The organism is Nostoc sp. CALU 546, from assembly GCF_048836525.1.
On record NZ_JAWJTF010000013.1, the window covers coordinates 1 to 57,671 of the forward strand.

A 57,671-nucleotide genomic window follows, 5' to 3' on the forward strand; every position below is an offset into this window, starting at 1 on the left:
ACCTCACAAAATCGCGTTGCTCCCGTTGTTACCTGCTTGTTTTACAACTGATTGCGCCCTGACCCCAGCTTCAGCCTGCATAATTCCTAGTATGCTCACTGTGGGCAGATAGGGAGTCATTTGTCTCCTCAAAGGCAGGGTTTTCACTTACATCAATGGAACAGTTATACGTATTGAATTATATTTTCATTACATACTCTCGGTTATGAATTTACCTGGAAACGAGTCGGACACGGAAAATTTCCGTATAATTTGAAGGAGGAAGATATTTTGATTGTAGGCTTTTGCAATGGGTTGCATGGTGGCAATATCTAAAAATTCAGGTCATGGCAGGGAGTGGCATGGCGGCTCTAGTGTGAAGTGTCAACAGCGATGATGGTTCCCAATAAATTTGGCAGGATAGATCGCCGCTGCTTAGCTTTTGTGATGAGTGTGGTCTTTACCACTGTTGCTGATACACCCATCAACGCCCGACCCAGAAACTTCACAGCACCTCAGCCAGTAACAGCAGAAGTACCCGCTTCACCACACAATCAGCAATTCGCGCAAGCCTTGGATGGACAACAGTCCGTGTTTGTAGGGCATAAGGGAAATATCAATAGTGTAAAATTTAGCCCTGATGGGAAATATATTCTCACAGCTAGTGATGATAACACTGCCCGTTTGTGGGACAAAGCGGGGAATTCAATTGTTGTCTTCCAGCATAACGATGAGGTCAAGAGTGCTGTATTTAGTCCCGATGGTACTCGCGTCCTCACTACTATTGGACATGGAAGCTCCCTTTACCTGTGGGACAGACAAGGCAAATTATTAGCCCCACTTCGGGGGGGACGTATCACGAAATTCAGCCCCGATAGCAGCCTAATTCTCACCATTGACTACGCAAACGAAACTGGTCGCCTGTGGGATAAACAAGGTAAGCTTCTGGCTGAATTACGGCATAAGGGCGACATTGACATTGCCGAATTTAGCCCTGATGGAAAGCAAATACTAACGGCAAGTCGGGATAACACGGCTCAACTCTGGGACATCCGTGGCAATCCTCTAGTGACTCTTCCACATGAGAGTCGCCTCATGAGTGCGGAATTCAGCCCTGACGGTCACAGTATTATCACAACGGCTTTTCGGAGTCATGTTGCCTACCTTTGGGACAGGCAAGGGAAGCTTATAGCTAAGATCGAGAACTATTCTGACAGTCATGGACATGCTGAACTCGACAATGCCAGGTTTAGCCCGGATGGTCGCCTGATTGTCACGAGCAGTCATAGAGATATTCGCCGCCTCTGGGACGGAAATGGCAGTTATCTTGGCGTTATTCGGGGACATACAGCCGATATTAACACTACAGAATTCAGCCCAGATAGTCGCTATATCCTTACAGGCAGCGATGATAAAACTGCTCGCCTTTGGGATGCAAAGGGTAAAGCCGTAGCTGTTTTCCAGCATGAGCAGCCTGTCCAAAAGGCAGAATTTAGCCCCAATGGAGCCTATATTCTCACCACCAGTGGGAGTAGCTGGGAGGATCAAACCATGCAAATCTGGGACAGAGCAGGAAAACTCCTTGCTGGTTTTCGACGCGAGAATAAAATTAGTGGCGTGGAATTTAGCCCAGATGGGAACCAGATTTTTACCTGGGGAGGCGATACCGCTCGCTTGTGGAATATCGTAACGACATTAGCGGCTCAACCTCAGCAAGCAGAAGCATTATCAACTTTTGATCAACAGGTAGCTCAACAAAACGCGCAACTGACACTTCTAGAGCATGAACAATCTGTTGATAGTGCTGAATTTAGCCCAGATGGAAACTACATTCTCACAAGAACTTTTAATGGGAGAGAACCACGTCTGTACGATAGAAGAGGCAAGCTCTTAGCAACGCTCCGGGGGCATGAGCAGGCTGTTGATAGTGCTGAATTTAGTCCCGATAGTCGCCAGATTCTTACTACTAGCTTAGATGGAACTGCTCGCCTTTGGGACAGGGAAGGGCATTCTTTCACGATTTACGATCTACGTGAGAATAAGCCTGTGCGGGCACAATTCAGTTCCAACGGGCAACACATACTTTTAGCAGGCGGGTTTACACATCTGAGCTATCTTCTATTGGATAGACAAGGTAAGCGTATAGCTGAGTTTCAGGGACATAGTGCTACATTTAGCCCCGACGGTAACTTTGTTCTTACTGCTGAAGAGAAAACTGCCTACCTTTGGGACAAAAAAGGAAATCTCATAACCGAGTTTAAAGGGCATAAGAAGCGTGTCCACAGTCCGATATTTAGCCCCGATGGTCGCTACATTTTCACTGCCGGTTTTTTTGAAGATGCTCGCCTCTGGGATAGAAAAGCTAATCTCTTGGCTAAGTTCCGGCATGAAGGAGAGGTAACTCATGTTGAATTCAGCCCTGACGATCGCCATCTTCTCATTCTTAGCTATCATCCACTGAATAATCCAGGAGGTAGCCTTAGCCCAAATGCAGAGCTATGGACTAGGGAAGGCAATACCTCAACTGCTGTTCAACTGGGTAGGGTCACCAGTGCGAAATTCAGCCCTGACGGTCATCATATTCTCATTACTAATTTGGATAATTCTGCCCGCCTTGTGGATAAACAAGGTAATCTTTTGACTGTTTTTCAGCACGAAAACAGAGTCGAGCGGGCAAAATTCAGCCCCGATGGCAATCGCGTTATCACGACTAGTCAAGATAACACTGCGCGTTTGTGGGATAAGAAAGGCAAGCTGTTAGCTATTTTTCGCGGGCACAAGACCGTGATTACCAGTGCTGTTTTCAGTTCAGATGGTCGCCAGATTATTACCGTGAGTCGAGACAATACCGCTCGCTTGTGGGACGCGGCAGAGGCAATTGCGGCTCAAGCAGAACAGGTTACAGCCCTCCAAAATTCACAGACACACCTGCCTGTGAATAATAATCAACAAGCTGACATTGTTCGACAAGCTGTTCAACTAAGTCAGCAAGGAACCCTTGCGTCCAGAAAACTTGCCCTCCAGAAGTTAAAAGATGCCTTGAAGCTTTACGATGCCAACAAAAACCCTGCTAAGGCAGCTGAAGTCTTACTCTATATCGGCGATATTCGAGCTAACTTAGGAGAGTTTCAAGCTGCCCTCAATGCTTATACTGAAGCTCTGCCCCTAGCTCGGCAAGCTGGGGCGATCGCGGAACAAGCAGCGATTTTCAACAGCTTGGGGCAACTCTACAAATATCTAGCCAACCCAAATGCTGCCCGCGACTACTATAAGCAAGCTTTGCCCCTGTGGTATCAACTCAACGACAAAGGGAGAGCCGCCGCTACCTTGAATAATCTTGGCGATCTTGATATGGCTACAGGGAGCGATCCAAATGCAAATCCGCTGAAGTCCTACAACCAGGCTCTCCCGCTTGCCCAATCTGCGGGCAACAAAACAGTGGAAACCGCCGCGCTGATGGGCATTGGTAGCTACTACATCGCTTCAGCAGATTGGGGCAGTGCCCTCAATGCCTACCAGCAAGCCCTGATCATCACCCGCCACCTCAACGACAAAATCTATGAAAGCGCCATTCTCAACCAGACGGGGAAAATACACGCCGCTTTAGGAGACAAGGCTACTGCCCTCAAACACTACAACCAAGCCTTACTGATTAGCCGAGAGGTGGGCAACCGTTTAGGGGAAGCCACCACTCTCAGTAATATGGGTATTGTTTACCGACATACTAAGCAGCCCATTGAAGCCATCAAATATCTTGAACAATCTGCAAACCTTACCTTACAACTTCGTAGCGGTATAGGCAGAGAAAATCGCAAAACATTTTTAGAAAGCAAACTAGGTAGCGCAGTTGGCTTAATTGACTTACTTATCAACCAAAATCAGCCAGCACGCGCTTTTGAATGGGCTAACCTTGCGACAGTAGCTGACTTAGCTGATTATTCTCGCCTTGTTGATGCCAAAGTCGCCAATCCAGAAGCACAAAAAGCAATTGATCAGTGGAAACAAAAGAACATTCAATTGCAAAGTCTGCGAGAGGATTTGCAAAAAAACTTTTCCCCAGAAGTATCTCAACAGGTTAATAAACTACAGGAACAGCTTTATAAGGAAGCAGAAGAAATTAGAACTCGCTTTACAGAAATAGCCGACTTGTTTGAAACCACACCCACAGATATTGCGGAACTAAAAGCCAGCATTTCCGCAGGTACAACAGTGATTCAGCCTGTGCTGCTGACTAATGTTGAAAAATTCCCCAACACAATTGCTTTGTTTGTCTTAACCAGAGACAAACTAACTGTGAAAAAAATACCTGTTGACCCTGCTAAATTTGATGTTCTCATAACACAAACCTACGAAAAATTAACCAACCGTCACGATTCTGAATACCTCGACAACTTAGAACAACTCTACAACTTAATAATTCGCCCAGTAGAAGCAGAAATTCAAGCCAGCAAACCCAAACAACTCAGCTTCATCGCCACTGGCAAACTGCGTTACATTCCCTTTGAAGCACTCTACGACGGTAAAACAGACCAATATCTAATTCAAAAATATCCCATTAGCTACCTGACTCGCCTTTCTACTCATTCCCTGCAAGCAACAACAACGCCCGCAGTTGCTAAAAAAGTCCTGGCATTTGGCAATCCTATTCCCAAGCCACCCCTGGAGCTAAAAGAAGCAGAAGCAGAGGTAAAAAATATTATGCCAATTTTCCCTGGTAGTGAAGTATTTATTAACAGTGAAGCCACACTTAATACTTTCAAAATCCAATTGCCGCGCTTTCCGATTCTGCACTTAGCAACGCATGGCTGTTTCCAAAAAGGTGGCTGTCGTAATTTGGGATTAGAAGAGAATACTTTGCTGTTTGCTGACCAAAGATTCAATATTAGAGATGCTGCTTTATTGGGACTAGAAAATACGGAATTAATTACCTTGAGTGCTTGTCAAACAGGTTTACAAACCGAATCCAATGGTGAAGAAATTTCTGGGCTTGCTTACCTGTTTGAACGTGCTGGCAGTAAAGCTGTAATAGCTAGTTTGTGGAGTGCAGATGACAAAACCACTAAAGAAATTATGGTGCAATTTTACCAGAATATTAAGCAGGGAATGAACAAAGATGAAGCATTGCGTCAGGCTAAATTGAGTCAGATTGATAGTCATCCTTTCTTTTGGTCGCCATTTGTGTTAATTGGTAATGGGCGATAAGTCTAGAGAGCCGGTCTAGTAGAAGTACTTGACCGAAAACGCAAGATATTAGCTAGTGTGGTAAAATTCACTAGAGAAGACGACTCTCTAGATTAGCCAAGTAAGCCTTGGGGTCTCTGCGAAATCGATACTGTTCAATTCTGGCTTTGTGGTGTTTTTGCAATTGAGAGCGTAATTCGAGCCAAGTATGAATATCAACTTGTGCTAAATCAGATGCGGTAAAAGAATGAAGCTTAGTAGGGTGTCCGCCGAGATACCTGTAAATTGGGACACGTTGTAAATAAATATTGCAGCGAATGCTTTATTGATTTACTAACTTGCCCAAAAATGATAATGGACGAATCAAAATTTTGCACGTTAAAACCAAGCTTTTACGTTTCTTTGTCCCTTGCACTTGCCCATAAATGACCCTTTTAGGGAATGTCTTCATTTGAATAGCCAAGTTTTGGCTGAGGCTGAAACAACGGTAAACCAAGGTTTTTGGTACTTAGCTTTACAAAACTTTACAACGTGTCCCATTGATAGGGTCGAGGGGAACATTACTGTTCCACCCCTCCCATCCGAAACCGTGCATGAAAGTTATCCCTTCACACGGCTACTCAATGTGTTTCCCTATTGTCACGGAGGGACTTCTGACTACCATCAGTGGCAGTTTTGACATCGTGGCAATGACGGTGCAGTAATTGAAGATTGTTCCATTCCTTTTTACCTCCACAACTCAGGGGTTTTATGTGGTCAATCTCCAATAAATCACCTTCAAGAAAATTTAAACCACATCCCATACATTTACCTTTTTGTTGCTTAAGTAGCTTCTTTTTTGTAGTAGGTAAATCTGGATGATTACTTAACCTTAAACTCCAGTAGATAGTGTCACCATCATATGGGCTTTTATCCCCTCTAACCTTCACATAATGGTTAACACTGGAGTGAAATTCGATATGTGATAGTAACTTTAATCCGTTACTATCTGGTTTAGTGGTGAATACCCAATGGTTGTCACCTATGGTGTGCCAATATTTTTGATGACCCTGGTTGATGCTTCCAGTTTGTCTTTTAGCCCATCTTCTTAATCGAAGATAAGTTATTCTATCTAATCGGGCGAAATCCCCAACAGTTCCAGCGTCTGAAACTCTATAATATGAAGCCCATCCCCTAATAATAGGGTTAAGGTCTTTAATTAGTTCCGCTTGGGAACGAGACTTACATTTTGTGATGACGCTTTTCATATCATTTTTGTGAGCATCAATCGCCTTTTTTGATGGGGTAATGAGGGTAATAAAACCAAGACGAGTACCGAAACTATTTTTATTTTCTCGGTATTTACCCACTTTTTTATGCTGAATATGGTGTCCCAGAAAATCAAATCCTGCTTGACCATCCTCGCTTAAATGTGGGTGCGGTGTATGTGCTACACGGGTCTTTTCTGGTTTCAGTTCTAAGCCAATGCCTTTGAGCCAACTTCGACTGGTGACATCCTTGGGCGCTGACTCTGAGACTACAGCATCGGCTGACCAACCTCACGGGAGCCCTATATTTCCCTTACAAATCAAAATCAAGGCTGAAGGTTTGGTCATCAGAATCCTCTGGTTTAGAGTCTGTAGATAGCTCTTTAGTCGGCTGAATAAGTTGGTTTGACTCAGTATTAATCGGCGTAAAAGCTACTTTTTGTGCTGGTAATCCACCCTTTATGAAAACAAAATAACAATCAATGATAAAGTAAAGCGTCTCCAGGTAACTTTTACCTAGTTGTTGGGACTCTGCAAATATGCGTTCTCGGTAGTTATCTTTGAGCCGAATTTTTTCCGGAGCTAAGTCTTGTTTATCTGTCATTGTTATAACTTCACTTAAGAGATGTGTTTGGTGAATTCTTGCTAATAATGGTTTTTGCCATTTCTAGAAGCCCAAAGACATTAGCTTCCACTGGATTATCCAGTATTTTGAAGCCATTCTTTTCTAACAACTTTTTAAATCCAGGTAAGAGGCAACCTCCACCTATCGCCCAAATTTCGTCCCCTTGGTGCTTGGCATCAAGTGTCAGATTCACCACTTTCTTCAAGTATTTTTCATACCAATCTTTCAAGCAAGCGCTGTAGACATCTTTGATGTCGATATCACGGCTGTACTTGGTATGTCCCATTTCCAGACAAAATCGGATCTTGGATGCATCCCCAATTTTCCCTCCATTTAAATGTTTCATCTTTTGGGCAATATCATCAATGAGAACTTCTACACCTATCGGATAGGCGGTGTGAACTTCTCGTTTCCCCTGGTTGTAACGAGAATACAGAGTCGTACCATTGCCAAAGTCTAAAATGGTTAATTTTTTCGGCAGTTGATGCCCAAATAATGCACCCATCCCCTCTAGGACAACTTTCAGCACTTCTACTTTCACCTCTGATTGTTTACCAGCAAGTATTGGCTGATATTCCCCACTTAGTACTTTTTGCAATTCGTCAGCCAGACCTACATCATGTAAGCTGACGACTAATTTTAAGTGCCAAGCCTTACGGTGTGGTAGATGTGCCAATGCACCCAATAATGTCAACAACGCATTATTGACTTTGTTTTCATTGTTATCCGTGTTCCGGTCAAAATGATAACCTGTACGGAAAGCTGATTCTCCGACTGTGTAAGCAGTGCCGTTAAAAACTACTCGTCCGGGTACATCTTCCATCTCGGCATTGGTTATATAGCTGGGGACACGAACTACTTCAAAGCCATCGACTAAAAGTTTTAGGCTTCCATAACCGTTATCAAAGCCAGCAGGAAAAATTTTTTGTAAGGTATGAATGTTCGACATTGGGGGAAAGGTAATACGGTTCAATTTGTAAAAGTTATCAGTTGAGAAGATATGGGGGAGCAAAGGAGAGAAGAATAAAATAACTACCTCTTTTTTCTCCAGCCTCAAGAGCTTATCATACCCCCTTGGGGGCTAAGTGGGGTATAAAGTGTCAAACAGTCAAATATACCCCACAAAACACCCATATATACCCTATACAGGTGTCAAATACTCATCGAAGTCCTGAATCATTTTTGGGGTACATATAGCCCCTATAAAGCCCCCATGAGCATTTGTGAAGTTTTATTTTCTGAATAAAATAAAACTGGTTTACTAGATTGCACTATTATGCAATTTAGTTATTGCTGAATGACTAAATTCAGTCTTGACTAAAATCAGCAACAACTAAACGGGACAAAAATCTATCTTTACATCTATCTTCTCGAAGAGTAGGACTTTTTGAGAGCTAAAGTAATGACTAAATAGCGTTAATTACAATTTAGTCATTTGTAAATGACTAAATTACATAATGACTAAATAACTTAAAAACAACATTATGCATTATGATATTGACTAATTTACACAATGCTGCTGGTAGTCAGTAAAATGTTAATTCTTACTTGTGCATCCTTGTCCGGTGGCCAGGGAAAAACAACTGTTGCAATCTTGTTGGGTAGAATGCTTGCTCAAACAGGACAGCGTGTACTGATGATTGATGCCGATCCCCAAGCGAACCTAACTTTTTACCTGGGGCACGAAGTTCAGCAGAATCAACCCACGCTTCTAGAAGTTCTCAAAAAACAGATCAATACTGAAGACGGTATTTATGAAATCGGAGAAAACCTATGGTTAATTCCTGCTGATGATGGATTAGATAATGCTCAAGAATTTTTGTCTGGGAGCGGTATGGGAGCTATTGTTCTGAGCAAACGCTTAAAAGAGGTATCAGATCTATTCCAATACTGCATTATCGATGCACCACCTCAGCGATCGCAAATCTGCCTTACATCGTTGGGGGCAGCTGACCATATCATCATTCCTGTAGAAGCATCATCCAAAGGTGTAAATTCTCTCATCCGAACTCTAAGTTTAGTTGAAGAACTTCAAGAAATTGATGCTTTTTCAGGGATAGTGCTTGGCATCTTGCCATTCAGAGATAAATGGGTAGGTAATAACCAAGTCGCACAAAGTAAGGCGAGTATTAGTGCAATGCGAACAATTGCCGAAGAAATAGTCGTTTTACCTTCAATTTTAGAATCTGAACAATTTAAAAAGGCCATAGATAAAGGTGTAAGTTTGTCCTCTCTAGGCTTTGAACAACTCGAAACTCCCTTCCAACAAATTATCGAGAGGTTACAAAAGAATGTCTGATGTTTTTGAGCGCCTTAAGAAAAAGACACGTCCAAGTGTTCCAGCACGGGATACAACACTTGTAAAAGTACAACACGATAACTTACTAAATGACCAAATTACTGAATTTAGTCATTTACCTGAAAAACCAAAACCGGATTTAGATAGTGAGGAAGTAATAAACGATAAGGTAAGCACTTCTAATCAAGAAGAGCAGTTAGAGTTACCGCAGATCATCAGGCGAACAATCAGGTTAGAACAGGACATTGATACCAAACTAGATACGTTTTGCAATGTAAATAAAATTACTAGAGATACTTTCCTAGAAGGTGCATTTATCGTCTGCTCAGAAAATGAGGAATTATTGCAAGAGGTATTAAACCAAGCTAGAAAACGTTATCAACAGCGTAAACAAGCTGGTGAACAACGCAAATTTCAGACATTGGCTAAGAAAATTAACGTTAACGATTAAGTTAACCCTAATCCATCCGTGAGAGGTTGTGACTTTGATTATAAATTAAGCAAAAAGTTCAATTTATGGTTTCTTATCAGCTTTTGGTGATAGTGATAGAAAAGGGTGGTCAGCTACTTCGCTTACCGCGTTGGCGATGGGCTACGCCCCACAGTAGGTGACATAGATGTCAGTTTCAATTTTGGAGTAGCGATCGCTCATCGGGCTGTGTTAATCCGGTCGTTGCAAGACTAAAGCCGTTACTCGACTGGGGGTGAGAGCACGTTGGGAAGAAGAGCTTACTTTGGGGGAAGCGTCTTTTGTTAAACCTTCAAACTGAGCGCTCCTCATCAGAAGGCTGTTCAGTGAGAGTATTGGCTGCCTCTTGTAACAGTTCCACAGTTGTTGCCAAGAGCGTTCGTACACGAGTTAACTGATTTCGGCGCTCAATCCCCAGCCGTGCTTCAGTGTTTCGCGGATCGTCATCATGGCTTAAATGAACAACTTTCACTTTCTGCTGTTTTTCAGATGGTTCAAATATTGGCTCAGGAGCAGTGAGTTTGTTGTATCCATAAACTCCACTTGGGCGCTTCACATTATAATGATGTACTTCACAGCCACCAGGAGCAATGTAGCATCCTTCTAGATTATTTAAGTTGTGATGCAATTGTTCTACACAGGCGGCGATCGCTTCCATTTGTGCAGCAACGCCCAGCGATTGTGCACTTTGAGGACAACCTCTTGACATCAGCATCATCATTGCCGCTTCGCGGCGCGTGGTTCTAAAGGTTTCCTCTCTGCGTTCCCACTCCTGTTGCCGTTGGCAAGACGCAATCTCCCGCACGCGAATTAGTTCGATTTCCTCATCTGGAGTCAATTTAATAGCTGCTCCACAGGTTGTATAATTGAAGCATTCTCCAGGGTCAATACCCGGTTGCAACATCATTGAGGCACAGTCAAAGCCAAGTCCACATATCTTACGCGGCATGATTTCAAATTAGTTCTAGCTTAATAAACTTATTTTTGTTGGTTCGCAGACTAATTGAAAAAATCTCAACGGAGTAATCAGGGTTCTAACTTATCTTGTCGCAGACAAAGTGAAAATTTATCGCGGAGTAGATGAAAAATTCCTACCAAATTCGCGGACTAATTGAAATTTTCCGCCAAATGAGGATAAAAGGTCGCAACTCATTACAGTATAAGGCTTTGGAGAAATACTTTTATAATTAGCGATCGCCATATAGTACGAGGGAATAAGGGTTACACAAGGTCATTTTCAATTAGTCTGCGACAATTTTTCACATAGTCCGCGACAATTTTCATTTAGTCTGCAAACCGACATTTTAATAGCTAGAACAAAAGGCTATGTGAAGGCAAATGGTATTAATCGTAGTTAATGTCGGATAAAAGATAAGGGTTACTTATTTTGTATTGGGAGGAGCGATCGGGTATGATGGTTGAAGTCGGAAGTCGGAAGTCGGAAGTCGGAAGTCGGAAGTCGGAAGTAAGAATAAAGAAAGATAAAGATAAAGTACAGCGAGTATAAGTATGGATAAAGACATTAGTATTACTGACAGGAGTAAAGCGTTTGCGGTTAGAATCATTAAGGCTTGTAGCTTTCTTGATGAAAAACCGGGGGTTTGCCGCACGCTATCAAAGCAACTGTTGCGTTCTGGTACGAGCATTGGTGCTAACGTGCATGAATCTCGTTCGGCTCAGTCTGATAAAGATTTTTTGCATAAAATGGAAATTGCTTTGAAAGAAGCACGCGAAACTGAATACTGGTTAGAGATTTTAATTGAATCAGAAGTCGTTGAGAAATCTAAATTTGAGTCATTACTTAAAGAAGCAGATGAGATAGTGAAGATACTTGTAGCCTCTACGCGCAAAATCAAGAATAGATTAAATGAGAATAAATTTTCAAAGTTGGATGCTACAGAGCGCAACTAAACCTTAGTTATTTAACTCAAAAGCCAGTTCCTCATCAATATTTTCTACTTCCGACTTCCGACTTCCGACCTCCGACTTCAACTGAGTTGCTTCTACACGCAAAATTAAAGAGAGATTAAATGGCAATAAACTTCGCAGTAGGAAGATAGTGGTTGCAAGAGATAAGCACTCAGAATTGACAACTACTGTGAACTCGAAAGCAATACCCCCCAGCTAAGTTACACATTCTTACTTCCGACCTCCGACCTCCGACTTCCGACTTCCTTAAAACTATGGCTCGTGATTTATTCCACAATATTGTGAGGTCTGCACTGGAAAAAGATGGTTGGTTAGTTACAGATGATCCACTAAATATTCGGTGTGGTGGAGTTGATGTTCAGATTGATTTAGGTGCAGAACTCCTAGTTGCTGCCGAAAAAGCTGGAGAAAAAATAGCAGTTGAAATTAAAAATTTTGTCAGTGCATCGAAAATTTCAGAATTTCATACAGCACTAGGACAGTTTATTAATTATCGGACTGCATTACGTGCAGAAGACCCTTCGAGAAATTTATATTTAGCTATCCCATTGGTAACTTATAATGATTTCTTTAACTTGCCTTTTATTCAAACTGTAGTCAACGAAAACAAACTGAAATTGATTATTTATAACGTTGAAACTGAGGAAATAGAGCAATGGATAAGTTAAATGAATACCGCACAAAAGTTAGGCAATTATTAACTAAATATATCGATTATAAGCCTAGTTATGGAGATGTAGAGGTCGAACAGATTTTTGACGCAGAGTATGACCATTATCAAATTATTAGCATTGGATGGAACAATCAAAAACGGATCTATGGCCCAATAATGCACCTAGATATCAAAAATAATAAAATTTGGATTCAACAAAATACAACGGAAGTAGATATTGCTTTAGAATTGATGGAAATGGGTGTACCTAAACAAGATATTGTCATTGGTTTTCATACTCCTAAAATGCGTCAATTATCGGGATTCGCTGTGGAATAAACATGATACAAAACGCAGAATCTTTGCCACCATTGCGATTGAGCATGTATTAGTTACTAGAGAGCTATGAGGTAGTAAAAGGAATACTTTATTTTGGATAAAATCGGGTAATTTTTTGTTGTGATAGCCACAAATTGTTAATCATGCTTTATTACAAATTAGTAGGACATACACCCGTTGCTGTTAATTCATTGTCAGAGTGGCAAGATTATTTACACTCAGTACAAGATTCAGGACAACATCTAGTTGCCGAAACTATAGTTGGGGAGGCCAAAGTATCAACTAATTTTTCGGGATTTGATCTCACTTTTGGAGATCCCCCGTTGCTCTTTGAAACGATGGTTTTAGGCGGGCCTCATCACGGGAGAATGCAGCGTTATTCTACATGGGAGCAGGCACGCTTCGGTCATGATCGTACCGTCATAGAAGTCATGACTACCTCCCCACCAGATGAGTAATCTCAACTGAACATAGAGTTATTTTTAATACTTAAACCTAATAATTTACACAGAACTGGATGAACTACAGCGCAGATTCTTTACCTGAGATCAAACTCATTCCCCTTGATCGTGAAGCTCTACATTTCACACAGCCAGGAGAAACTAGAAGACCACCAACCGATATTCGGTGGGTAAAAGTTCTGGAATTTTTACGCAGCAACAATCTCGCACCCAACAGCCGCAAACTCTACGAACGCGAACTCAAAAGGTTTTTGGCTTGGAGTGAGCTACATTATCATGAACTGCGTCCACGTCACCTTGCGCTATATAAAGAATATCTCCGTGATGAAATACGGACTGATGCAGGTAAACCGCTTTCAAAAAGCAGCATCAATGCGGGAATTGCGGCACTCAAAAGCTTTTTCAAATGGATGTGTTACACGTATCCTGAAATTATTGCTACTAATCCTACACTGGGGATAAAACTGGAAAAAGTGCCACTACCACCAGCCCAGAGTTTAACCCCAGAACAGATGGAACAGGTTTGGTCAGCGTTAGAGTTATTGGGAGAAACAAAGCAACGCGATACAGCACTCCTTCACATTCTCAGTCATGGACTCCGGGCAGGGGAAGTTGTACAGCTAAATGTTGGCTCATTTGATGGCAAGCTGCTATTTTTACCAGACACCAAAACCAATGAACCACGCTTAGTTCCACTGCGAAAAGAGAGTCGGGAAGTTTTAGCAGAGTATTTGCGATCGCGAGAAGAAAGGAGTGAGGTGTTAAACAGCCTTAGCCCACTGATGATTTCACACCATGCTTCATACAAAGGTGAACGCTTGAGTTATCACGGCATTTACTTCGCTGTGGAAAAAATCGGTGAAATAGCTCACATTGAGGATTTGCACCCTCACTCCTTTCGTCACACCTACGCCACTGACTTATTGCTATTGGGAGTTGACCCCAGCCATGCACGAAAATTAACAGGACATCAAAGCGAGAAAGCGTTTCGGCGGTATACTTTACGGAGTGAACAAGAGGCGGCGATCGCTGCTTACTATCGTGCGATTGGCGAAGAAGCGGAGTAAGGTATGCCCAAGCCACTTGATCCCAAATGTCAGCTATGTTCTAAACTACCAACAACTCAAGCCAAAGTTTTACATGGAACAGCAGGGGACGGGTGTTGGAATTCAAAAGTCTGCCACAATCGCCGCTCATTCTATCGCCACCGCTCCCAGAATAATTCAGCAGAAATTGATGCGATCGCAGTCGAACCACCAGCAACATATTTTGCAGTGCTGTATTTGTATAAAGAACCAGGGGATAAGCCATTGCACGCTATGTCGGCAGAACTCTGGCTGGGGCAAAAACCTGTTTGCCGCTTAGAACCAATTCACTGCTTTGGGTTAACGGCTGGTAAAATACGCGCCTATACAGATCAGGTGTTGCAGGCTTTTGCAAAACAATACAGTGTTTCACTATATCAATATAAGGAGCTGTTCGAGATTGCACCAACACATTGTCCAGTGCGTCCTTGTCCCTTGCACCCTGACTGATCGTCATACAAGCGATCGCTCCAGCCTCACTCACATTCATACTTCCCAAGATTCCAGTTTTAACCCTTCCGCACCCTCCAGTCCGGCATGACGCATGAGAGAGCTTCCCAAAAACCATTACCATAATTGCGGTGCAGCAAGTGAACAATCTCATAGGCTACTACGTACTCCAAGACTGACAAAGGCGCATCAATTAACTGCCAATTGATGCGAATCACTCCATCTTTTCCGCAGGTTCCCCAAACTCGCTTTTGCTCTGAAAGCCTAACAGGTGGTAACTAAAGACCCAACTTACGGGCATAAACTTTGATTTTGATGAAGTTCTGAATATCCTGCCAAGCGCAATCGCGTTTCCAATTAGTTAGTGCTTGCTCAATAGCATCTTCTCTTTTACCCCCAGCCAACTGGTGTGGTACTTGAATGTAAAAGCGGCTTCTGCAAGCGATAGTAACCTGTTCTACATCGGCTGACTCTCTCGATACATGGGCTAGTATATATCTAGCTTGTAACTAACTTAGTTTTTCAAACCAAATAAATTTTTACTGTACAATATTTGGGTATAAAATTATTGCTTTCAGTTTATTTTTAATACTCTTTGAAATCCTCCTTTCTCCCTATAATATTCACAAGCATAAATTTCAGGATCTTTTGTCGGTAAGATCACTCTCCCACACTCTACTGCTATTGAGACGGGAACTGCGGGCAAAATGAGTATTTTGCAGTTCTTTCCGTGTTTTGCTTGTATTTGATTAAGTAATTTACGGTATTCGTAACTAAAAATTTCAAGTTGTCTTTTTAATTTTAAAAAGTGTGGTGATGCTTCAGATACAGTAATTTGATAGATACTGCAATTATCAGAAACTAAATTTTCATATTTATCATACTCAATGGTATCACTAATGGCTAATTTCAGTAAGACAACTTCGCCTTTCCCATCTTGTTCGCAAGAAACTAAATAAGGTAACTCAACACTTGAATCTTCTTGCCAAGACCAAGTTTTACTCGTATCCTCAATATTCCTGTGCGATTGATAAATGTCTGCCGGAACAGTATCACCTATACACTTACCTAAATACATGAGTAAAGGCATAGGTGATATTCCAAATATGGAAAAATGTTTAATCTTCACATCATCAATGCCTTCCTCTAAATCTCTTAAAATTCTACGCTTAATTTTGTTGTCAGCAAATGTTTGCCATTGTTCAGGCGTTCCTAACCTATCAAAATGGCTTTCTTCTATCTTTATTCCTTTTAAGTCTGTTGGAAACTTCGGGAACATTGCATTTCTTATCACTTCAGTATTTATAGGAACAATCCTGTCACCAATATTTACAGAGAACAATAATACTGTAGATTTATGTATATCCTCTGGATAACTCGTTTGGATCTCTATTCTATCTTCGTGTTCTTGCTTCCAACGACGTAATAATTCAGTTGGATATTTTCTTTGATGACGATCTATTTCTATATGGCATCGTTGGCACAGAAGCATTAAATTAGAAAAATCTATTTGTAAATCTTCTGACTGGTCTGTTCCTCTTGGCCCAGTTTCACTTGAACCAATAATATGTGCAACTTCTGCAAAGTTTCCTTCACTTAAAGTTAATCCATTATACCAAACAGGTGTATTACACCCTTTGAACTCGCAACGTCCTGCTGACTTTACCCAAAGTTGTAATTTGACAGCTTCTGGGATACTTTTTCTAACCATAATTTACAGTTTTGGAAAATCCTGATTTTTTGCGTTGTTATACAAGTATTTACAATATTACATTCACTTAATTTACTATTTATTCAAAGCAGATTGTCAAGTAATTAGCTTTGTTTTAACTGCTGTCATTTGATGTACTTTCATTAAGTAATTCAAAAATAAAAGTTTTTTTATTACCCTCCCAAACTCGTAAAACTTTTATGCCAATAATAATAAAAAACAAAGTATCTCCGCTAAAAATATCTTTTTTAAGGCGAGCCTGCCAATTTTTAATGTCAGTATCCGAAGGTATAGGAATATTCTCAGGATGAGTGTGCCATTCTCCTATATAAGTACTTGTACCCCCACTTTCTAGCCAAGATTGATCGAGGATTTGCTGGTGAGATTGGCGACTACGCCAGAAATAAAATCGTTGCCAGCGATCGCCCGCCATTGGAACTGTTATTTCATCAATAACAATATCTTGACTGTTACGAATGTAACGCCCTATTAAGATTCCCCCTGCTTCAGGTTTGTGTCGATCATCTTGAACAAACGCCAGCATACGTAACAAAGCATGGCTGCTGATTTCAAGCTTGCTTTCGTCTGACTTTCTAAAGATTAGTGACTTCATGCTTGTTGTCCACCACAGACCGGACATTGCAAATTAATATAGTCGTACCTGCTTGCCTGTAATTGGTCAGGAGTCAACAAGTAACGTGGAGATACTTTAAAACCCGCAGCTACAAAATTATCATCAGTTCCTTTCCAAGATAATATGGGACTACCTCGCTCACGCTCTGTTAAAGCATCGAGTGCAAGTCTAACAGCAGATTCAGCTGTTTTTTGCGCGTCTAAAAAACTATATGGTATATATGAACTACCGCAGCCCAAGTCATCTTTAGCAAAAGATTGGCCGTAGGCAGCAAATGCCGATTTATTGTAGAGTGGGGTGTTAATTGCGGTGGCTGAGGTAAAAAGGCATTGTAAGCAACCTGGTTTATCAGGGCGGGTAAGCAAAGAGTGTCCCCCAATTCCTAATGGTTCTAGCCAAGTAAACACTGTGATAGGACTTTTAGATTGAGTAAAATGCAATAAATGGTTAATATATAGTTCTCTTGTGGGATCACCTGTAGCAAAAATTGCTAAATCAAAATAGGACAAATCAATCAGTCTATCTTTAATGGCTTGCTCAATGTATTGTTGGTGTGTTGTGACTAACAAATAAGGATACTTGCTTTCGATTTCTTCTTTAAGGGCTGTAACTTTAGGTTGAAAGAGTGCTGTCTTACCTAAAACGTGTCGATATATATTTTCTGGTTTAAGAATGTCAGGGTCTACCAGTGTCAAGTGCATAATGCCTGCCTGTGCTAGTGCAAGGGCTATATAACCGCCAACCGCACCGCATCCAACAAGGAGAACTCGGAAGTTACCGAATTTAGTATAACTGCCACCTCTTTGAAGCAAGTAGTCAAGGTCATAGCGTTGAATATTAATTGGTATTGGCAAATTTTTTACTCTTCCAGATAAAAGTGGATGACCACCAGCAACACCAGAAAATAAAAGACCTATAAGGGTCATTCCACCACGCGGACGGGGTAAACTTAAAATAACCAGCTCTTCCGATTTCCACTTTCTCCCCCAATGTCTTAATAAGCGACGATTTTCTTCAGACAAGTTCTTGTGGACAATCAATTTTACGTCTTGACTACTCCAGGGGTTATTGGGTTCGGGTGGAAGTACAAATGCACCGTCTTTAAGCGGAATGTATAAAGCAGTACGTCTTGACAATAAATCGAGTTCTTGACTGTCAGTATTTAAATATGCCTTTATGGTACTAATGTTGTCTGCGGTTAATTCTGTGCCTTTGTTATCCGTATAAACAAATATTTTGCGTAATACATTGTCTATTGGCAAAAATGCAAACAAAGTCTTGGAACTAATTCGTTGCCAATATGCACCGAACTCGTTCATAAAATCTAGTTTATTAGAACCTTTGACACCTGCTTGTAGAACATCAACAGCTTTAGCGATCGCTTCAAAAATAATGCCAATAGGGTCTTCTGAATTTAGCAGCAGTCCCTCGGAATCTAAATAGCAAATGTTGCCATCTTCCTCCACATGTGGAATGAAGCCAAGAGCATCTGATGGACGCAGAAATACTTTTGGTAGGCAAAGAGGAAAGTTACAATCAACTCCAATACACAACGCTACGTTTTTACCCGCAATAGCTACCTGTCCTTCAATTGCCCATATAACACCGTGGGTTTTGAAACTATTCAGATCATTTTCAGGTAATATACGTAGATCATGAAGATATTGTTCCTGTGTTAGAGATGCAACGATGTTAAGTTGTGTTTCTATATCCAGCATTTAAGCTGAAGCGCTAGAGGAAATAATGGCTGGTGGTCGTTTTTGTGCCGTGTCTTCTCGACTGGGTATGGGAAAGTCATCTCCAAATTGTTTTTGAAGGATTTTGCAAGCTTCTACAGGGTCTGCTTTTTGTTGAGCTTCCCCAATGGCTTCTAGTAGAATTTCTAATTTCTCCTGAAAATCTGCCATTTGATTATCAGTCATTTTCTCAAACAGGTCGTTATGGGGAGAGACAGGTAACTCCACTATCAACCGTTGAACTATGTTGCTGTTAAAGTATACATTTTGGAACTTAGCAAGCATAGCGTTGACAAAGCATCGCAAGGCTTCTAAATCGTTGTAGTTTTTTATATTTGTAAACGAGTCACGAGTGTAAACTGGGTTGAACCAGTGGTAAGCTGCAACAGTAATGCCAATTCCAATCGGCGCTGCGTTTCCGTCGCTAGAGAATTTCACATCCTTCCAGCGTTTGAGGTAACGAATAATGCGGCGAAATTGTTTATCATCTTCTCTGTCTAGAAAGTGATTTTTGATCAGATGTATAAAAGTTTGGGGATCAGATTCTTGCCAAAATCTATGTTCTATAGCGGAATTTAACTTCCCCTTGGCTAGATACATTTTGCCATCTGGGTTACAGTCTTGATCCGAGTAAACTGCTAAATCAACGTGGTAAATGGGTTCGCCTTCTTGTTGGTAAAATACTGTGACACATGGGCGGCGAATTTCAACTCGTTGGGTATGTCCATTTAAAGCAAGATATACCCATGTCTTCACTTTCACTGGGTCGGGATAGTCTAAGTAGCAAATTTTAAATCGTATCCCTGTATCAATGTCGTAATGCCCATCAACTGGTTTAGTACCAGTACCCATTGCGTAACTACCCTGGTCAAAAATTTCGTACTTTGGTGGTTTCAAACCTTCGATCTCAAAGATTTTTATCAGTCCAGAGTCCAGACGAGCGAGAATGCGATCGCGTTTTTCACGAAGCACTTCATTCTCATCGAAGCGCTTAAGTTTGATTGCTTCATGAAAATTAATCATTTGGTATTGTACATTTGCCATATATCTTTTTCACCCCTCATGAGTTATATCTGAAAGATGTAATGTTGGTTATCTAGCATCTTTCTTGCGTAACTTTCTATTTTCAAATAGCTGTAGCATTTTTAATTCTGGTTAGTTTACTTTGAAAAACTAAAAGACTTTTCAGTACAAAAGTACTATTAGAAATTAAAGTTTACATCAGTATGAATACTGAATTTTAGTGACTATTACGAAAGTAGGATATTGCATTACCAGGATCATCGCCAACCTCCAAGGTGCTTGCGCTGGCTGACCCCGTTGTGGATACAGTGATGCGAAATCTTCATCCTGATAAAAGACTCCAAGTTCATCACGCAGTCGCATATATAAATTACCTTTTGGAAATGCGGCCTTGGCTACACGCACCGTTTCATTGGGAATAGGAGGAATTTCTTCAGGATGTAAACACATATACTGCCTCCACAGGTATTTCTTCTAGTTTATTGATTATTGAGGCAGCTAACTTAATTTTTTTATTCTCGTGTAATACACGGAGAGGTGTGATTCTCCTTTTCATGTAATACACGGTAAAGCCGCCGTTTTTTTGTTAAGCAATATTTCGCCAACGGTATCCGTATCTCGGCTCAATACCAATACCAAGAGCCTTCCAAATATCATCTGTTAATCGCAAAGAATGTACTTCACGATAGTCATCATTCTTAAGCGCAAACTTTCCTTTTTGCCTACTTTTACCCTTATATGGATTTGAGGCTTATTTCTGCCTCAAAAATGTTTAAGTCCCGTTATTTGAATTATAGAGAAATACTTGTATGTAGCTAATTCATCCCGTATTTGTGCAACGCCTATAAAAATTAAACTTTGACCAAACTAATACCACTGTTAAATAAATCTTCAATCGTTTGTTTATCCCTTAAAATTACTCCTAATTCATCTCTATAAGTTAAATTAGGATCTGCTCTAAATGATAAAAAATTAAAGCTGGTTACTATTGCAAACTTATCATCACAAACTACTTGCTTACGATGACTATTGGTGGTTTTTTGAAAATTCAAATTCTTATAATTGTACATTAAATTCTCTAATTTATTAATTGACCAAGTATCATTTTTCATACTCCCCGGAGTTTCCTTATACCCGTATATGATATTAACTTGGACTTTTCGTTTCAATGTCTCCTCTAAAATTGATAAAAATTCTTGATTTACCACATTACTTTTGATCCAGGGAGAAACTATCATTACTCTATTGTTTGCCTGTTTCAAAGCCTTAAATAGATATTCTCGAATATCACAAGTATGAATTACTTCCGATATTCTACTTTGAGTTTTTATTTGTTCTAGTTGTGCCTTAAGTTTTTGCTTTTCTTCTTTGACCGAGTTATTTGTAATGTCTATGAAATAATCAGGATCATTAAGTGAACTAATTCTTGCACTGATTTGTTCTACATTTTTAATATCCTCATCGTTAATACTACTAACAATTTTAGTAAAAGATTGATTAGAAGTATTATCTTGTTTCATATCCTGAAAAATAGGATCAAGTATTTTTTTACCTTCACCATATAATTTTTCTATAGTTTCTCTATAATCTTTCTGAATAGAATCTCTAGAAAAAATTTCATATTCTAATTCAGTATCATTCGCATTACTTTTATACAAAACCAATAATACTTCATGCCATTCAGGATATACTTTTTCTATTTTATTAACTTGGATCAATTCAATAATATTATAACCTGGAGGTTGTAATAATTTTTCAATATCTTGATAATGGTCAATAATATCTTCTATATTATCTTTTCTCGGCCTTTTTATTATTTTCTCTATACAACTGTTTTGATACTTTTTAGTATCAAATTTACTCAAATGAAATTTATCTATCAACTTTCCATTTAAAGCATCTAAATAGAAAGTTTTGGTATCTGAAATAGGGGCTAAAACAGTTTGCTTTTGTAAAGCATCTACTCCATTTTGTGTAAGATTAAAACCGTGTTCTCTGATAATTAAATCATTGGAGATTAATTTTGATAATACTTTTTCGATAATATGGTTATCCATTCCTAAGAAACCAAAAATTTCTTCTAGTTTATTCAAACCATTAGCAATACATTTCATTACATATTCTTCCAATAGTTCTAAATCTCTACTGTCTAAATAAGTTAAATCAAGAGTTAAAACATAAAATGGATAACCGATAGGTTTACAATCAATTACTATGGCTTCAGGATGTGAGTGATATTTGCGAATTTTATTTTCAAAATCCTTGATTTGACTAACCATAAAATCACCTCATTATTATCGTTATTAACTAAATAAAATCATTAGATTTTAATCGTGAACAGGAAGAACTACTGCTATCAATATATTCTATTAATGGTTTAAAAGGATTAGAAATATTGTTAGGAGTTCTCCCCTGATAAGCCATATTATCATTACCCACTATAATTAATAACTGTTTAGCACGAGATAAAGCAACATTTAATCTGCGGTCATCAGATGTAAAACCCAATTTATTATGTTTATTGTTTCTGACTAAATCATAAATAATAATATCACATTCACCTCCCTGAAAAGCATCTACTGTACGAATAATGATATGTAAATTTTTCCATAATTGCTTATCATTAGGAGCAATCGCAGATTCTAAAATACTAATTTGTGAACGATAAGCTGAAATAACACCGACTTCTTTTTGTAACTGATTTGATTCGCAATTTTCTTGAATTTTAGCTAAAATTCCCTTAATAACTCTGGCTTCATAATGATTTATACGACTTTTTCCATTTTCTCTTTCTTGAGATTTTTCCCCTGCATCGCTAGTGGATATCCAATAAATATTTTTATCAAAGATTGTTACATAATGCTGTTTCTCTTCAGGGTTTACAAGATTGCTTGCCACCTGATTATCATAGAATAATATACTAACAAGATTACCAATATGAGGGTGCATTCTATATTGATTATTCAAAGTTATTTTATTAGTTTTAGGAAGTTGTTCATAAAGATATTCAAATAAACTCCTTTCTAGGATAATTTTTTGAATATCTTTTTCACTTAAAGCTCGTTCCTGTAATTCTTGATCAATAATAGGAGGTAATTGTTTATGATCACCAACTAAAATAATTCTTTTTCCTTTGGACATGGGTACAAAAGTTTCAGGAGCAGTTGATCTACCAGCTTCATCAACAATTACCCAATCAAAGTTTCTATCTTTAAATCTTGCTACTCCTAAACAAGTTGCACCAACAACATTTATTTCATCTATAAATATAGATTCTAAACTTTTTTGTTTTCTTATAAGTTTTTCATTCCATTCTTCATTCAGCCTTTGTAGTTTAATAAGCTTTTCGTAATTTTCTTGATTATCGCCTAAAATACCTTGTAATACTTTATATTCTTCATTAATCCAATCTGACAGATTTTTATTATCAGGATATTCTATTCCAAATTTTGTAGTATATATTTCTAGTAATTTTAATATTTTTTGCTCCAATTCTAACTTTTCAGAAATCAATTCTATAGCAGTATCAGAAAAATCAATAGATGCTAAATTGTCTTTATATATAATTAACTCTGAATTAAATCTAGAAATTATTTGTGTTAATTTGTTAGCCAATATTTGTAATTCTTTATTTTTCGTTTTTATATCTTCCAATTGAGCAATTTTTTTTACTCCTGATAGAAGTAGCTCATTTTGTTCTTGGTACTGTTTCCAATAAATTAAAGACTTATAACGTAGAGAATCTTGCCATTTGATAATAGCTTTTTCTACCTCAAACTGTCTAGCATCTTCTTCTATCTTTTCTTCTCTACCAATTCTAATACATTTAATTTCCTTATCTTCAACACGAGAAATTCTTGTTAAAACATTATCAACTGCTACATTAGACTGGGAAGAAATCAAAATTTTATCATTAGGATATTGATTTAAAATCTGTAAAATAATTTCTGTAATTACAGAAGTTTTACCTGTACCTGGTGGGCCTTGAATTAGAAAAATATCTTCAGTAGCTAAAGCTTTACAGACTGCTTTTTGCTGTGATTCATCTAATTTTTGATTAAAAAATTTATGAATTAAACTTGCTTCTATTGGTTTCACATTAGATGGTTCTGCTATTACCCGAGATAAGGCTGCATTTTCACAGTCTCCATATCTAATTTCTCTTAAAGCCTTATGTCGTTTTTCAATTTCAGATTCTTGCTGTCTTTTATTTGTTTCAATTTTTCCTTTATCTAAAATAGATTCTATAATTTCAGGATTTAAAAAGTCACTAATACTAATATGTAACTTTTCAACTACTTCTCCATTACTAGATTTATCACCATCAATAATATCTCCTATCTCCCATTGCATTTCTTTTTGTCTACCAGAACGTAAGCTTTTTCTAATAGATATAGTAAAGGGTACTGGAGGAGAAGTTATCTTATCAAATTCTTCAATTGAAATAGGCTTTACTAATGATAAAATCAAAATTTGTCTTTGTTTATCATAATATTTTTCTCTGTATTCAAATACAGATTTTTTATCACTAATTATTTGTTTTTCAATATCAATTAGTGATTGCCATTGTTCAAATGTTGCCGCTAAATCTTTATTATTTTTTATTTGATTTTTAACCTGCTGATCTTTTTGTAAAACTTGTTTAATTAATTCAGATAAATCTACTTTTCTTTTTAATCCAGAACCTACCTCAATTATGGGATTAGCTTTGATAGGTAATCCATTCTCAAATATTTGTTCTTGTATATTAGGAGGTAAAGAAATTTCATGTAATACTGTTATTTGGGTAGAATTATGATTATCTAGATTAATAAACCCACGATAGAATTTAGATAAACTCTCTAAACCAATATCAATTGTTAGTCTATTTTCATCATGTTGATGTTTATCTGGACTTTTTTTGAGATGTAAGATATTGGAGTTTTCGTGGAATAAAGACTCAATATGCTTTTTGATTTCTAAAAGGTTATTTTGAAAGTTATATTTATCATTAATTTCTTGTTCTACTTTACGAGTTATATTAAAAACAATAGTAATCGATTGTTTTATTTCTTCCTGAACATTAGCAATAATTTTTCTAATTTCATCCAGCTTAGGACGATTGTCACGATTTTTATCTGTCGCGTTTTTTAAATTTTCTATTAAAGTGTTAAAATTACCACAAGCACTTAAAGTTGTGTAAGTAGATTGATAAAGTATAGTTTTATCTCTTTCATCTTGAAAAGTAATTCTCGCTTCTGGAGTTGATAATAAGTATAAAAATGTCATTCCTAAAGAATAAACATCAGAATCTCTAGAAACTTTTTCTAAATTAATTTGCTCAGGAGCAGAAAATAGAGGCGTATGATAGCTTCTAATTGTATTTGTTAGAATAGTAGTAGTAATAATAGCTATACCAAAATCTAAAACCTTTGCTTGAGGTTGTTCATCAGTTTTTACAATTTTGATATTGTCTGGCTTAATATCTCTATGAATTATATTTTTAGAATGGGCATGACTAATTGCATCAATAATTTGTGAAAATAGATTTAATTTAGTTCTTAAATCAATCCCACTATCAAAATAAGTTTTAATATCTTGACCATCTAAATATTCTAATACTAAATAAACAAGCTTATGACGATTTTCATAACCTTGTTCAATAAATTTAACGATATTAGGATGATTAAAACGTTTTAAAGTCTCAGTTTCTCTTTCTAAAAGTTTAATTGCGTTCTCTTCTTCAGTGGAAATAGTTTTAATAGCATAACGCTCATTAGTACCTAATTTTTTTGCTAAATAGACTACCCCACTACCACCTTGTCCAAGTTTAGCTTGGATATCATACTTACCACCAATAAATTCACCGATAACATTAGACATACTGAATTTCTAGAATTATATTCGTAAATTTGATTCGGTAAAAGCCGTATTATAAAATTATACTATAGGGGTAAAAGTAGCCAAAACACATTTTGCCGCCACGTAAAGCTTGAAAAGCTTGCTATAAAATAGTTACAGAAATAAAATAAATCGCTCTTCTCATCAAAAAACGGAGAAAAAGCTTGTTTTGGCTGTATCAATTGAAGTCTAAGTTATTTGATACGGCATTTAGTCACGTAGCCTGACAGGTACTGCGGAACAACTGCTTTCAGGGCAGTATCTTACTTGTCTCATCAGTCCTTGACGCAAGAATAGTCAAAGCAGACTCATCTGCTCAACAATACGTGTTTCTGCACGGGATGGCTTTAACTTTTCTGTTGCTAGCTGTCCCACTGGAGCTGAAACTTCCGATTGAGTATCCCTAACCAAAACCCACGAAGACATCTTGATATCTTGCTGATTATTCTTAACCTTTGTTTTTGCAGCCATAGCCACTGACGGAATTAGGCGCTCACGGTGAAACTTCTCCTGCAACCCGGACAATACACCAAGCACACCCAACTCTGACCACATACCTAAGTCTTCTCCATTGAGAGTAACTTGGTAGTATCTGCACTTCAAGCTATGTTTACCACAGGGTACGCTTACGTACTTCACAGTATACCCTGACTGATGACAATAGACAATTTTCTAAATTCCTGACACTGGACGACTATTCAAGCGTCAGCTAAAGTGGAAGTGCTATTAATTACAATATAAAATTAATTCCCTTCAATATATGATTATTAATCCGCATCAGCTTCTTACTCGGATGGATTTTGGGAATGAAGCTGGAGATGATGTACAGGAATCCGAAATTTTAAATTTCTTTGTTGAACAGTCATCCTTTCATAAATTCCTCAGCCCTACGAGAAATATTCTGTTAGCTACCGCTAAAAAAGGAGTTGGAAAATCTGCTTTAATAAGGTGGATCGAAGCCAAAATTAAAGAGGAGCATGGAGATAATGTACTTGTCATCAGTTGTAAAGGAAGCGATTTAGTTCGTTCAAATTTTAAACTCTCATCTGAACTTAAATTGCCAAATGATTATATCCAAGACTGGATGGTACGTATTTGCGCTCTTGTAAATCGCTATATTGGTGCAGAGTTAAATCTAGCATTTGGAGATGATGCAATTACTTTAGTGGAAAGTGCAGAGTTGGATGGTTTCAAAAGCCGTAATCTTGTGTCTGCACTTACCGATAGACTAAGAAAACTAATCCCACAACAAGCAAGTACTGAAAAACTACATGCAACTAACGAAATAGAGCTTCTAAAACGTTTTGCAGGGAAAAAAGTATGGTTTTTAGTTGACGATCTTGATGCTACCTATCAGCGTACTGATCGTGAAAATTTAGAGCTAAGTACTTTCTTTTCAGCGTGTCGTTATCTTGCTGCTAAAGTTACTGGCATAAACTTCAGAATAACCATGCGGACAGATGTGTGGCCTTTGATACGGAGGTATGATGAGTCACTTGACAAATTTGAGCAGTATGTACATGACATCACTTGGAGCCAAGCTGACTTCCGAACCCTTCTATTTAAGCGGATTAAGTATCAGGTGGATTGTTTAAAAATCGAAATTTCTCCTTTACCTACATACACAACAGAAATTGAGATTGAAGAACATTACGTGAACCAAATCTTTCAAGCACGAACATTATGGGGTGAAAGTGAAAGACCCATGTATCAAATAATTTATACTCTCTCTTACCATAGACCTCGCTGGGCTATTCAACTATGTAAGCTTGCACAGGAAGAAGCTATTAGAGAAAAACAAGGATTAATTGCTAAACAGCACATAGATGCTATCTGGGGAGAATATGGCAGGAAACGTATTAGTGACCTGATTGCAGAACATAAGCATCAGTGTCGCAATGTAGAAGAGTTAATAAATAGCTTTAGAGGTGCAGAGCGTCGAATGACACGAGATGAACTAATTACATGGGTAACTAATCACATAACAAATCATCTTTCACCAGTTATAGAAGGTAAATCAGTAAAATCATCTCTAGATATCGCACACTTCTTGTTTAGGCTAGGCTTTATTGTTGCCAGAGCAGAAAAGGAAGATCAGGGATATGAACATTATTTCTTTTCTGATATGCCCGATTTTCTCTCAAGCAGAACAAATCAAGACTTCAACGTAATTTGGGAGATTCATCCATGCTACCGAGAAGCTTTAGATATTCAAAAACTTAATCAGCATCAGCAGAGGAGACGTAACTACGCTAGATAAACAAAGGCAACACAGCATCGTACTTCAACTCACCCGTTCAATCCCATAGGCAATACCGCTTTATCATCTCCTAAGTCACCACAGCTTCATCCTTGGAGGTCATTGGTGTCAAGTTAAGGCAGAAGCCCAAATGTCAAGCGACCTGGCGGCGTTGCGTCGGTGTCGCTGACGAACAGCTTTCACAAGACCCATAGAACGTTGATGCTCAACTAGCCAAGGAATCAGTTGTAGTTGTGAATTGTGCGATCGTGCGCGATGGAAAAAATATAAACTGCGAAACACCATTTCTACGGAAATACGCTCTAACGGCTGCTGTAAAGCGATCGCTACATCAGCACACAAGTCATTCAGAACAGCGTAGAAAATCCAAGTAGCGTATATTTGCATTTGTACACCGTTAGTACCACCAACCCACAGATAGGACAAGCCCAACAATCGCTTAGTCAATAAAAATGCGTCCTCAATCCGCCAACGTCGTCGGTATAAATCACAAACTTCTTTTGCCGAAAGCTGTTGTGGGTCAAGAACATTAGTTAAATAATGATACCAAGTCTTACCCCACAATACTGATACTAGGCGCATGGGATGGTGGCAAGGGTGAGTGTGATTCAATCCCATGTGAATAATTTCATCTTTGTAGTGAGAGCCAAGAGACAAGTACACGTGTTACCCGATATGTCACCAAATTCTTCTGGCGTGTGAGTACATACTTGCCAGCTGCGGTAAGAGAATCAAACCACTCGAAGCCATAAAATCCCATGTCTACTATCAGTAAGCCACCATCAGGTAAACGTTCTAACAGTGCTTGCCACCAACGAGTCTCATTCATTTTGGCATCAGCATCATACCAAATTGCTACTGGAGTGTGAGTGAAAGCTTCTACAACCATCAGTATTTTTCCTGCCAACACCGTACCTGTTTTTTCTTGCAGTTGTCCGAAGTGTTTTTTCATCGCTTCGAGTGTTGAGGCATCTCCAATCCAGATAGCGGTAAATCTTTGTGCTACTGATGACCAAGCTGGGGCTAATTCTCTTACGCTCCTTTTCACTGCCAGACGCTCTATCACTTGCTCGAATAATTTTGCAAATAGTGTAGCCGGCAAACTATTGAGTCTTTGTGACAACGCTTGCTTACTCACTTTTGTTGCTTTCACCCACATTAATCCCTCTATTTCTAGCGATCGCAATACATCTGTGAGATGCTGTATTTGTCGATACACTATACTCAATACTATTGCTGCCATTACTGGCAAGGTCAGTACTCGTGAACGCAAGCTCCGTTCTTTGTCTTTTACCTCTTTGAGGTTAGCTGTAGGTTCCTGGGCTGACTAGTTCAAACAGGCGTGATTCTATCTCTTGGCTGGCTGGGGCAGGTACGCTGACTCGATGGCGAAAATCTGGATTCCCTTGCTTTTTCCGTGGTTTACTCATGGCTTTTCAACACCCCTGTGTTAATTGACTTTTACCATTGATTTGCCCACTCTTGACAGCCATCTATTTTTCTTAACTTGACACCAATGGAGATTAGTCCATCTCATTGACGATAAAGTTGATTTAGAAGATTTCTAAATTTGTGTCAAAAAGATATGTTCGAGATTAGTCCATCTCATTGCCCAGTGCGACCCTGCCCGTTAAATCCAGAATCCTAGAGATGACCACATACCGCCAATTAACAATTTGGGATGTGCTGGATGAGTTGTCTGAATCTCCACCAACTTCTTCCCTTGATGCTATGTGGGATTGTTTGGATGCCGAGCTAGAAAATTTACCCTTGGAGGCACAGTTATTAACCGCAGCGCTTGCTTTCAATCAAATTGCGGATATTCTTAAGTCTCGTGCCGAAGTGCTGTTGCAAGATACCCACGATCGCAATAGTCTTTTGGGGCCAATTGTTAGCGCCGATCTCTTTGCTGGTCTAGTGCGGACAACAATGCACCTAGATTTAGATGATTTGATTGAACCGGAAACACCACAAACCTTTAAACCACACGGCCCACACCAATTTTCATATCCTAACCAGGAGGGTGATTCTGTAGCAGCACCTGTTGAAAAAGCGAATGTTTTGGTAATGCTCGATGAGGTGACGAGTTTAGAAGATGTCCACAAGCTGGCGGGTGATGAACATGTGGAAAAATGGCTTAGTGCGATCGCTAACTACCTTGCACATATTAAAGGTGAGATTTCTTTAACTCAACTCCAAGGTGGATTAAAAATGCCTTTGGTAGAGGTTTGGCTGGGACTGTTGCTGGGTAATTTTACATTAGAGCAACGTGGAGATTTTTATAGTAGCCAGGATATTTGGGTAATTACAAACGCTGATAAACTTGTTATAAAATAGGGTTATAGCTAGGATAAAGTGGATAAAAATAGTCTAGAAATTAATTTTTGGCTATTAAGTAGTAGAAATTTTTGTATGAACAATTCAATTATTTGCTGACAAAATTAAATTGAGAATATTTAGAGAGCGAGAGTTAAGAAAGTAATTTGCTTTAAACAAACTCCGACGAATTTGTGCCAAATCGTAACTTTTAAAAATTACCCAAGGAAAATCAGGGTAGCCATTACCAATAGGAAGAAAATCATTAGCAGGGTATAAAGCTTTAATATAACGCTCTAGTAAAATACGAAAATCAGAACTCATAGGAGAATTTGCATCTCCTATGAATGAGGATTGAAGAATTTCATCCTTTAACAAAAAATGTAGGGGAATAGCTAAGTACTGATCGCTAAAATTACTAGAATCGCTTATTTGCTGAGTGTTACCCTCATTTTGGAGCAGGTGTTCTATAAAATCAATGGCAAACAAAATTTCATTTTTGATATTTTCTGAATAATCACCTTGACTAATATTTTTTAGTGCATTCCTAAAGTTTGTTGTTATATAAGAGCGAATTTGAGAATAAGGATCTATACTATAACGTGATGTTACAGTATGATTATTCATTGGGATAATCAATAATGAACCCTCCATGTAAACCTGCGGACTAATTTCTATTTCTAACAATTCAGCCATACAGGAACATTGGTCAAAGAAAAAATCCACTCCTAGCTCCAACAAGGACAGCAAGCTAATTTTTTTTCTAGCTGGTTGCTGGACAACAGAAGAATTGGATATGCGAGGAGATTGAATTAGAAACTCGGATGACTTAAATAAAGTAAACAGATTTTCACAAACAAGTTTAATATCCTGGTCATCTGGATGTAGCCGCTGGTGACTTCGTAGTAACTGCATCAAAGATTTAATCCGAGTGCTGAAAGTCTCACCGCTTGAATATATCGCTTTACCACCGACGGGAATCATGGCTACGTTGTGTCCACCTAAATTCCCAGCACCCAAAATTCGCGTCATTATCGCCGCCCGTAAGACGAGTAGAGAACCTATTAAATTCGCGGCGCGGGTACTTTTACTTTGTTGATTATTAGGTGCATTTGTAAAAACTTTTTCAATAATGTAAACTGTTATTTTCTTATGAGCGCGGTCATTATTTTGTCCCTCACCAAACTCACCTCTACCTCGATAAATTACCTGAATTATCTCCATCAGGTTATTTTCTATCTGAAATCTTGGTAGTTCAACAATTATGTGTTTAGCAAGGGGAAAAGAAATACCGCGAGCCGCAGATGATGTCATAAACACTACCCGTACCTGATTCTTGCGTTTGAGCAGCATTTCCAGATCAGCTACTTGGGAATGTATCTCTAGATAAATCTCATTTTTCTCGAAGCCAAAAAGTCTCTTTTTGACTAGGGAAATTAATTGTCTTAGACGTTGTTTATCCTGGATATAAACAATTAATTGTCCTAATTCTGGGTGATTAACATAGTGGATTATTTCGTTTATTAAAGACTCATCTCGTGCTGATTGACCAGGTGTAAATTTAATGGAACCATCATCGTTGATTTTGTTCACTTCAAAAAACACTTGGTAAGTTAGCTCAATTTGTTTAGCTGGATATGAGTTAACATTAATAACAGCAGAATCAACATTGCCTGGCGGTGCAGAATAACCGCCAAAAGACAGATAACTAACTTCTAATGGTTCTTGCTTTTTATCAACAAAAGAACAATAGATTTTATCTGGTTCCGCTTCCTTTGTACCGAGATGTGGTTTAACAACATCAAGACCTGTAAGAGAAGCATCGGCAATAATCAACTTTGTATTGAAACCGTATGAAGGGTCAAATAACTCAAGTTTTTTTCCTAACCATTTCTTCATAGAGTGAAACCACTCAACTCCAGCATTGTCACCTGTTACTTCGTCAATCATGACAATGATATGCTTCAGGCGTGAAGATAATTCACTCATTAACTCCGGAATTACATCACCATTATTTGTAACTGAACGAAATAGTCTCTCGAAATTATCTAATGAGTCACCTCCACTATTCAATTTGCGGAGGGATTGAGTTGAGCAGGTAATGACAATTTTATTTTTTTGCTGTTTGATGAGAATATGACCTGCGTCACATAAACTTCTAATAACTCCGGTTCCGGATTTGTTGTTGTAGCCGAGTGAAGAGCGGGACTGACGATTTATTAAATTCTTTCGGTTGGTATTCCGTTTTTTATCATATTCTGCACCATGAAAAGTTACCCCTAAGCTTTCAAAAGTTTGGTTATTGCCATTAGAATAATATCTCACTGTAGGCTGGTTATTATTGGTAGCAATCAGAGCGTGACTCGTGGAAATACAATACAGGTCATCAGCAAACAAATTACCTGTTTTTGTATCTATAAATTTATTAATCGTGTCTTCGTTTACAGAGAGACGCGGACTAATGTAGAAAAACAGGAAACCCTCGTCAGCATGATCGCGGATAAAATTCACCACCGCTGTTGTTTTACCAATACCCGGATTCCCGGTTAGAAATAGATTACGATAATTACCTAACAGATGTTCCTGAATTATTTTTGCGTGGGCATTTATTAAAGAAATTTGCTCAGTTAGATGGTATTTTTCACTGATTGAAGTATCTAAAAAATCTGAGGGATTATTAAAATTTGTAAGTGTTTCACTGAAACACACAGTTTTCTCTTCTGTAACATTAGTATCACATAATGAGTCCACAAATTTGTGGACTTTTTGTTCATGAGAAAGTTTATCTGGCTGAGATTTTTCTTTTACCGAAATTCCTACTTGTTCAAGCGAACGTGAAAGACAATATACAGCATTTTTTTTAATTAAATTAAGCATCTTAAACAGCGCATTTTCATAAGTATTGATAGAATTTTCTCTATCCGACTTTTGCCGTCCCTTCATCGATTTATATGCCTCGGCGCAAAGGTCAAGAATGTGAAAGTCCTCCCGGCTAACATTTAAGGTGCTAATTCCTCGTGTAGTGTAACCTATCGTTGTCACTTGTACGGTCGCATCCTTGGGTATTCTATTTTCTGAATCAAGAAATTTGACGAAACTTGCTGAGTATGATGCTGCCTGTACCAACTTAACAAAATCTTTGTCGTAATAAGAAAAAGCTGTAAGATAATCCTGAATATATTGCCCTATTAATTGCTGATTAGTCCCTTTTTGGGTGTCAATTTTTAATTGATGATAAACACTTTTGGACATTAAATAACGCAGTTCTGCTTTTAAATATCCAAGAATAGACGAAGCGCTTGATAAATTCCACAACTCAAACTGTTCTTGTTCATGTCTTGACTCATCATTATCTTTCTGAGAATTCAATTCATTATCCTGATTATTCTCCACAGTAAAGGCGGACAAATCAACACAAATAATGTAATATTCCTTGTTTTTTTCTCCGTCTTTCGACATCAGCATCAATGTATCCGCTTTTAAAAATTCTCCTGTGTCGGCATACTTATTTATATAAGGTGTAACCTTATCTGCGGTAATATCAAACTGCGAAAGAATCTGAGAGTATCGGTCATGTTGATGTTTTTCTAGCGTTCTCATACTGGCTTCGTCTGAGAGGCAGCATTGCATATACAGTAGTTCCCAGTTTCTATTAGAAGCGGACGAAAACTCCAAAGAGTCCATCAATTCCTTCCATAAACCTAAACCACCGAGATGACCTCGTAAAAGTAAAAATTTACCCCATGCTGCCCATATTCTTTGACTCTCCGCATCAATAAATCCTTCTAACAGTTTCATCTCAACAAGTTTATTGACTACTCCTCGATGATTGATACGTTTCAGGTCATCAATGAATAAATCCATGTGGGCATATTTCATCCCTGATTGATGAATGGCTGTCAATATTCCTGCGTTGAATGCTAACTCGAAAAGATGTCCCTGAGCTTCTCTTATTTTCATTTTTAATTTATTATAAGAATTCTATTCAGCTTTTCAACAATAATTTGCTGAGTTCATCAAGGTGTAATTGATATAAATAAAAATAAAATGTCTTATAATTCAATTAAAATTGAACTTGAACATTACCGTTTTCAATCTCCCAACGCTTATTTTCTAGTATCAAGTAAATTCGTTCTCGTAAAATTGGGTGGTTATAGTGCCTCACTAAGAAGTTATTATAATCTCTAGGGAGTTCTATCGATGGGTCTTTTATTTGGTATTTATCCAAAAAATCTTCAATCTCTTCAAGGAAGGCAAGTAGAATTTGAGATGAATTGGCAGAATCATTAATCACATCTTTTACATCTCTTGAGTCACTTAAGGCATTGTTAACTTCTGTCAACCATGCGAGATAATTCATTTGTACCCCAGGAATGCAATGCTTACCTCTTGCCGATGATCTGCCGATTGCATTATCGCCGATAATATCATTAAGCGGGTCAAGCTTAGGTAACAATTTCTCCGACTTGCCTTGTTTCTTTTCATATCTTGAATAATGCAATAGTGTCAAATAAAGCGTAATATCATTTTTTAATTGACCTTCCTTAATTAGACCATTCATAACCTTCGTCATGTCGAGTGCATCACCTGGATGAGCATTCAAAAGTGTTGAATAAGTCGTTGCAGTGTTATAAAAAGTCCTATCTTTCTCTATGGTCTTTACTGTAAGCAAATTAAAAAATATTACCTGGGAGCGATTGGGGTCATTAAATAAGTTACTTAGTTGTCGTACATCCTGAATATATAAGGTTTCTTCTTGAGTTTGATCGTCGATGCACAAGGCACTGTAACTGTCATATAAAGCAGGATATATGATTATATCATCTGCAATATCTTTGAGGAACTTTATTATATCCGGTGACATAAAAAATAATTCATTTTGTTGGTCTGTCACCCGCAATTGTTCAGAAAAGGGAGTTTTAGCGATGTATAAAACATCCTTAAAACCCTTATCGTACATCTCATTAATTACATCTCGAAGCGCCCACGGAGTGCGATGCAATTCATCTAACCAGTAATTGCCTGCTAAAGTTTTAACTCGATTTATCTTTATACCAGTTTCGGTGTCCTCCACCGCTACTATTTCACCTGTCAAATTCGCAATATAATTATCTTCCAAACGTGACGAACGAGCATCACACTTGTTACTAGACACCATTACTATTAATAATTTTTTTAGTATCCGTTTATCGTTATTTTTGCTATGGTATTTTTGAGGTAATACAGAGTACAGTGATTTTTTGGCATTAGCAATTCTAAAACGGTCGATTTTCGGTAACACTATCCCTTGAGAACTGATGAACATAAAGTCAGTTAATAAGTGATTCCATTCTTCAACCGTTTGATGAATTAGTGCTTCCTGTTGTGTTGTTTCTTCTTCCGGTGTTTCATGCAGTATCCACTGCCCTACAAATAAACTTTTGTTTTTTTTCACCCTACTAGTGAGAAGTTCTAGGATTATAAATCCAAGGGTCTTTAATGTAATCTCGTATTTGAAACGCCCTTCAAACGTAGCTTTTTCTAAAGGAACTTCCCCTATTTGAAACTCTATAATTGAGCCATCAAATACAACAGTGCTGAGTAAATCACTAGCTTCGTCAGCATTGTTAAGTGTATTAACTTTCTTCAGAAAGTCAGGTTTTTTACCTAATAATTGTGCTAGCTGTTTTATATTTTTCTTATCGCGTTCAAATTGTTGTGCATTATTAGATTGTACAAACTTATGGAAGACAGTGAGCATTTGTATATCGTCAGTTTGATAAGCCATATCAAACTCACATTTTTTTGCTGCTCGATAGAAATTATCTGTCTCAAATTTCAGCTTTACGGGTAGCTGGATAATTGCTTCTTTTGTTACCCCCTGTAGGGAAATAAAGATATGCTTGAGACATTGTTTCAAATTACCTGAAGAAAGTTCTTCTGCAAAAAATCTATCTGTACTACTTATTTCTGTCAGTTCAGAAACCAGTAATTTCTTTGATATCCCAATACTTATTTGTTTCTCATCTGATAATAAAAATTTTGGATATTTTAAATATTTTTGGATAATTTTTACTATTGCTTTTAGGTTGTGTGAAACTAAATATTGATTAATATCACTAACAAACTGCACTAACAAGTTTTGCTTATTTGCATCACTCTGATTATCTGGGTTACTGAAAATAGGCAATACTTTGTCTGTGAAATCTTTAACTACATCAAATTGGAGAACATCTTGATAACAAGAATTTACTTCCGAGGGATTAGGACACGCAAATGCAAAATAATAAAGAATAAAATATTTAATTATTTTTTCAACCTGCCAATCTGTTTTTTGCGGGGGGTTATCATCAATTGGTTGATTATTTAATTTTGAATTTGGGTTAATTATGTCAAGTCCGTAAGCGAATGAAGTACCGTATTTAACTGGATTATTGACGCGCCCATTGAATTTAAATTTTAATCCAAAAGTTATTGACGTTATACCTAAACGTGGGTCATCTGTCTGCCCAATACAACCATTAATTTGCCCAATGATAGGCAATTCCGAAAAAGCATCCCTACGAGAAAATAATTCTTTAATATTTACAGTCACACCCTGATATACTACATCGTAATAACTATCAGCTTTATTCGGGTCATTGATGAATTTTTCTAATAATCTAATGCGTCTACTGTAGTCTCTCAAATAAAATGATGCCTCATGGGATGATATTTTACGTGAATTTTCTCCTTTACCATCCTCATATATGACTTCTCTGTTTTTACTTAAATCGTTACATTCTTCACTAATAACTTTTGCCCAAAATTCTAAAAAATTTATCTCCGCTTCTCTTTTTAATCTTCCGATTGTTTCTTGATTAATTAATTTTTCAAGTAATGATAATTCCTGAGAGCCATGAATCTTGATAGACTCCAGATTAGTTCTTACATTGCCAATTACATAATCAGATATATCTGACTCATCATTCATCTTCAGACGAACATAGTTTTCTAGTGCCGTTAATACAAGTTCGCGGAATCTAGTTGCACTATTTATTTCTATGGTGACTTTGTGGTTTATAATCGCAGGATTATCAAACTCAGACTCCAAGGCTAGTTCTTGGCTACTTAATCCAGGCGATTGAGGGAAATCCCAGGTAAATAAGGAAGAGTCTTTAGCTTTTTTTGCCAAGGGCGTAAGCATTGAATCAATTAATTGCTCAATGATATTGTCTGCGATTTGTGCATTGTAATTTAAACCTGTGCTATTCCTAATTTCATCTATTAAAAGTTTGGATAAAGTCGCTTTTATTGATTTAATTTTGTCTTTAAATACCTCACGACAAGCATCGTTCATATTTATTGACGCTCGATATGTTTTTTCGTCTTTTGACAACGGTAATCTTATATCTTTAGCTTTAGCTATCTGGAAAGCAAAGGCATGAATATCAATGATTAACCTTAATCTCCCGTTATTAGAGTCTTTTGTCAAAGAAAATATTTTTCCCCCTGACTCTCCATTCAATTTCTCATCTATTTTTGAGAGCAAATCTCTATAATCTGGTCGCGGTAGTTGATTTCTTTCTTCCCTTAACTGATTCTGATTCTCCACTCTGTGTCGCCCCTTTTTTAGTTAAGTGAAACCGGGTTGTGTGTTGCTTACTTTTCCATGATTGGCTAAATATAATACAACTAATGTTCCGAAAAAATCATTTTATATTCACAAAAATAGACCCTTTTCAGGGAAAGTATATAGCCATTGCATGGAACCAGCTGACTGCGGCATTTCCAAGCCACTTTGTGACAATAATATCTACAGCCAGATCCTGCAATGACTTATGCAGTTGCCATTGCCATTTGCCGACAAGAATCCGCGCAGCGACGGTACCAAAAGCAGTTTTTGAGCAATGATGGTTGCTACAGGAACATCACAGCTATAACTAAAAAACACTACACTCCTTCGAGAAAACAGCAGAGTGGTGAAAATGGTCTTGGCAAGGCAATTTTCTAGCTTTGAGAAATATGCCTCCTCCCCCCATTTCTGTTAAAATTTTGAGATAAAAGACTTGTGTAACTATGCCCCCTGATAAATGAATACCTTGACATTTTTCCGCAGCTTGAGAAATCCGGTATTTGCAAGGCTGTACACTGCTCAGACCACTAGTTTATTGGGCGATGCACTTACTTGGGTGGGTTTAGCCCTTCTGACCTTTGAGTTAGCTGGAAAAATGCTGCGGTTGTGCTTTCAGTAGCTTTGACTCTGCGTGTCACTGCTTTTGTATTGCTGTCTACCCTTGCAGGTGCGATCGCAGACCGCCTCGACCGTAAGAAAATCATGGTTGTTACCCACATATTCAGAATGCTAATTGTGGGTATATTGCCTTTTGTGACGCAGATTTGGCAAGTTTACGTATTAATATTTGCGCTTAATGTCTTTAATGCTTTCTTCACCCCAACTTACCAAGCGACAATTCCATTAGTCACGGGTGAGAATGACTATGCAGGGGCGATCGCTCTTTCGGCTGCTACTTATCAAATTACTTGGTGTACTTGGCCCTGGTATCGCTGGAAGTGTCGCCGCCTTCATTGGTGCGAGACAAGTTTTCTTTTTGGATGCTCTCAGCTTTGCGATGCCTGCGGCGAGCGTAGCTATCGCGGCAGTCTTAATCTTCACCCTACCAGGTCAGCTCGTCGTTGCACAAAATCAACAGCCTTCCAGGACAACACGCCGAACATGGGGAGACATTAAAGACGGTACAACTCGCCTGCTTACAGATGCACCTATTCGTTACGCGCTAGCGATGCAGTTAGTCGCATCAATTGCCGGAGCGCAGATATTAGTAAATACTGTTGGCTATGTTCAAGGTACACTCAAATTGGGAGAAGTGCAGTACGGCTGGGTGATGGCAGCTTTTGGGATTGGTGCAACCCTGTGTGCAGTTGCGGTTGGTACGTTCAATAGAAGTTTGCCACCGTATAGGCATCCAAATCACTCTCACCTGTGAAATTCAGCCATCACGTCTCACCTTCTTGAAACACCAACTCCAACGAAAACGGTAGACACCCAGGATTGGCAGCTGCCCACTCATTGGCTTCTGCAATTAGAGTTTTGTTACCTGAATCGAGATAAAATTGCATTTTGGCACTCTGCTCCAGTTTTTCCCGTTCCTTGCCCCCAATTAAGCATCGTGCAATCAGGCAGTACTCTCTAGCTACACGTTTGGCGTAAGATGCTGCTTGGAGTCGCAACTTAGTCAGATTCTTCAGTTCTGACAAAGCGAGAGTTGCTGCTGAATCGCTTGAAGGTGTACTTTGTTCGCTAACTTCGGCTTTTTGTGACGTTTCAGGCGGCACAATTGCAGGTGTAGGCGCAGTAAGCGGAATAGTAACAGAATTGATTAATAAGTTTTTGTTATTGTAATTTTCAGCCGCGCTGGGGTTAGAAAGGTATTTGAAATTCTTATCTGAAGTACTTTCATTAAGATTTTCAGCTAATTCTATAATCTTTGAAGAAACTAATGAATTATCAGAATTATTGACACCTGAAGTTAAAGACAGATCCTGTGGTTGCAATAAATTCAATTCTTCGGAATTCTTAATTTTCTCAGATTCATCTTGTACCTGTAGTACAAATAATTCTCCTTGAGACTCAGCAACTTCTTCAAAGATTGCTGCTGCCAACTGCCCTGTAGGGGCATCGGCAGCAGGAGGTAAACAGTTACAAAAAACCTTCATATAGTAAAAATGACCGTCATTTTCCTTTTCGTAAGGATTTTGAGCAGTCTGCTTGGCAAATGAGTTTTCAAAACTATTAAATTGCTCGTCATTGCTTGATTGATAAGGCTTTGAGGTATTTTCTGCCCACGGGTCTAAGATGTAGCGTGTGGGATGCCACAAATGCAAGTGCTTTTGTAGTGTCTCTTGTGAGATAGTTTTGTGAAAGCGGCGCTTGTATTCAGCACGTATCACTTTACCCCGTTCAGTAGCCCCTACTGGCAACCCTCTATCCCACTCTATTGCCCTTACTACTATCTGGATGCGTTTTTGGGCTTTTTGGCTGCGTTCCCAGTTCTGTTGCTTACGACGGTCAAATGGGATTACGTTGTCTTTGGGTTTATCAATGCTGCTAATGCCTGCTATGGCTTCTGCAAATGTGTTGGCGAATGTACCCAACAACCTTTCGGGATAACTAATGTAGGCGCTGTACCATTTGTTGCGAATTGTGGATTCTACCCAATGCCGCACTCTAGCTTCGATTTCGTGTTGGTGTCGGCAATATTGGCTGTAGCCTGGGGCGTTAATTGCGGTAGTAAGGCAAAATTCAACTAATTTATCACTCTCTAAGTCTAAAAAGACGATTCCGTACCCTACGAAGATTTGTAGGAGGGTGTTTGTTTGTCCTTTTCCTGTCCAGCCTGTGCTGATGATTTCTTCCCAGTTGGCACGCCACTGTACAACGTCAGCAGATTCTTGCTTGCGATATCTCTCCCGTGAAATTTGTTTTTTGGCTTTGTTCGCTACCCGTTTTAGTTTGGTTAAATCTTGCCGACTGGCCGCGCGATCGCAATAATCGAGGAAGATAGAAACTGAGTCGCTAATTGGTTGTAGGTCATCATTAAGTAAAAATGACCCGCTACCCGGTTGCATGGGGCAACGGATGGCTTTGTAGTTAGTTATTTGTTTGGCACTATATGGTTTGGTATTGGGGAAGATTTCTAGGTGTCCTTGGCGCAGGATAAAGCTTGCGTTTCTTAAGGTAATCTCTAGGGCGCAGGCTAGGGGAAAGGTGGGTAGGGGGGATGCGAAGCTTAGGATTAGGTGATAACCGCCACTAAAGCTGGACTGGAGGATGATGATATCGACTATGCCGATGTCCTCTAGCACCGCTTTGATGCGATTTATGGATTCAATGTTATGGTAGTCGCCTTCTAGGTCTAAATCGATTGTGGCGTAACGTGTTGTGTCGTTAAAGCGCAGACCTACTAGTTTCGACTTGTCTTGGTGCAGGTTCCACAGTTGGGAGGGTTGGAGATAATAATCGATAGTGCGCCATGCTGGTTTTACACCTTGTGCTTGATTTGGGGCAATTATCGCCCCAAATGGATGCCAAAAGCGCTCTACGTAGCGTTTACCCACGGATTCTGCGGGCAGGTGGGGTTTGATTTTCTTTTTTGAAGGCTGTGAAAGACTTAATTGGGGCTTGTTCTCAACATCTGAAGAGAAATTTTCTTGGAACATGAGTGACTGTCCTGATGATTTTTGTGCATCAGGTAGCCTCGCTGTTGGTCAAAATGTGTTAGCCTAAATTTGAAATTTTATTTTGAATTAAGCGGTTGGTTATCCGCTTGTTGGAGGCGACTGGTAATCGTCTCGTGGTTGAAAGCAAACAAAGCTTTATACTTGTTTAGGCTTAGACATACGTAGGCTTAGACTGGCATTTAGTCCAACACGCTTCACCAACAACAATGCGACTACCCAACTTTTTTTTGGTAATTATTTAAATGAGGCAGTTCGAGCGAAGTTGTCACTAAATCGACATTCTTAGTTTTGGGATAACAATGCAAAGCTAGTAACACCCACAAGCGTCACCCCGCATTGGCTCTTATTAGTACAACTGGTGAAGATGAAATTGCTCATACTCCACCACCGAGTTAAAAAACAAAAAACAGTCAAATATCTTGATACGAGTTCAGCACCCACAATAGTGAACTCGTATTGCAATTAGTATTGAGATGCTAATCTAGTAAGTAATGTTAAATTGTGGGATAAATTCTCTGCTAGATTAACTGCTTACAGCTACCTATGCAGCACAAATCTTATCCTTTTTTCTATTTGTAGAAACTTCCATTGCTTTCATTTGGGTCTTATAATCTTCCCAAGTTTTTTCAAATACGTCAGACTCATACATCCGCAATAAAACCTCCTCTTTATCAGTTAAATTAGGAAGTTTCAACAACTCCGCCAAAGACACTTGAACTGGGAAAACATCACTAAACTTTTGCATTAAGTGAAATATTCTCTTCCTCTGTGACGCAGATGGTTCATCCTGCAATTCTGCATCAATTTGTCGCGGACGTAGATTCACAATTTCTAGGCTCATATTCCCTAAATTCCTCAATCCAAACACAACAAACTCATTAGTTATACCAATAACCCGTCCCACAATTTCCAACTCGGGCCGCAGTCTCTTTTTGAATTGATATACTTGGTCAAGCTGGAAACGTCGAAACGGATTGCGCTCGCCATTCAGCATCCAAGCAATACCATCGCCTATACTACCTATCTCCGTAGCCTCCAGAAGGTCTATTACCTGGTAACAGATATCTTGATTACAAACAAACTTGTATGCTGCATCAATACTTCGGTTAAACTCCATCTCCAGTGCAACAACTGCCTTAAATTTTTCCAGTTCTCGTAATTGAGAAATAAACTCAAAAACTTTCTTACCCTTGTGATAACTACCAACGCTTATATTTAGATTCTCCGAGACCTCCTGAATCACTCGCTTGCCCTTCCCTAATTGAGACTTACTCTCAGTTACCGAATGATTCAAATTTGAATCATTCGATTGATTCAAACGACGAGCGCTTTGGCGCTGTCTTTCTTTCGCTTGGGGACGAAGTACGCTCTCCCAGTACTGCCCCTCGTGAAATTTCTGGTAATGAGTCTTCCCACCTTCGCGATGAAGATTAAAGTCAAGCACTAGTTTCAAATCTTCTTCAGGCGAACCAGACTCGACAAATTCCACTTTCACAGTGGAAATTCCTAACTGGCGAGCTATCTGCAAGCGACACTTACCTGCCAAGACTACATTGACACCAGTACGTGCAGATACCTTTAAAGATTCAAGAATCCCTTTTTCAGAGATACTTTTTTCTAAAGCCGGACGTTCCTCATTCTCACCATATATTTCTATCAGCTTCGGATGAACAACCAACTCCGCAGGTGAAATATATACAATTGCCGGATTCTTCACCTCAGACATATTTATACTCCGGGTCACAAATTGTCACTCAAAAGATAGGTTCCATCTTGAAAAACCTAAGCAGAAAGCAGAAAAATCTTAACCAGCAAGACTTATAGCACTTTCATCCCTTGGAAAAAGTGACAAGTTGAAAAAATAATTAAATCTTGTAAATGGCAAAGGATTAACTACCAGAAAAACTCAAGGGAGAGAATTTTCTCGCGCAGTAAACTATTATTCCCAACCCATTGAAAACCAATATGACTGAAGAGATATTTAAATTACTGGCATTTAAAAAAAAGCATCTATCTAAAGATAGATTTGTAAAACTGGGTAAATTCATGATATGATGGCTCTAGATAACTAAATTGACAAAACAAAGTTCCGTCCTGTTTTAGTAACAGGTGGGGTTGTTTTTTCCTCAAAGCCCTGTTTGCAGCAGGGCTTTGAGTGAATCTTTAGGAAAAATGAACTCTACAAAAAAAGTATATCAGGCTTCATTCGATTTGGCAAAATTGTAGGTTTAAGCGGGGTAAATACTAAAATGCCTCATATTCAAGTATTGAATCCTATTGAAAAGCAAGTATTAGAGAATATAGCAGCCACCGGCAGCGATGAAATGATCAAGAGAGCAAACATCCTGCTAGAACTTAATCGTGGGGAAAATCATAAAAATATAGTAAAAAAACTTGGTATAGCGAAGCAAACAGTAACAAACTGGAAGAAAAAGTGGACATCTTGTACCATAACATCGGAAACCTTGGAAGATGCGATCGCAAAGATAAATAATGTATTAGGTGTGAACGCAGGCAGACCTAAGAAGTGCAAGAGCGCAGAGGCGAGCAAAATTGTCGAAATCAGCGAATGGAGCAAGAACCGAAAACCCAGTCGTTCAAAGCACCATTACCATATGCAAGTTGCTGAAGAAGCTACTCGCAGGGGGTTGCCAGCACTATCGCCAAGAAGTATAGGTCGGATCTTGGAAGCGCAACCCTAATAGCATCAAGCTCAAATCAAGCTAACGGGCAATCCTATCTTTTCATTACGCCAAAATAACAACCAAGTCGCCGAAACTATCAAGTTAAAAGGAATGCCTGAATTGTCGCCAACAACAATTAGTTGCCTCCTATAAGCAAAAGGAGCAGTAAGAAAAATTGATAATTCCCTTAAACCATTCCAACCACTGGGATGGTTTAATTTTTGCATCTATCATAATTCAGTAAAAATACATAACGTAGTACAGTCAAGTGTTGGGTAACAAGCGAATAGCACTAATACCATAGCAGTATATTTAGCAACATTGCGATTGTGAACGTCTAATGGAAGATTTATCGCGCCAAAGTGAGTGTGGTTGGGCAAATCGAGAGAGAATAGGTTTGATATCGAAAATTACCCTTTTCGCGCCCAATGCTATGTCTGATACTCCATATTCCCCCAGACGGGCATCCCCAAAAGCAAACGATGATACCGGATTTGACTCGGCGGTAGAGTCATTAAAAAAATCTCTTTCAGCCCCAATTGAGCGGTATTTTGCCGCAACAGAGGATGAACAGGATGTCATTGCTTTGATGCTCGCCAATATTCGCGCACCCAGCACCCGGCGCGAATACCAGAAAGATTTGCGGAAATTTTTTGTGGCGATGACTGGTATTGAGCCGAATGTTGATAGCGTGTTGGAGTTTTTGCACCTGACCGAGAAACGGGCGGTGGCGGTGGTGTTGAAATATAAGGCAAAGCTACTGGCTATTGGGTTGAAAGAAGCAACGGTCAACCGTCGCCTCAGCAGCATTAAATCATTGGTGAAGTTTGCCCGCAAGCTAGGTGTGTGTAGCTACACGCTAGAAGATGTAGAGTTGGAAAAGGTAAAAGCGTATCGAGATACTACCGGGGTGGATGCTCAAAGCATCAACAGTGTAATCCAGCTAATTGAGCGCTCAACTGTTCACGGCCAAAGAGATTATGCGCTATTGCGGCTGTTGTGGGAAAATTTACTGCGACGCAATGAGGTGAGTCAATTAAATATAAAAGACTTCGACCCACACGAAAGCAGATTGCGGATTTTGGGAAAAGGGCAAGGTACGAATGATGAATGGGTAAAACTGTCAGTAGCAACAGTTAATGCTATCTGTGATTGGTTGCAAGTTCGGGGCAATATCACCGCCTCCTCACCCCTATTTATCGCCCTTGATAACCGCAGTAAAGGGCATCGCCTCACTGGGGACGGCATCCGCAAAATTGTTGTCAATTATTTTGATGCAGCTGGTGTAAAAAAGTTAATGTCACCCCACCGCATCCGCCACAGTGGGATTACAACTCTTTTGGAAGCAACCCAAGGGGATGTGCGAAAGACGCAAAAAGTCAGCCGTCATGTCAAGCTGGATGTATTAATCCAGTATGACGATAACCGCAAACAAGGTCAGTCAGAAATGACAAATTTGTTGGCAGATATGATTGACTAAATGGATGCGTTAGCCAGGAAGTCACCTCCTGATTTGGCTGGCTACAAAAGCGATAACAGGCTTTGCTCAAATTGTGCGCCAACAACTCCTGAACAACTCCAACAGTGGCTAACTAACTGTTGCAGACAGTAGTAATCTGACTGCTTTTTGGTAGAGGCGATGACCTCCGGTCGGTCGGAGACCATCGTCTCCGGCGGGCGCACTCATGCGCTCCAAAATGATAGTGTCAAGGTAGTTATCTTTTCGGGATGACACACTCACTCAGTCGTGTCCAGTCCAGATTTACCTAGACATTACCTAGACATGAGCCAAACAGGGAAAAACAAGAAACTGGCATCTTTTAACTGCGACCAAAAGATGTGGGAGCAGTTTATCGCCCGTTGTAAGTCGAAAGGGACGACGGCAACAGCCACGCTGACCCAATTTATCGAACTCTACCTAGATGATCTAGATAACCTTGATGCAATTGGTGGCAATGATTTAGATAAACGCCTCGACTCTAAGATTAAGGCAAGTGTTGAGGAGTACTTGGTTGCTGGTAACAATAGTCACCCCAGTCTTACGAATGAAACGATATTAGCTATTTGCTCACGACTTGATAAGCTCGAGTCACAGTTTTCAAGTGAATCTAGCAACGAAACCGGAGCAATCCATAATCTCGCCGATTTATCAGAAAAAGTGGAGGGGATAACAGCCCGAATGACACAGTTTACTGAGGCGATTATTAAAATTCAAAATCATCTCAATAACCAACAAGGGCGGGGCAAGAAATCGTACTACAACAATTCATCCTTCAAAGGGCATACTCCCCGAATCCAACCGTTGACGGAAGAAGGTTTAGCTTCAAGACTTGGTGTAAGCGTAGAAACTATACGTGAGCAGCGAAATAAGCTGCACCCACCGCTTTTTGTGGCATGGTGCAAGGGGAAGGATAAATCGGGTATGGGATGGGAATTTAACGAAAATACGGGATCATATCATCCTGCAAGTTAGTATTTTTATTAATTTCAAGAATTTCTGAATTTACACTGATTCGCTCGTCTTTTTGCGATCGCCAAACAATTATTTTGTTGTCCTCAATAGAAGACATCGCTGTGGCCACTGAAAAAAACTTCTATAAAATATCCTAGAAACGAATGGCAGCCATTCACAGTACCCTCAAGGGTACTTTCTCTATCAAGAACTACTTGAGGGCTTCCATCTCTGTGAGCAATTCTCGATGTTGGTTGACAGTGGTTAAATAATGCTAGTTTATCAGGTTACTTTAAGTATACGCAATTCAGCCTAAGTTTTTTAAGTAATATTACTGAGCGTTAAATTACTATTTAATTTCAATCCAATAATTGTCTATGTGATACTAGGTAGATTATACCTTTTATATTCTCTTCATTTAAAAGTTTTCTGCTGAAAATAGCCACTTGCTATAGACGTATATAAAATAACATTATTAAGATGTAGCAGGTGCTAAATAACAAATAGATTAAAAGCTATTTTATACCTGCAACGCAACTTTCAAAAAGATGGTTGTAGATTAGCACTCCAAGCTAACCAGGCATTAGGGTTTAGGGGAGTGAGTTTTTCATGATTAGAGGAGGGATAATACCAGTCCAGTTACAAGGGGGAAGACACGAGTGACTGACATTGTAACTGGACAGATTGTGCGCGTGCGATCGCGGCAATATCTTGTAGAAGAAGTTGTGTCGAAACCGTCTCCAGAGCAAGACACAAAAGTTAGCCTTTCTTGTTTAGAAGATGATGCGTTAGGAGAATCGCTAGAAGTCCTGTGGGAACGCGAAATAGATGCCAAAATCGTCGGGGCGACATCATGGGAATCGATAGCGAATCGAGGTTTTGATAATCCGCGTCTGTTTTCTGCTTACCTGCACACATTACGGTGGAATTGCGTAACTTCCACAGATGCCAAGCTTTTCCAAGCGCCTTACCGTGCGGGAATAGAAGTCAAAGCTTATCAATTAGAGCCGCTACGTAAAGCTTTGCTGATGCCAAGAGTTGGTTTGTTCATTGCTGACGATGTAGGGTTGGGCAAGACAATTGAAGCAGGGCTGATACTGCGTGAGATGCTGATGCGCCAAAAGGTTAGACGAGTCGTTATCTCGTGTCCGCCATCAGTGGTAAGGCAGTGGCAAGAAGAAATGGAGAGTCGCTTTGGACTCACATTTATGATTCTGGATCGTGAGTTTATTGCTGCGCGTCGTCAAGAACGGGGTTATGGAATTAACCCTTGGATGACACACACTCGGTTCATTATTTCCCATGCCTTGCTACGAGATGAAACATACACCGCACCGTTACGGGACTGGCTTGGTGATTTTGCGGCTGCTTCCATGCTCATCCTTGATGAAGCTCACAATGCTGCACCTGCGAGTGGTGCAAAGTATGCCGTTGATTCCCAACTTACCAAAACTGTTCGAGACTTAGCACCGCGTTTTGAACACAAGCTGTTTTTATCTGCCACTCCCCACAATGGACACTCCAACAGCTTTGCTGCCTTACTAGAAATTCTCGACCCCCAGCGTTTCTGCCGAGGAGTACCCGTTCGTAATCGCAAGTTGCTGGACACTGTAATGGTGCGGCGCTTAAAACAAGATTTACGGGAGATTGGAGAAGAGTTTCCCCAACGCTACGTTCTTCCTATAGTTATTGATAACCTGCCAGAAGACGCGCCAGAACTCAAATTATCCCGATTGCTGCAACAATATCGCAATCTGCGGGAGGAAAAGCTCAAAGATGCAGCGAAGTCTACCCAGACTACGGCAATGCTGGTAATTACTTCCCTGCAAAAGCGTCTTTTATCTTCCATAGAGGCATTTGCTCGGACTTTAAAGGTGCATCGGACGGGGATGGAAAAGCAAGCGGCTCACCGCCCCACCATACATCAAGCCAGTCTCCCGTTGCTGTTTGAACCCCCTGGTGCTGATGATGAACGGGCTGAATTTTCCGAAGAGGAAGTAATTGCAGAAGAAGATGCTCAAATGGCAGCAGCTAGTATGCAGGCTGCCGGCCAAACAGCGCGTGAGTTAGCGATTTTAGATGAAATGGCAGATGTCGCTAATTCCTCTCGCTATCAGCCAGATCCACGGATTCAACAACTGGTGGAGTGGATTCGCCAAAATCTTTGCCCTGATTTGGGTCAGCCGAATGCTGCTTGGTTAGAACGACGAGTAATTATCTTTACAGAATATACAGATACTAAACGTTATTTACAGCAGCAATTACAAAGTGCGATCGCTAACTCTAACCGTGAACATGAACGCATAGATGTATTTCATGGGGGCATTGGAGAAGAACGCCGCGAAGCTATTAAAAGTGCATTTAACGCTGACCCAGCACGTCATCCCTTACGAATCCTGATTGCTACAGATGCAGCACGAGAAGGGGTGAACCTCCAAAATAACTGTGCTGACTTGTTCCACTTTGATGTGCCGTGGAACCCATCAAGGATGGAACAGCGTAACGGACGGATTGACCGGAAATTACAGCGATCGCCTGTTGTCCATTGTTACTACTTTGTTTTACCGCAACGCACAGAAGACAAAGTATTAGATGTACTGGTGCGGAAAACAGTGACGATTCAACAAGAACTTGGCAGCCTTGCACCAGTAGTTGAAAGAAATGTGTCACGCTTACTGGCTAATGGAATTCGCCACCAAGAAGTAAATAATCTTGCCGATTCGATTAATAAAGCAGAGCAACTCAGTAACAAGGAAACAGTAAACACGCAAGTAATTAATGAGGAACTGGAGCAAGCCAGACTCCGCCAACAGGATCTGACTAAACAAGTAGAGAATTTACAAGAAATGTTGAAAGACTCGCGGGATTGGTTGGGACTAGATGACAATCACTTCCGTAATGCCATCTCTGCTTCTTTAGAAATACTGGGAGTCCCAACACTTGCCCCTGTAGATGTGAATGAGGTTGCTAACAATCCTGTAACTGCGCGTTGGACAATTCCGGCTCTCGATCAGCGTACTGGTGCAGATCCAACATGGTCAACTACACTTGATACCTTGAGAACACCTCGAAAAATCGGACAAAAGCCTTGGGAATGGCGGAAAGAAGCACCAATTCGTCCTGTAGTCTTTCGAGATCCTGGTTCCTTGGATGGGGATGTAGTTCATCTGCATTTAGAACACAGAATTGTTCAGCGTTTACTGAGCAGGTTTTTAGCTCAGGGCTTCTTGCATGATGAATTAACTCGTGCTTGTGTTTGTCTGACTAATGACCCAATGCCAAAAGCGATTGCACTGGGACGGCTGGCTCTGTATGGTGAACGGGCTTCTCGCTTGCACGACCAAGTGATTGCAGTAGCAGCAGAGTGGTCAGACCCAAGCAGTCGGGGACGCAAGAAACTTCAGCCTTTAAGAGAAGGCGAGAAAGACAACGTACTGGAATTACTGGAAAATTCCCTAGCTTCCCCTCACTTGCTGGAAGTTGCCGAAGCCGTGAAAGAGCGACTGAAAAAAAGTGCTGCCCAAGATGTAGCAGAGTTAATTCCGCATCTGGAACGTCGCGCCACAGCTTTGGCTGAAAGTGCTGAGAAAAAGCTGGCTAATCGGGGTACTAAAGAAGCTGCTGAGATGAAGAACATTCTGGAGGAACAGCAGACGCGAATTATCAAGTGTCAGGAAGAATCTAAGGCAGTGCAGTTGTCTCTTCCATTTATAGAAGAACAGCGCCAATTGGATGCAGACCGTCGCCATTGGGAAAAACGCCTGCAAGCGATCGCAACCGAACTAATTTCAGAACCAGCCCGAATTGAAGCCGCCTACAAAGTAAAAGCAGTGCGGGTTGAGCCAGTCGGCGTAATTTATTTATGGCCGATTTCCGGCTAGAGGGAGTAGAAACAATGGCAAATGATCCAGAAATTCGGTTACATAAAGAATGGTTAGGCTTTCTCCAGCCGGTGGGGTTGGTGGTGTCTCCGCCGGCATTGTCAGCAGCCCAAGCTGTGGTTAATCGCAATGTGGTGGAACTGCAACAAACACTCGCTACAGTTGCCAGACGTGAACCCGTCTCCGGTGACATAGACAAAGAAACCTTTGGAATTGACGACTTTCCTGCTTTCACTATCAATGTTTTAGGTTGGCAACCAGAAGATTTAGTTGCCAGTCCAGAAGAATTAGCGATCGCGCTCCCAGATTACAACGAAGTTTTGATACCCACGTATGCTGTACCCGACCCTAATGGCAACTGGATGATGCTGGTACAGGTGCTTCCTGATGGTACTGAACTTGACAATGCTGGGGCGGAGGATAGTAAATCTACTGGTTGGCACGCTAGCCCCCAGTCTAAGTTTGAGCGCCTTTTAAAAGAAACGAAAGTTTATACTGGGCTATTGTGCAATGGTACAGAATTACGTTTGGTTTACGCACCACTTGGTGAGTCATCAGGACACCTGACTTTTCCTGTACAGGCAATGTGTGAGGTATCTGGGCGGTTGATTTTGGGTGCAATGGAGATGTTGCTCTCGGCTGACCGACTGTTTAATGTCCCTAGCGATCGCCGTTTGTCTGCAATTCTGGAAAAAAGTCGTAAATATCAAAACGATGTCTCTATAAAGCTTGCAGAGCAGGTATTAGAGGCATTATGGGATTTACTGCGCGGCTTCCAAATAGCAGATGCAACTACTAAAAGCGGCTTAATAAGTGACATTGCCACGACTGCACCCCAGCATATTTACGGTGGGCTGATTACTGTTTTGCTGCGGTTAGTGTTTCTACTTTACGCTGAAGACCGGGGATTGATGTCTCAAGATGCAGTTTATACACGCTACTACTCAGTTAGTGGTCTTTACGAGCGCTTGCGAGAAGATGCAGGCAACTACCCGGATACAATGGATCAACGGTATGGTGCTTGGGCATGGTTGCTGAGTCTGTTCCGTTTGGTTTACGACGGCGGCGGTCATGCTGATTTGTATTTACCTGCTCGTCATGGGCAACTATTTAACCCAGATGAGTATCCGTTTTTAGAAGGTCGTCCCCAGTCTACAAAATATCAAACAGGGGAAAGTCTTGAACCCCCTCGCGTTTCAGATGGGGTAATTCACCGGGTATTGCAAGGGTTGCTGATACTGGATGGAGAACGTCTGTCTTACCGTTCTCTAGACGTTGAGCAAATTGGTTCCGTCTATCAAGCGATTATGGGCTACGAGGTAGAAAGAGCAAGTAGTCCTGCTATCGGTGTTTGGAGTAAACCCAAAGGTTCTAAATCTTCGGTAACAGTTGTTGTCAGCGTTGAGGAAGTTCTCAAAACTAAGGTGGGAGAACGGGCTAAATATTTAAAGGATGTTGCAGGTTGCGAAATTACTGGTAAATCCCTAACTGAGTTAAAGGATGCGAGGACAGCAGAGGATGTAGTGGCAGCTTTAGGACGCAAGATATCACCGAAAACGCCGAGTTTAATGTCTGTCGGTTCTCTGTATTTGCAACCGGGGGAAGAACTGCGGCGGAGTGGTTCTCATTATACGCCTCGTGCTTTGACTGAGCCGATTGTTAAAGAAACTCTCAGACCAATTTTATCGGCTTTGGGAGAAAACCCCACACCTGAGCAGATTTTAGAGTTGAAAGTTTGTGATTTGGCGATGGGTTCGGGCGCATTTTTGGTCGAAAGTTGTCGTCAGTTGGCAGAGAAATTAGTTGAAGCGTGGAATAAGCAAAACGTATTACCTGAAATTCCAATTGATGAAGAACCGTTACTTTATGCGCGGCGGTTAGTAGCGCAACGGTGTTTGTATGGTGTGGATAAAAACCCATTTGCAGTGAATTTAGCTAAATTATCGCTGTGGTTAGCGACTTTGGCGAAATCTCATCCATTTACTTTTTTAGACCATGCTTTGAAGTGGGGAGATTCTTTAGTTGGGTTAACTTCTGAACAAATTAAAACGTTTAATTGGGATGAAGACAAGACTTATAAAGACCTAAACTCACCTTTGTTTAATCTATCAATGGATAAAGCGAAGTTTTATCGCAATGGAATTCACAATTTAGATGAAGATAATTATGCAGCCAAGCGCGAATTTTACAAAAATATAGAAACAGAGTTGGCGGATATTCGGCTGAAAGGGGATTTGGTTATTGCTTCATTTTTCGCTAAGGATAAGGACAAAGCAAGAAAGGATGAGCGTGATAATTCATGGTTGAAGTTTTATCAATGGCAGAAAAATCAAGAAGATGATTTAGATGTCAGGCGAATTTGTGCAGAATTGCGGTATGGCGAGAAACCAGTTCCCACCTTTAATTGGGAGATTGAATTTCCAGAGGTATTTGATAGAGATAATCCGGGGTTTGATGCGATTGTTGGTAATCCGCCATTTGCCGGGAAGAATACAACAATAAATGCTCATGTTTCTGGTTATCAGGATTGGTTAAAAGTTGTTAATCCCGAATCTCATGGGAATGCTGATTTGGTAGCGCATTTTTTCCGACGAGCGTTTAGCCTTTTACGCCAGTCTGGATGTTTTGGATTGATTGCCACAAATACCATTGCCCAAGGTGACACTCGCAGCACTGGTTTGAGATATATCTGTGAGCAGGGCGGTACGATTTACAATGCTCAAAAGCGGATGAAGTGGCCGGGTTTAGCGGCGGTTGTCGTGAGTGTTATTCATGTTTTTAAAGGGAAATACGAAAATACAAAATTGCTAGATGGAAGAGAGGTTAACTTAATTTCTACATTTTTATTTCATGCAGGGGGTAATGAAAATCCGGCGGTGTTATTGGCTAATGCTGGCAAAAGCTTTATCGGGAGCTATGTGTTAGGAATGGGTTTTACTTTTGATGATTCAAATCCTGATGCTACACCCCTTTCTGAAATGCACCAATTGATTGAACAAAATCCTAAAAATGCAGAAAGGATTTTTCCTTATATCGGAGGTGATGAGGTTAATTCTAGTCCGATTCATGCTTATCAGCGTTATGTAATTAATTTTTTTGATATGAGTGAAGAAGATGCTTGGAATTTTCCTGATTTAATGGAAATTGTAAAAGCTAAAGTCAAGCCTGAGCGTGATGTTCAAAAGCGCGATGCTTTACGCATTAAATGGTGGCAATATGCAGAAAAAAGACCTGGGCTAGTGAATGCGATCGCACATTTTAAACGAGTTTTAGTTATCGCAAGAGTTACAAAATATGTTGCATTTACTTTCCTAGATGCAAACATAATATTTAATGAAAAACTTGTTGTATTTCCATTTGAAAATACAAATGTATTTTGCTTGCTACAGTCACAGATACATGAAATATTTACACGATTCTTCTCTTCTACTTTGGGAGATGGGCTTAATTACTCCCCTTCTGACTGTTTTCAAACCTTCCCCTTCCCGGAAAACTGGGAAACCAACCCCACTCTAGAAACTGCTGGTAAAACCTACTATGAATACCGCGCCGACTTAATGGTTCGCAACAACCAGGGACTCACCGACACATACAACCGCTTCCACGATCCCGACGAACGCCACCCTGATATTTTACAACTACGCTTACTCCACGCCCAAATGGATCGCGCCGTCCTCGATGCTTACGGCTGGACAGATATTTCCACAGACTGCACCTTCCTGCTGGACTACGAAGACGAAGAAGACGACGAAAACACCAGCAAACGCCAGAAGAAAAAGCCTTGGCGCTACCGTTGGCCCGAAGAAATTCACGACGAAGTATTAGCCCGTTTACTCGAACTCAACCAGCAACGCGCCGAAGCGGAAATTTTAGGCGGTAAAGCTGCACAGAAATCCAAGGCAAAAGGGAATACTAAAAAAGTAGCGAAATCTCGCAAGGCGACGGAAACGACTTTAACTATTCCTGATTTTCCCTCTACTTCTATGTGACAGGTTCAACGTTAGCCATACCGATGAATTCCCAAAAAAGCATAGCCATCCTAAATCATTTATGAACACTTACTGTTCCCTGTTCCCTATTCCCTGTTCCCTGCCCTCATTATGACCACATCTGCCGAAGTGCGATCGCATCTAATCCGCGCCATGCAACTAGACTTGGTGGGGCCAACCCCTGATGATGTTGAATATGCCGAGGAAATCCTCACCCAAGCTCCTTCTAAGTGGTATCTTACAGGTTTTTTAGTACCTTTTGGAGCGCCTGTTGAAGTGCGATCGGACGAAACAGCAGACGACACACTCGAACAACTTAGTAGCAGTGATACTAATGAAGATGCCAATGCTCCCGAAGCCTCCTCAGCCCGTAAAGCTCACTTTCCTTCTTCCATTGGCTTGAGCTTTCTTCTACCAGAAAATACCACAGAACTGAATATAACTGTGCAGTGGGGTGACTACCAATTTCTTGAAAGCGAAACAGAATTAGATGATAGCGAGAATCCCCAGTCAGCCAAGCAAGAATTATGGCAACGCTCTCCTCATTGCATTAGTATGCCTATTTCTCTGCTGGGAAATCAACGAAAAATTCAGATTGAAGTTCCAGACAGCAACGGCTTAAAGTTATTTGTGTCAAATCGGGCTGTAGCTTCATCACCTCAACAAAAACTCCCTGTTGGTACGCGTTCAGTTTCAGTATTCTTAGTTAACTACCGCAGCAACAATCCCAACCAAAAGCACGACATCAGTTTTATTTTTCAAGCCTGCCTCACCATCCGCACAGCTGACGCTTTTGTATCCCGCCCTAACTTGCGGGGGCAAAATAGCCAAGACAGGGACGAAGCGGTGTCAAGCCTGCAATACCGCAACGATTGCGAATATGCTGTTGGACACAACGTTTCTGCTATTACTATCCTTAGCTCGAATCATATCTGTCAAGAAATTCGTACTAACTGGATGCCCACAGCAGAGGTGGCCAGAGTAGAACCAGCAGAAATTCCGGGGCTAGAACTAGGCATGGAAGCACTAGCTAAGGCAAAAGACGCGGCAACAATCTCTCAGATGGTTTACCCAATGGTGACTGCATATACTGACTGGATTACCAAACAGCAAGCCGCAGCCCCCACTGAACCGCACCAGAGAAAGATTGCTAGTGAATTATTAACCACAGCTAGCAGGATTAAGCAACGCATTGCCGCCGGATTACAAGCTTTAGACGATCCTCTGGTGTTAGAAGCTTTTCAAATTGCTAACCAAGCCCTAGCAACTGCTAGAAGACAACGCCTAACTCACGATAATCCAGACAAATCCCCTGAAGACTTTTCACCACCGAAGTGGCGACCTTTCCAGCTAGCTTTTCTGCTGTTGAACATCCTGAGCATTGCTCAACCAGAACATCCAGATCGGGAAATAGTAGATTTGCTGTTCTTTCCCACTGGTGGCGGCAAAACCGAAGCCTATTTAGGGTTGGCAGCGTTTACTCTCGTGCTGCGTCGTCTGCGCGATCCTAGTATCCACTCTGCTGGTGTCAGCGTTCTCATGCGCTACACTCTGCGCCTCCTGACCCTAGACCAATTGGAAAGAGCCGCAACCCTCGTCTGTGCCTTAGAACTAGAACGTCAGCAAAATCCGAGACTAGGTAAGCATCCCTTTGAGATTGGGTTGTGGGTTGGGCAGGGTGCCACACCCAATAAAATGGGTAAAAAAGGCGACAAAGATAATTCAGCTTGGGCGCGGACTCAAGAATTTGATCGGCATTATCCTCATAAACCAAAGCCGATTCCCCTAGAAAGGTGTCCTTGGTGTGGCACGGAATTGAAAGCGCGATCGTTTCAACTTTTACCACTTGCCGATGCACCTACTGACCTACGGGTAATCTGCGACAACCGCAAAAAACACGCAGATGGTAAACCTGCTTGTGTATTTAAAGGCAACAACCCCCTACCCATCGTTGCCGTAGATGAACAAATCTATCGACGGCTTCCTTGCTTCATAATTTCCACCGTTGATAAATTTGCGAATCTGCCTTGGGTCGGTCAAACTGGAGCGCTATTTGGCAAGGTAACTCATTTTGATGAAAAAGTCGGATTCACTGGGCCAGCTGATGCTAAAACCAAAGGTCGAGCCTTAGACAAAAATTTACCCCCACCAGATTTGATTATTCAAGACGAATTGCACTTGATTTCTGGGCCTCTGGGAACAATGGTGGGATTATACGAAACGGTTATCGATGTTCTGTGTAGTGTGACGCACAATCATAAAACTATCCGACCGAAGATTATTGCCTCCACTGCTACAGTCCGCCGTGCCGAGCGCCAAATTCAAGCTTTGTTTAGTCACAGCCAGGTAGATATTTTTCCGCCTCCTGGGCCCGATCGCCACGACTCCTTTTTTGCCGAAACCGTACCAATTACCAAAACACCGGGACGGCTTTATGTCGGAGTTGTAGCCCAAGGACGCAGCCTCAAGGTAGTTCTGTTACGAGCATACTTAGCCCTGTTGGGAGCAGCTAAACAAGCTTGGGAAGATGCCGGGGGGAAAACAAATCCGCATAATCCTGCTGACCCTTATATGACACTGCTAGGTTATTTTAATTCCCTGCGGGAATTGGGTGGTAGTCGCCGCCTAGTGGAAGATGAGGTAAACTCGCGCCTGAGTCATTATGGCGATCGCCGTCGCTACCAAGAACCGTTTAGCTTATTTTGCGATCGCAAAATAGATGATGAACCAGAAGAATTAACCTCTCGCATCAGCACTAACAAAGTTGCTAATACCAAACGTCGTCTAGCTTTACCTTTTCATGAGAAAGAAAGAGTTGATATTGCCCTAGCAACTAACATGATTTCCGTAGGGCTAGATATCACGCGCTTAGGGCTGATGGTAGTTTTAGGACAGCCGAAAACCACTGCCGAATACATCCAAGCCACCAGCCGCGTCGGTCGAGAAGCTGAAAAACCTGGTTTAGTCGTTACCTTACTCAACATTCACCGACCGCGCGATCGCTCTCACTACGAACGTTTTCAAATCTGGCATGATACTTTCTACCGCACAGTCGAAGCAAGTAGCGTTACTCCCTTCTCACCCCGCGCCATCGATCGGGGTTTATCAGGTGTTACCGTTGCCCTTGCCAGATTAGGTAATCCAGAAATGACAGCGCCTCTAGGTGCTG

General features: G+C 40.2%; 36 protein-coding genes and 4 pseudogenes (1 of these 40 running past the window's edge). 20 read left to right on the forward strand and 20 right to left on the reverse strand.

The genetic code is table 11. The annotated features are described in order from the left end of the window. Window positions 1–372 precede the first annotated feature (372 nt). Window positions 373–5,181 carry a CHAT domain-containing protein gene (locus RRG12_RS09035; protein ID WP_420759021.1) on the forward strand — a complete coding sequence of 1,603 codons (4,809 nt, stop codon included), beginning with the start codon at window positions 373–375 and terminating at the stop codon, window positions 5,179–5,181. A gap of 599 nt (window positions 5,182–5,780) precedes the next feature. Here RRG12_RS09035 and RRG12_RS09040 read toward each other — a convergent pair. The 3 genes from RRG12_RS09040 to RRG12_RS09050 form a co-directional block, all read right to left on the reverse strand. Beyond that, window positions 5,781–6,509 carry a group II intron reverse transcriptase gene (locus RRG12_RS09040; protein ID WP_420759022.1) on the reverse strand — a complete coding sequence of 243 codons (729 nt, stop codon included), beginning with the start codon at window positions 6,507–6,509 and terminating at the stop codon, window positions 5,781–5,783. Between the two features lie 211 nt (window positions 6,510–6,720). Further along, window positions 6,721–7,011, reverse strand: coding sequence for a hypothetical protein (locus RRG12_RS09045; protein WP_420759023.1), 291 nt, complete (start codon window positions 7,009–7,011; stop codon window positions 6,721–6,723). 10 nt (window positions 7,012–7,021) lie between these two features. After that, entirely contained in the window at window positions 7,022–7,981 is a 960-nt protein-coding gene (locus RRG12_RS09050) for a ParM/StbA family protein (RefSeq protein WP_420759024.1), read from the reverse strand. A gap of 585 nt (window positions 7,982–8,566) precedes the next feature. On the opposite strand from RRG12_RS09050, the gene RRG12_RS09055 reads away from it, so the two are divergent. The 3 genes from RRG12_RS09055 (at window position 8,567) to RRG12_RS09065 (ending at window position 10,016) form a co-directional block, all read left to right on the forward strand. Continuing rightward, window positions 8,567–9,331, forward strand: a complete 765-nt coding sequence (locus tag RRG12_RS09055) for a ParA family protein (RefSeq protein WP_104902300.1) — start codon at window positions 8,567–8,569, stop codon at window positions 9,329–9,331. Continuing rightward, window positions 9,324–9,782, forward strand: coding sequence for a hypothetical protein (locus RRG12_RS09060; RefSeq protein WP_104902257.1), 459 nt, complete (start codon window positions 9,324–9,326; stop codon window positions 9,780–9,782). Before RRG12_RS09055 ends, RRG12_RS09060 begins: the two co-directional genes overlap by 8 nt. Before the next feature lie 105 nt (window positions 9,783–9,887). Next, window positions 9,888–10,016 (forward strand): hypothetical protein, encoded by a 129-nt coding sequence (locus RRG12_RS09065; RefSeq protein ID WP_258169889.1) that lies wholly within the window; start codon window positions 9,888–9,890, stop codon window positions 10,014–10,016. Between the two features lie 76 nt (window positions 10,017–10,092). Here RRG12_RS09065 and RRG12_RS09070 read toward each other — a convergent pair whose 3' ends face one another. Then, window positions 10,093–10,749 carry a hypothetical protein gene (locus tag RRG12_RS09070; protein ID WP_420759025.1) on the reverse strand — a complete coding sequence of 219 codons (657 nt, stop codon included), beginning with the start codon at window positions 10,747–10,749 and terminating at the stop codon, window positions 10,093–10,095. A 560-nt stretch (window positions 10,750–11,309) separates the two neighbouring features. Between RRG12_RS09070 and RRG12_RS09075 the strand changes: the two genes are divergently transcribed. The 6 genes from RRG12_RS09075 to RRG12_RS09100 all read left to right on the forward strand — a co-directional run bounded on the left by RRG12_RS09075 (window position 11,310) and on the right by RRG12_RS09100 (window position 14,716). Next, the gene (locus RRG12_RS09075) at window positions 11,310–11,711 is read left to right on the forward strand and encodes a four helix bundle protein (protein ID WP_334708698.1); all 402 of its coding nucleotides are present in this window, start codon (window positions 11,310–11,312) and stop codon (window positions 11,709–11,711) included. Between the two features lie 272 nt (window positions 11,712–11,983). After that, complete coding sequence (locus tag RRG12_RS09080) at window positions 11,984–12,397, forward strand: XisH family protein (protein WP_190936670.1); 414 nt, start codon at window positions 11,984–11,986, stop codon at window positions 12,395–12,397. Continuing rightward, window positions 12,385–12,720 carry a XisI protein gene (locus tag RRG12_RS09085; protein ID WP_190936671.1) on the forward strand — a complete coding sequence of 112 codons (336 nt, stop codon included), beginning with the start codon at window positions 12,385–12,387 and terminating at the stop codon, window positions 12,718–12,720. The genes RRG12_RS09080 and RRG12_RS09085 overlap by 13 nt, the downstream gene beginning before the upstream one ends. Window positions 12,721–12,863: 143 nt before the next feature. Further along, window positions 12,864–13,178, forward strand: a complete 315-nt coding sequence (locus RRG12_RS09090; RefSeq protein WP_420759026.1) for a hypothetical protein — start codon at window positions 12,864–12,866, stop codon at window positions 13,176–13,178. 59 nt (window positions 13,179–13,237) lie between these two features. Next, window positions 13,238–14,248 carry a tyrosine-type recombinase/integrase gene (locus RRG12_RS09095; RefSeq protein WP_420759027.1) on the forward strand — a complete coding sequence of 337 codons (1,011 nt, stop codon included), beginning with the start codon at window positions 13,238–13,240 and terminating at the stop codon, window positions 14,246–14,248. Between the two features lie 3 nt (window positions 14,249–14,251). Further along, the gene (locus RRG12_RS09100; RefSeq protein ID WP_104902251.1) at window positions 14,252–14,716 is read left to right on the forward strand and encodes a hypothetical protein; all 465 of its coding nucleotides are present in this window, start codon (window positions 14,252–14,254) and stop codon (window positions 14,714–14,716) included. Between the two features lie 59 nt (window positions 14,717–14,775). Here RRG12_RS09100 and RRG12_RS09105 read toward each other — a convergent pair. The 9 genes and pseudogenes from RRG12_RS09105 to RRG12_RS09145 all read right to left on the reverse strand — a co-directional run. Next, a pseudogene (locus tag RRG12_RS09105) lies at window positions 14,776–14,979 on the reverse strand (M48 family metallopeptidase); the annotation flags it as partial. A gap of 311 nt (window positions 14,980–15,290) precedes the next feature. Then, a complete protein-coding gene (locus RRG12_RS09110) occupies window positions 15,291–16,427 on the reverse strand; it encodes an HNH endonuclease (RefSeq protein ID WP_104902249.1) in 1,137 nt (378 codons plus the stop codon). A 115-nt stretch (window positions 16,428–16,542) separates the two neighbouring features. Continuing rightward, window positions 16,543–17,040, reverse strand: coding sequence for a Mov34/MPN/PAD-1 family protein (locus RRG12_RS09115; RefSeq protein WP_181154582.1), 498 nt, complete (start codon window positions 17,038–17,040; stop codon window positions 16,543–16,545). Beyond that, window positions 17,037–18,779: an E2/UBC family protein gene (locus RRG12_RS09120; protein ID WP_104902247.1), complete on the reverse strand. Its 1,743-nt coding sequence runs from the start codon at window positions 18,777–18,779 to the stop codon at window positions 17,037–17,039. The genes RRG12_RS09115 and RRG12_RS09120 overlap by 4 nt, the downstream gene beginning before the upstream one ends. Beyond that, a complete protein-coding gene (locus tag RRG12_RS09125) occupies window positions 18,780–19,841 on the reverse strand; it encodes a cyclic GMP-AMP synthase DncV-like nucleotidyltransferase (RefSeq protein ID WP_104902246.1) in 1,062 nt (353 codons plus the stop codon). A 219-nt stretch (window positions 19,842–20,060) separates the two neighbouring features. Continuing rightward, window positions 20,061–20,270, reverse strand: a pseudogene (locus RRG12_RS09130) (IS5/IS1182 family transposase); the annotation flags it as partial. Window positions 20,271–20,671: 401 nt separating this feature from the next. Next, window positions 20,672–22,099: a phospholipase D-like domain-containing protein gene (locus RRG12_RS09135; protein WP_420759028.1), complete on the reverse strand. Its 1,428-nt coding sequence runs from the start codon at window positions 22,097–22,099 to the stop codon at window positions 20,672–20,674. Between the two features lie 28 nt (window positions 22,100–22,127). Continuing rightward, window positions 22,128–25,682, reverse strand: a complete 3,555-nt coding sequence (locus tag RRG12_RS09140) for an AAA domain-containing protein (RefSeq protein WP_420759029.1) — start codon at window positions 25,680–25,682, stop codon at window positions 22,128–22,130. 315 nt (window positions 25,683–25,997) lie between these two features. Beyond that, window positions 25,998–26,339, reverse strand: a complete 342-nt coding sequence (locus RRG12_RS09145; protein ID WP_420759030.1) for a hypothetical protein — start codon at window positions 26,337–26,339, stop codon at window positions 25,998–26,000. Window positions 26,340–26,460: 121 nt separating this feature from the next. Between RRG12_RS09145 and RRG12_RS09150 the strand changes: the two genes are divergently transcribed. Further along, window positions 26,461–27,960, forward strand: a complete 1,500-nt coding sequence (locus tag RRG12_RS09150) for a P-loop ATPase, Sll1717 family (protein WP_104902242.1) — start codon at window positions 26,461–26,463, stop codon at window positions 27,958–27,960. Between the two features lie 108 nt (window positions 27,961–28,068). Here the strand turns inward: RRG12_RS09150 and RRG12_RS09155 are convergent. Beyond that, a pseudogene (locus RRG12_RS09155) lies at window positions 28,069–29,390 on the reverse strand (IS4 family transposase). Window positions 29,391–29,610: 220 nt separating this feature from the next. On the opposite strand from RRG12_RS09155, the gene RRG12_RS09160 reads away from it, so the two are divergent. After that, complete coding sequence (locus RRG12_RS09160) at window positions 29,611–30,297, forward strand: hypothetical protein (RefSeq protein ID WP_104902241.1); 687 nt, start codon at window positions 29,611–29,613, stop codon at window positions 30,295–30,297. Window positions 30,298–30,381: 84 nt separating this feature from the next. Here the strand turns inward: RRG12_RS09160 and RRG12_RS09165 are convergent, their stop codons facing one another. Both RRG12_RS09165 and RRG12_RS09170 read right to left on the reverse strand, forming a co-directional pair. Beyond that, window positions 30,382–34,236, reverse strand: coding sequence for an ATP-binding protein (locus RRG12_RS09165; protein ID WP_420759031.1), 3,855 nt, complete (start codon window positions 34,234–34,236; stop codon window positions 30,382–30,384). Window positions 34,237–34,339: 103 nt separating this feature from the next. After that, on the reverse strand, window positions 34,340–37,849 hold the full coding sequence (locus tag RRG12_RS09170) for a hypothetical protein (RefSeq protein WP_420759032.1): 3,510 nt from the start codon (window positions 37,847–37,849) through the stop codon (window positions 34,340–34,342). 219 nt (window positions 37,850–38,068) lie between these two features. On the opposite strand from RRG12_RS09170, the gene RRG12_RS09175 reads away from it, so the two are divergent. Both RRG12_RS09175 and RRG12_RS09180 read left to right on the forward strand, forming a co-directional pair. Then, entirely contained in the window at window positions 38,069–38,248 is a 180-nt protein-coding gene (locus RRG12_RS09175) for a hypothetical protein (RefSeq protein WP_375467119.1), read from the forward strand. A 79-nt stretch (window positions 38,249–38,327) separates the two neighbouring features. Continuing rightward, window positions 38,328–39,209: pseudogene (locus tag RRG12_RS09180) on the forward strand (MFS transporter); the annotation flags it as partial. 43 nt (window positions 39,210–39,252) lie between these two features. Here the strand turns inward: RRG12_RS09180 and RRG12_RS09185 are convergent. Both RRG12_RS09185 and RRG12_RS09190 read right to left on the reverse strand, forming a co-directional pair. Further along, window positions 39,253–41,475, reverse strand: a complete 2,223-nt coding sequence (locus tag RRG12_RS09185; RefSeq protein WP_420759033.1) for a hypothetical protein — start codon at window positions 41,473–41,475, stop codon at window positions 39,253–39,255. A gap of 562 nt (window positions 41,476–42,037) precedes the next feature. Beyond that, window positions 42,038–43,222, reverse strand: a complete 1,185-nt coding sequence (locus tag RRG12_RS09190) for a hypothetical protein (protein WP_420759034.1) — start codon at window positions 43,220–43,222, stop codon at window positions 42,038–42,040. Window positions 43,223–43,745: 523 nt separating this feature from the next. Between RRG12_RS09190 and RRG12_RS09195 the strand changes: the two genes are divergently transcribed. Next, on the forward strand, window positions 43,746–44,198 hold the full coding sequence (locus RRG12_RS09195) for a helix-turn-helix domain-containing protein (RefSeq protein ID WP_094353448.1): 453 nt from the start codon (window positions 43,746–43,748) through the stop codon (window positions 44,196–44,198). Window positions 44,199–44,209: 11 nt separating this feature from the next. Here the strand turns inward: RRG12_RS09195 and RRG12_RS09200 are convergent, their stop codons facing one another. Next, the gene (locus tag RRG12_RS09200; protein ID WP_196519202.1) at window positions 44,210–44,407 is read right to left on the reverse strand and encodes a hypothetical protein; all 198 of its coding nucleotides are present in this window, start codon (window positions 44,405–44,407) and stop codon (window positions 44,210–44,212) included. A 113-nt stretch (window positions 44,408–44,520) separates the two neighbouring features. Here RRG12_RS09200 and RRG12_RS09205 point away from each other — a divergent pair, with 113 nt between their 5' ends. Next, the gene (locus RRG12_RS09205) at window positions 44,521–45,660 is read left to right on the forward strand and encodes a tyrosine-type recombinase/integrase (RefSeq protein WP_420759035.1); all 1,140 of its coding nucleotides are present in this window, start codon (window positions 44,521–44,523) and stop codon (window positions 45,658–45,660) included. A gap of 108 nt (window positions 45,661–45,768) precedes the next feature. Here RRG12_RS09205 and RRG12_RS09210 read toward each other — a convergent pair whose 3' ends face one another. Continuing rightward, the gene (locus RRG12_RS09210; RefSeq protein ID WP_420759036.1) at window positions 45,769–45,915 is read right to left on the reverse strand and encodes a hypothetical protein; all 147 of its coding nucleotides are present in this window, start codon (window positions 45,913–45,915) and stop codon (window positions 45,769–45,771) included. Window positions 45,916–45,927: 12 nt separating this feature from the next. On the opposite strand from RRG12_RS09210, the gene RRG12_RS09215 reads away from it, so the two are divergent. The 4 genes from RRG12_RS09215 to drmA all read left to right on the forward strand — a co-directional run. Then, window positions 45,928–46,653, forward strand: coding sequence for a hypothetical protein (locus tag RRG12_RS09215; protein ID WP_420759037.1), 726 nt, complete (start codon window positions 45,928–45,930; stop codon window positions 46,651–46,653). Between the two features lie 638 nt (window positions 46,654–47,291). Beyond that, window positions 47,292–50,513, forward strand: a complete 3,222-nt coding sequence (gene drmD / locus RRG12_RS09220; RefSeq protein ID WP_420759038.1) for a DISARM system SNF2-like helicase DrmD — start codon at window positions 47,292–47,294, stop codon at window positions 50,511–50,513. 14 nt (window positions 50,514–50,527) lie between these two features. Further along, window positions 50,528–54,502, forward strand: a complete 3,975-nt coding sequence (locus RRG12_RS09225) for an Eco57I restriction-modification methylase domain-containing protein (RefSeq protein ID WP_420759039.1) — start codon at window positions 50,528–50,530, stop codon at window positions 54,500–54,502. 111 nt (window positions 54,503–54,613) lie between these two features. Beyond that, a protein-coding gene (gene drmA / locus RRG12_RS09230) for a DISARM system helicase DrmA (RefSeq protein ID WP_420759040.1) crosses the window boundary here: on the forward strand, window positions 54,614–57,671 show its 5' portion. Its footprint extends 365 nt past the window's final position; the window shows 3,058 of its 3,423 coding nt (coding positions 1–3,058); its start codon is at window positions 54,614–54,616; its stop codon lies beyond the right edge, outside the window.

Coding starts and splice junctions, on each gene's coding strand:
- RRG12_RS09195 (WP_094353448.1), top strand. CDS start 43,746: ATGCCTCATATTCAAGTATTGAATCCTATTGAAAAGCAAGTATTAGAG.
- RRG12_RS09190 (WP_420759034.1), bottom strand. CDS start 43,222: ATGTCTGAGGTGAAGAATCCGGCAATTGTATATATTTCACCTGCGGAG.
- RRG12_RS09125 (WP_104902246.1), bottom strand. CDS start 19,841: ATGGCAAATGTACAATACCAAATGATTAATTTTCATGAAGCAATCAAA.
- RRG12_RS09165 (WP_420759031.1), bottom strand. CDS start 34,236: ATGAAAATAAGAGAAGCTCAGGGACATCTTTTCGAGTTAGCATTCAAC.
- RRG12_RS09135 (WP_420759028.1), bottom strand. CDS start 22,099: ATGGTTAGTCAAATCAAGGATTTTGAAAATAAAATTCGCAAATATCAC.
- RRG12_RS09045 (WP_420759023.1), bottom strand. CDS start 7,011: ATGACAGATAAACAAGACTTAGCTCCGGAAAAAATTCGGCTCAAAGAT.
- RRG12_RS09035 (WP_420759021.1), top strand. CDS start 373: ATGATGGTTCCCAATAAATTTGGCAGGATAGATCGCCGCTGCTTAGCT.
- RRG12_RS09225 (WP_420759039.1), top strand. CDS start 50,528: ATGGCAAATGATCCAGAAATTCGGTTACATAAAGAATGGTTAGGCTTT.
- RRG12_RS09120 (WP_104902247.1), bottom strand. CDS start 18,779: ATGCTGGATATAGAAACACAACTTAACATCGTTGCATCTCTAACACAG.
- RRG12_RS09080 (WP_190936670.1), top strand. CDS start 11,984: ATGGCTCGTGATTTATTCCACAATATTGTGAGGTCTGCACTGGAAAAA.
- RRG12_RS09150 (WP_104902242.1), top strand. CDS start 26,461: ATGATTATTAATCCGCATCAGCTTCTTACTCGGATGGATTTTGGGAAT.
- RRG12_RS09095 (WP_420759027.1), top strand. CDS start 13,238: ATGAACTACAGCGCAGATTCTTTACCTGAGATCAAACTCATTCCCCTT.
- RRG12_RS09200 (WP_196519202.1), bottom strand. CDS start 44,407: ATGCAAAAATTAAACCATCCCAGTGGTTGGAATGGTTTAAGGGAATTA.
- RRG12_RS09070 (WP_420759025.1), bottom strand. CDS start 10,749: ATGCCGCGTAAGATATGTGGACTTGGCTTTGACTGTGCCTCAATGATG.
- RRG12_RS09075 (WP_334708698.1), top strand. CDS start 11,310: ATGGATAAAGACATTAGTATTACTGACAGGAGTAAAGCGTTTGCGGTT.
- RRG12_RS09060 (WP_104902257.1), top strand. CDS start 9,324: ATGTCTGATGTTTTTGAGCGCCTTAAGAAAAAGACACGTCCAAGTGTT.
- RRG12_RS09055 (WP_104902300.1), top strand. CDS start 8,567: ATGTTAATTCTTACTTGTGCATCCTTGTCCGGTGGCCAGGGAAAAACA.
- RRG12_RS09205 (WP_420759035.1), top strand. CDS start 44,521: ATGGAAGATTTATCGCGCCAAAGTGAGTGTGGTTGGGCAAATCGAGAG.
- RRG12_RS09140 (WP_420759029.1), bottom strand. CDS start 25,682: ATGTCTAATGTTATCGGTGAATTTATTGGTGGTAAGTATGATATCCAA.
- RRG12_RS09090 (WP_420759026.1), top strand. CDS start 12,864: ATGCTTTATTACAAATTAGTAGGACATACACCCGTTGCTGTTAATTCA.
- RRG12_RS09160 (WP_104902241.1), top strand. CDS start 29,611: ATGACCACATACCGCCAATTAACAATTTGGGATGTGCTGGATGAGTTG.
- RRG12_RS09100 (WP_104902251.1), top strand. CDS start 14,252: ATGCCCAAGCCACTTGATCCCAAATGTCAGCTATGTTCTAAACTACCA.
- RRG12_RS09175 (WP_375467119.1), top strand. CDS start 38,069: ATGACTTATGCAGTTGCCATTGCCATTTGCCGACAAGAATCCGCGCAG.
- RRG12_RS09115 (WP_181154582.1), bottom strand. CDS start 17,040: ATGAAGTCACTAATCTTTAGAAAGTCAGACGAAAGCAAGCTTGAAATC.
- RRG12_RS09185 (WP_420759033.1), bottom strand. CDS start 41,475: ATGTTCCAAGAAAATTTCTCTTCAGATGTTGAGAACAAGCCCCAATTA.
- RRG12_RS09085 (WP_190936671.1), top strand. CDS start 12,385: ATGGATAAGTTAAATGAATACCGCACAAAAGTTAGGCAATTATTAACT.
- RRG12_RS09050 (WP_420759024.1), bottom strand. CDS start 7,981: ATGTCGAACATTCATACCTTACAAAAAATTTTTCCTGCTGGCTTTGAT.
- RRG12_RS09110 (WP_104902249.1), bottom strand. CDS start 16,427: ATGGTTAGAAAAAGTATCCCAGAAGCTGTCAAATTACAACTTTGGGTA.